Below are 44,810 nucleotides of genomic sequence, written 5' to 3'. Positions count from 1 at the left end.
CACACGCTTTTACGAATAGCCCTTTTAAATCTATAAATAACTTAAGAGCTTTGTGGTGATGGTAGGGGCAGATTTTGCGTAGAAACATACCAAGTGATTGTTTGTAAAGGAAATTGAGGGTTCGAAACCCTGTGCTTATCGCCCTGTTTTCCCATCCAGAAGCTGTGGATAAGCAGAAGCACCTCCATAGACCATGTTTTTATCCACATGTTATCCCCTGCCTGTCCAGTCAGTCCTGGGGGCCATGTCTGCACAGGTTTCATGCCGATCCCGTATCCTTCGACCCGACCGGCATGCCGGATTACAGCCCAGAGCACACCGATCGATGCATGTAGTGAGGTTGTCCATTCATCGGCTGCGCCGGTTTCAAACCGTCGAGCTTCATCCCTCCAGTGCCTTGAATCTGCTGACCGGCGACAACGGCGCAGGCAAGACCAGCGTGCTCGAAGCGCTGCACCTGATGGCCTACGGCCGCAGTTTCCGCGGGCGCGTCCGTGACGGTCTGATCCAACAAGGCGCCAACGACCTCGAAGTCTTCGTGGAATGGAAAGAAGGCGGCGGCGCTGCGGGCGAACGGACGCGTCGAGCTGGCTTGCGTCATAGCGGGCAGGAATGGACAGGGCGTCTGGACGGGGAAGATGTGGCTCAAGTTGGCTCTCTTTGCGCTGCGCTGGCCGTGGTGACGTTCGAGCCCGGCAGCCATGTATTGATCAGTGGCGGTGGTGAACCCCGCCGCCGTTTCCTGGACTGGGGCTTGTTCCACGTGGAACCCGATTTCCTAACCTTGTGGCGCCGCTACGCACGGGCACTCAAACAACGCAACGCGTTGCTGAAACAAGGCGCGCAGCCACGCCTGCTGGACGCATGGGACAACGAACTTGCCGAATCCGGCGAAAACCTGACGTCCCGGCGCATGCGCTATCTGGAACGCCTGCAGGACCGGATGGTTCCAGTGGCAGATGCCATCGCGCCAGCGCTGGGACTGTCTGCGCTGACGTTCGCCCCGGGCTGGAAGCGCCACGAGGTCTCGCTGGCAGATGCCCTCCTGCTTGCGCGCGATCGCGATCGCCAGAACGGCTATACCTCGCAAGGCCCGCACCGCGCAGATTGGATGCCCAGCTTCCTCGCACTCCCGGGCAAGGATGCGCTGTCCCGGGGACAGGCCAAGCTCACGGCCCTTGCCTGTCTGCTCGCACAGGCCGAGGACTTCGCCTTCGAACGCGGCGAATGGCCGGTCATCGCCCTGGATGATCTGGGTTCGGAACTGGACCGGCATCATCAGGGGCGCGTGCTGCAGCGGCTTGCTTCCGCGCCGGCGCAGGTGCTCATCACCGCAACCGAGACCCCGCCGGGCCTTGCAGACGCCGCTGCACGATTGCAGCAGTTCCACGTGGAACACGGCCAGATTGCACGACAGGTAGCGGCCAACTGAGCCGCAACGGCCGGCACGGGCCGACTGGTATAATTTGTTCGCTATCCCCCTTTTCTCACGGCGCGGAGCGGCGATCGCTGCCTTCGCCCGTGTTGTGGAGCCAACGGCACGCGCATGACCGACGAACAAAACACCCCGCCAGCACCCAACGGCACCTACGACTCCAGCAAGATCACCGTGCTGCGTGGCCTGGAAGCCGTCCGCAAGCGCCCCGGCATGTATATCGGCGACGTCCATGACGGCACCGGCCTGCATCACATGGTGTTCGAGGTGGTCGACAACTCGGTCGACGAAGCCCTTGCCGGGCATGCCGACGACATCGTGGTAAAGATCCTGGCCGATGGCTCGGTGGCAGTTTCCGACAACGGGCGCGGCGTGCCGGTCGACATCCACAAGGAAGAAGGCGTGTCGGCGGCCGAGGTGATCCTCACCGTGCTCCATGCCGGCGGCAAGTTCGACGACAACAGCTACAAGGTCTCCGGCGGCCTGCACGGCGTTGGCGTCTCGGTGGTCAACGCGTTGTCCGAGCACCTGTGGCTGGATATCTGGCGCGACGGCTTCCACTACCAGCAGGAATACGCGCTGGGCGAGCCGCAATACCCGCTCAAGCAGCTGGAAGCCTCGACCAAGCGCGGTACCACGCTGCGCTTCAAGCCGTCCGTGGCCATCTTCAGCGACGTCGAGTTCCATTACGACATCCTGGCGCGGCGCCTGCGCGAGCTGTCCTTCCTCAATTCCGGCGTCAAGATCACCTTGATCGACGAGCGCGGCGAAGGCCGTCGCGACGATTTCCATTACGAAGGCGGCATCCGTAGCTTCGTGGAGCATTTGGCGCAGCTGAAGTCGCCGCTGCACCCGAATGTGATCTCGGTGACGGGCGAGCACAACGGCATCATGGTGGACGTGGCCCTGCAATGGACCGACGCCTACCAGGAAACCATGTACTGCTTCACCAACAACATCCCGCAGAAGGACGGCGGCACCCATCTGGCCGGCTTCCGTGCGGCGCTGACGCGTGTGCTCAGCACCTACATCGAACAGAACGGCATCGCCAAGCAGGCCAAGGTCGCGCTGACCGGTGACGACATGCGCGAAGGGATGATCGCGGTGCTTTCGGTCAAGGTGCCCGACCCCAGCTTCTCATCGCAGACCAAGGAAAAGCTGGTCAGTTCAGATGTACGCCCGGCGGTGGAAAACGCCTTCGGTGCGCGTCTGCAGGAGTTCCTGCAGGAGAACCCGAACGAAGCCAAGGCCATCACCGGCAAGATCGTCGATGCCGCACGCGCGCGCGAAGCCGCGCGTAAGGCGCGCGACCTGACCCGCCGCAAGGGTGCGCTGGACATCGCCGGCCTGCCGGGCAAGCTGGCCGACTGCCAGGAAAAGGATCCGGCGCTGTCGGAACTGTTCATCGTCGAGGGTGACTCGGCAGGTGGCTCGGCCAAGCAGGGTCGCAACCGCAAGAACCAGGCGGTGCTGCCGCTGCGCGGCAAGATCCTCAACGTGGAACGCGCCCGCTTCGACCGCATGCTGTCCTCCGACCAGGTCGGCACGCTGATCACAGCGCTCGGTACCGGCATCGGCCGCGACGAGTACAACCCGGACAAGCTGCGCTACCACCGCATCATCCTGATGACCGACGCCGACGTCGACGGCTCGCACATCCGCACCCTGCTGCTGACCTTCTTCTACCGGCAGATGCCGGAGTTGATCGAGCGCGGCTACATCTACATCGGCCTGCCGCCGCTGTACAAGCTCAAGCAGGGCAAGAGCGAGTTGTACCTGAAGGACGACGCGGCGCTCAACGCCTACCTGGCCAGCAATGCGGTCGAAGGTGCGGCGCTGATTCCGGCCACCGACGAGCCACCGATCACCGGCGAAGCGCTGGAGAAATTGTTGATGCTGTTCACCAGCGCCAACGAAGCGATCGCGCGCAACGCCCACCGCTACGACCCGGCCCTGCTCACCGCGCTGATCGACCTGCCGCCACTGGATGTGGAAAAACTGCAGGCCGAAGGCGACCAGCATCCGACCCTGGACGCGCTGCAGGCCGTGCTCAATCGCGGCACTCTGGGCACCGCGCGCTATCAGTTGCGCTTCGACCCGGGCAGCGACAACGCGCCTGCCACGTTGGTGGCCATCCGCCGCCACATGGGCGAAGAGTTCACCCAGGTGCTGCCGATGGGTGCCTTCGAAAGCGGCGAACTGCGCCCGCTGCGCGAGGTGTCGCTGGCCCTGCACGACCTGGTGCGCGAAGGCGCGCAGATCGTGCGCGGCAACAAGAGCCACCCGATCACCAGCTTCGCGCAGGCGCACGCCTGGTTGCTGGACGAAGCCAAGAAGGGCCGTCAGGTGCAGCGCTTCAAGGGCCTGGGCGAAATGAACGCCGAGCAGCTGTGGGAAACCACGGTCAATCCCGACACGCGTCGCCTGTTGCAGGTGCGCATCGAGGACGCGGTGGCCGCCGACCAGATCTTCAGCACCTTGATGGGCGATGTGGTCGAACCACGCCGCGACTTCATCGAGGACAACGCGCTGAAGGTGTCCAACCTGGATATCTGAGTCACCAGCCCCGGCCGGCACGTCGCAACCACGGCGTGCCGGCCGGGGCGGTGTCCGCAGGACGACGATGCGCACCGATCTTCCACCGCCTCCGGCACCACGCACGGTTGCCGGCAAGCCGCCGCTGCTGCCCGTGCTCGTGGGTTTCTGGGTCGACGTGCTCATCGCCGCCGGCCTGTTGCTGACGCTCAGCGTGGCCGGCTTTGCGTTGTGGGGCGCGGTGCGTGGCTTTGGCTATGTACAGGCGGCCAAGGCGCAGGGGCTGACCCCCTCGCCTACCGAGGTCATGGCCGCCATTGGCCAACCCGGTGTGATGGTGCAGCTGCTCACCGCGCTGGTCAGCACGGCCACGCCGGCGCTGCTGTTGTACTACTGGCGTCGCCGCGCCACCCCTGCCGAACAAACCGCTTCGCGGGCTGCCGCGCGCCGCGCCTCCACCTGGGGCTGGACCGCGCTGATCGCCGCCGCCGTGTTCCTGCTGAGCAATCTGGTCAGCGCGGCGGCTTCGGCGTTGGGCATCAAGCCGGTGCCCACCAACCTGCCGTTGATGAAAGAAGCGCTCCAGCAATGGCCGCTGGCACTGACGCTGTTCGCGGTGGTCATCGCGCCGGCTTACGAAGAACTGCTGTTCCGTCGCGTGCTGTTCGGGCGCCTGCTCGCTGCCGCTCGCCCGTGGCTGGGGATCGTGCTGAGCGGGGCGATTTTCGCGCTGGTGCACGAAGTACCCGGCATCAGTGGTAACGGCCCGGCCGCGATCGCGCAGCTCTGGCTGGTGTACGGCAGCATGGGCGCGGCGTTCGCATGGCTGTACTGGCGTACCGGCACGTTGTGGGCCCCGATTGCCGCGCACGGCATCAACAATGCCACGGCGCTGGCAGCGCTGTACTTTTTCGGGCTTGGCTGAGCCCCCAAAGCGGTCAATTGCGAGAACCCAGCCGCAGCGGGGCGATGCCTGGGCATCAAATGGATTCGCACACCTTGGACAGCCGATCCCCCCGGCCCGGCACACGTTGTCGGCCGCGCGGAACCGTTTGACGAAAAGTTAAGACGAGCCTGCCAAAATGCCTCCATGGTTCTAGGGGGATCGAATGAAAGCTAGGCTGTTGATCGTTGTTGCCGTGCTTGCACTGACGGCGTGTGCCACCACAACTTCGCCAACCGGCCGCCGACAGGTGGTGGGCGGCGTATCGCAACAGCAGTTGGACCAGTTGGGCGCGCAATCCTTCGCGCAAACCAAGGCCAAGGAAAAAGTCAGTACCGACGGCAAGCAGAACGCCTACGTGCAGTGCGTGGTCAACGCACTGGTGGCGCAACTGCCGCCGCAATGGCGCGAAACCAAGTGGGAAACCGCGCTGTTCGTGGATAACGAAGCCAATGCCTTCGCCCTGCCTGGCGGCAAGGTCGGTGTCAACACCGGCATCTTTACCGTCGCCAAGACGCAGGATCAGCTCGCCGCGGTGCTCGGGCATGAAATCGGCCATGTCATTTCCCGTCATCACGAAGAGCGCATTACCCGTCAACTCGGCGCGCAGACGGGCCTGGGCATCATCGGCGCGCTTGCCGGCGCCGCCTATGGCGACGGAGCGGCCAGCGCAGTCAATCAGGTCGGCGCTATGACCGCCCAGACAGTGTTCCTGCTGCCGGGCTCGCGTACCCAGGAAAGCGAAGCCGATGTGGTCGGCCAACGTCTGATGGCCCAGGCCGGGTTCGATCCGGCGCAGGCGGTGACGCTGTGGCAGAACATGATGGCCGCCAGCGGCAATCGCCAACCGCAGTGGCTGTCGACCCACCCCGACCCTGCCAACCGCATCCGCGAACTGCAGGCCGACGTTGCCCAGCTCGAACCGGTGTACCAGCAGGCCAAGCAGAGCGGACGCGCACCGCGTTGTGGCTAGAACTGCCGACGACATCCGCGCGGCCGCCGTCAACCCGTACGAACACCGATTCCGTGCAACGCATGCCTGCCTAACCTGGGGTTGCAGGCGCAACCACACCGGTCACGGCCTGTTAGCGACGCTAAGACAGCTGTTCCCCGCTTCTGATTGCCGCAACACAACATGGAAACCGTTTTCGGGAACTGAGACTTTCTGCTAAGTTTGCCGGCCCAGATTTTTCGTACAGCGCCCATTCCGCTTTTCGTACCGCCCGACGGCGGATCGTCCGAGGTGAAACATGAAACTGCTCAACCGCAAGCAAGCCCTGTTGTCCCTGTTCATCGCCGCGTCGCTGGGTGGGGCTGTCGTTACCGATGCGGTCGCGCAGTCGGACCGTTCCTCGGAACGCGCCAGCCGCAAATCCAAGAGCGGCAAGGCCGAGGAGCTGTACCCGCAGTCGACCCGTCAGGCACCGACGATCAAGCCGTCCTCGAAGTTGAGCAGCAAGCTGCAGAAGCTGATCGAAACCTTCAACAAGGGCGAGGACTACCAGGGCGTGCGCACCCAGGCCGATGAGATCCTGGCCAACGGCGCTGCCAACGACGCCGACAAGGCGTTGGCCGCACAGCTGGCTGCCCAGGCCGCTTACAACCTGGACGACACCGCCGGTGCCAAGAAGTACCTGCAGCAGGCCATCGGCCTGAACGCGCTGGACAACAACGGCCATTTCCAGTCGATGCTGATGCTGGCGCAGTTGCAGATGCAGGACGACCAGCAGGCCGAGGGACTGGCCACGCTGGACAAGTATCTGGAAGAGAGCAAGTCGCAGCGTCCGGAAGATCTGATCCTCAAGGGCCAGGCGCTGTACCAGACCGAGCGCTACAAGGAAGCGATCCCGGTGTTGAAGCAGGCCATCGCTGCCTCGCCAGAGCCCAAGGACAGTTGGAACCAGCTGCTGATGGCGTCCTACGCCGAAGCTGGCCAGACCGGCGAAGCCGTTGCTGCCGCCGAGGCGCTGGCCGCCAAGACGCCCAACGACAAAAAGGCGCAGCTCAACCTGGCCAACATGTACATGCAGGCCGACCAGATGGACAAGGCCGCAGGCGTGATGGACAAGCTGCGTGCCTCCGGTCAGTTGACGGAAGAAAAGGAATACAAGCAGTTGTATTCCATCTACGCCAACACCGAGAACAAAGAAAAGGACGTCATCGCCGTCATCAATGAGGGTATGCAAAAAGGCATCCTCAAGCCTGATTATCAGACATACCTTGCCCTGGCCCAGTCGTATTACTACAGCGACGATGTCCCGAAGGCGATCGAAAACTGGCAGAAGGCCGCACCGCTTTCCAAGGATGGCGAGACCTATTTGAATCTGGCCAAGGTGCTGCATTCGGAAGGTCGCATCCCGGAGGCCAAGCAGGCCGCACAGCAGGCGATCGCCAAGGGTGTTAAAAAACCCGAAGACGCCAAGAAGATCATCAACCTGAAGTAAAAAAAGAAAATAAACCCCCGAAATCCCTGTGTTTTTAGTGGTTACAGGACTCGGGATTGGTATAAGCTTGGGAGTTCCTGCGGTGTCAAAGCCGTCCGAAAACCTGGGGATCATCACAGTGATCCGGGCCCCCACTGAAAGAGCCATTGGCGCATGACGGAACAACTCGTTATCCACAGGCATGACTACGATGCCGGGAACCAGGGTCTGAGCTGGGCCCGCATTATCGGCATTGCTTTTGTAATTGCTTTGCACCTCACTGCACTGATGATGTTGCTGATCCCTGCAGTGGCGCCGAAGGCTCCGGCAGAGAAGGAGCGCACCACCATGGTCACCTTGGTGGATGCACCGCCTCCTCCGCCGCCTCCTCCGCCGCCGCCGGAAGACAAGCCGCCGCCGCCGGTCAAGAATCTGTCGCCGCCGAAGCCGTCACCGGTTCCGCCGCCGCCGGAAGCTCCGGTCGTCGACGTTCCCGAACCGCGTCCGAGCGATATCGTCACGCCGCCGAGCCCGCCGAGCCCTCCGGCTCCGCCGAGCGACATTGGCGCCAGCGTCGATATCTCGTCCAAGAACATGAACCCGCCGAAGTACCCGCCGGCTGCATTCCGTGCCGGTGTCCAAGGTGAGGTCATCCTGATCGTGGATGTGGATGCCAGCGGCAACGTGACCAACGTGTCGGTCGAAAAGTCCAGCCGCAACCGCGACCTTGACCGTGCCGCGATGGACGCAGCACGCAAGTGGAAGTTCAACGCCTCCACTGTCAACGGGCAGAAAGCCGCCGGACGTGTCCGCGTCCCGGTCAACTTTGCTCTGAACTGATCCCACGGGCCGGCCACGGTCGGCCCAGGATCCTGTCTTCCTTTCGCTCCACCCTTCATCACCACACACAACAAAGGTAAGCGTCATGCTGCAGGAATTCTTTATCGCCGCCGCTGCAGGGGGCTCCAATCCGTCGGCCGCTCTGTCGCAGATGGGCTTCGAGCACTTGATCACTGAAATGACCTCCAGCCCCGGCGACTTCGCCGTGTCCTGGGTCGTGTTGATCACCCTGATCGCCATGTCCGCTGCCTCCTGGTACTGGACCGTCATCAACATCTTCCGTGCCACCCGCCTGAAGAGCGCGGCTGACCGCGTCACCACCGCGTTCTGGGATGCCCCGAATGCACAGGACGCCATCCGCGCCATGGAAGAACAGCCGGCTTCCGAGCCGTTCTCGAAGATCGCGCTGGACGCCGCCCAGGCTGCTGCGCACCACCAGCGTGCCGAAGGCAGCACCGGTGGCCTGGGCGAGAGCCTGAGCCGTTCGGAGTTCGTCGACCGCGCCCTGCGTCAGGCCGTGACCCGCGAAAGCACCAAGCTGCAGTCGGGCATGACCCTGCTGGCCACCGTCGGTGCGACCGCGCCGTTCGTCGGTCTGCTCGGTACCGTGTGGGGCATCTACGGCGCGCTGATCAAGATCGGTGCAACCGGTTCGGCCTCCATCGACGCCGTTGCCGGCCCGGTGGGTGAAGCGCTGATCATGACCGCGATCGGCCTGTTCGTCGCTATCCCGGCCGTGTTCGCGTTCAACTTCTTCTCCAAGGTCAATAGCTCGGTGATCGCCAAGTTCGACACCTTCGCTCACGACCTGCACGACTTCTTCGCCACCGGTTCGCGCGTTCGCTAATCCGGTCGTCAAGAACGCCTTCGCAACGATTTAGACGGAGCCCGTTATGGCCTTCAGTAGTGGAAACAGCGGTGGCCCGATGGCCGACATCAACGTGACGCCCCTGGTGGACGTCATGCTGGTGCTGCTGATCATCTTCATCATTACGGCACCGCTGATGTCCCATAAGGTCAAGGTGGAGCTGCCAGAGGCCAACTTGATCCAGAAGAAAGATGCGGAGAAACGCGCCGCGCCGATCACTCTGGCCGTCAAGGAAGATGGGTCGCTGTACTGGAACGACGAGCCGATCTCCAAGGAAGCCCTGGAGTCGCGCCTGTCCACCGCTGCACAGCAGACCCCGCAGCCGCCGCTCAACCTGCGTGGCGACCGCACGACCAAGATGCGTACGATCAACGAGATCACCAAGATCGCGCAGGGTCAGGGCATGCTGGACGTCGGTTTCGTTGCAACCAAAGTGAAGGGGCAGTAAGCCATGGCATTTAGTACTGGTGGAAGCCGTGGGCCGATGGCCGATATCAACGTCACGCCCCTCGTGGACGTGATGCTGGTGCTGCTGATCATCTTCATCGTGACCGCGCCGATCATGACCTACCCGATCGCCGTGGATCTGCCGCAGCGGGTGCTCAACCCGCCACCGCAGACAACCGAACCGCCGCCGCCGATCGAGTTGCGTATCGACGCCAGCAACCAGGTGTTCTGGAACAACAGCCCGACGCCGGTCGACGTGTTGCAACAGAAGATGGAAGAAGTGGTGCAGGCCGATCCGACCAATCAGCCGGAACTGCGCATCGATGCAAATCCGGATGCGGAGTACGAGGTGATGGCCAAGGTGCTGGCCGCTGCGAAGAACTCGCAGATGAAGAAAATCGGCTTCATGCAGCAGTAAACGTATCTGCAAGACCGCAACACAACAGTCATGACGCGACTGCAACGCCACCGGAAACGGTGGCGTTTTTTTTATACGTTAGGTGGGTGATCGTGCCTGCAAACATGCCTGCAATCCAACGAGCGTGAGTGTGGTACGCCGAAGCAAAAAAAGCGGCCATTGCTGTGAAAGACTGTCGATCAATGCCACTGACGTGCTTTCAGACGGCATGCGGTAAAACGCGCGCATCTCGGCGTCCAACACCTGCCCATGCACTAGGCGCGTAATGATTGTGAACGCCGCCGTATCCTGCTGCGCATGCCGCGCACAAGGCGCGCCGATGCATCGACCGACACCATTGTGCCTGCGCGCAAGCCGCCAGTGGTCCGCAGGCGTCCATCGCCCACCTCTTCGACCCAAGCGCGTTAATGGCAGCACTTGTGTACGCCCCAACGCCCAGCACCGCATTGCCGTGCCGATGCCGTGCCGCCCGCGCACCCGCGTCGAGTTGCCGATGCAAATTGCAGGTGTATGCTCGGTCGTGCAGCACCCACGATCACAGAACCGGAGGCAGTCATGGCTTTCAGTACGACAGGGAATCGGGGACCGTTGGCGGACATCAATGTCACCCCGCTGGTGGATGTCATGTTGGTGTTGTTGATCATCTTTATCGTCACCGCACCGATGGTGACGCGGACAATCGCGGTGGATCTGCCGCAAGCCACCCACCAACCGCGCGTGCCCCTCGAGCCGCCTGCACCGATCGCAGTGCGGCTGGATGCCGACGGACAGTTGTTCTGGAACGCCAGCCCGGTGACGTTGCAGCAACTTCAGTCCAGGTTGATCGAGCAGATGCAGGCAACTGCAGGAAATCAACCGGAACTGCGCATCGCCGCCAGTGCGGACGCCGAGTATGCCGTGATGGCCAGCGTGCTGGCGGCTGCAAAGAACGCGCAAGTGCAGCGCATCGCCTTCGTGCAGTAGTGTTCCTGCAGGCGCGTACTGCGCTTGGCCACGTGCACTGCATGCAACATCGCGCGATGCGGTTGCCCAGGCGCCTATCGCGTCTTCGGACGCGATAGGCATGGGAGTTCATCAAGGGTGTTCCTCACCGGCAGCAATTGACCATCGCGACCCAAGTGCTCGTCGTGACGTTCCTGCGCAGCATCCACTTACGCGATGGTCGTTGTCGCCAACCCAGGCATCGATCACCGATGCCGACGTTACCGCATGAACTCAAGCGCTAACGTGACCGCTACGCAGAATGTCCACGTACGCGCGCACGCTTGCATCCAGTCCCTGATACAGGGCTTCGCTGATCAAGGCGTGGCCGATCGACACTTCCAGCACGCCCGGCACAGCGGCGAGAAAATCGCCCAGGTTGGCTTGCGACAAATCGTGCCCGGCATTGATGCCCAGGCCTGCGGCATTGGCACGCTGGGCGGCGTTGGCGAACAGCGCCAATGCGGTATCGGCCTGGCCGTTGGCGTGCGCGTGGGCATAGGGGCCGGTGTACAACTCGATACGGTCTGCACCGAGCGTGGCCGCGCGGGCGATGTCCGGGTTACCTGCATCGACGAACAGGCTGACCCGGCTGCCCAGCCGCTTGAACGCTGTGATCAGCTCGGCGAGCTGCGCGGTGTCCTGCGCAAAATCGAAGCCGTGGTCGGAGGTCAATTGCCCGTCGCCGTCGGGCACCAGGGTGATCTGCTGCGGGCGCGTGGCACGGCACAATTCCAGCAGGCCCGGATAGCCCGCGCGTGGCGGCGCGAAGGGGTTGCCTTCGATATTGAATTCCACCGCGTGCGTGCGCGTGAGCGCACCGAGTGCCAGCACGTCGTCGGCACGGATATGCCGCTGGTCCGGGCGCGGATGGACGGTGATGCCATGCGCGCCGGCGGCAATGCAGGCGCGTGCGGCCTGCGCCACGTCCGGGTCGGCACCGCCGCGCGAGTTGCGCAGGACTGCGATCTTGTTGACGTTGACGCTGAGCTGGGCGGTCATGCGGCGATCAGGCCTGCGGCTCGCTGTCGCGTGCGGCGGCCAGGGCGGCCGACTTGCGTGCTTCTGCCAGCTCGCGCAGGCGGCGCAGCTCGGCCGGGTCGATCATGCTGCTGGTATCGCGTTGGGTGTCACCCATGCGCGAGGCGAACCAACCGCGCGTCCACAACAGCAGCAGCAGCAACGCCACCAGCAGCGAGGCCACCAGCAACCACACGTGCGGCGTACTGAAGGCCAGCACCAGCGCACCCAGTGCCATAAGCAGAAACAGCCAGTGCATGACGAGCTCCCCGTTGAGTGGCGGCAGTGTAGCGCCGCGCCCGGCGCGGTTCCACGTGGGCACCGTGCCGTTGGTCAGAGCAGCGGCGACAGCAGCCGGGCAAAGGCTTCCGGCAGGCGCGAGCGCCATAACGGCCGGTGCCGCGCGAATTGCACTTCCTGCGCCTGCTGCAGATCGGTGCCGATCAGCCCGGCCATCTCTGCCGCCACTGCCTGGTCGCGGAACAGCATCGACAGCTCGAAATTCAGCCGGAAGCTGCGGCTGTCGAAATTGGCGCTGCCGACGATGCAGACATCGTCGTCGGCCAGCAGCGCCTTGGTGTGCAGCATGCGCGGGCCGTACTCGTAGATGCGGACACCGGCTTCCAGCAGCTCGTCAAAATACGAGCGTGCCGCGTAGGTGACCAAGCGCGAATCGCTGACACGCGGCACCAACAGGCGCACGTCCAGCCCCCCGAGCGCGGCCGAGGTCAGCGCCATGCGCGCTGCCTCGCCGGGCACGAAGTAAGGAGTGACCAGCCACACGCGGTGCTTGGCTTCATGGATGGCGGCGACCATCAGGCGGTGGATCGCTTCCCACGACGAATCCGGACCCGACACCAGCACCTGCGCATCGACCGTGCCTTGCGCGCGGGTGGGCACATCGTCGGGCCATAGCTGCTGGCCGTGGAAAGCTGCGCGGCCCTGGCCGGTGGCATAGAGCCAATCCTCCAGGAACACCAGCTGCAGACTGCGCACGACATGGCCTTGCAGGCGCACGTGCAGATCGCGATACGCCTGCTTGCGCACCTGCTCGTTCTCGTCGTCGGTGACGTTGATGCCGCCGGTGAAACCGATGCGGCCATCGATCACGATCACCTTGCGGTGGGTGCGCAGGTTCAACCACGGCCGCTTGAACGGCTTGAGCAATTGCGAGGGATGGAACCAGGCGGTTTCCACCCCGGCCTCGCGCAGCGTGCGCAAGGCGCGTCGGGTCATTGCCGAGGAGCCGATCGCATCCATCAGCAGCCGCACCTTGACCCCGGCACGGGCACGTTCCATCAGCGCAGCGCAGATCGCGGTGCCGCTTTGGTCGGGCTGGAAGATGTAGTACTCCAGATGGATATGGTCGCGTGCGCCCCGGATCGCTTCGATGATGGCGGCGTACGTGGCAGCGCCATCCACCAGCCAGTGCACTTCGGTGGCGCTGCTGGGCGCCAGCCCGGTGGTGGACTGGGCGATCTTGGCCAGCTCGGTGCAATCGGCATCCGGCGGGCAGACGCTGCTGTAGCTCTCCATGCCCGAGCGCGAGCGCCCGCGCCGCAGCCGCTGCCGTTTGACCTTTTGCGGGCCGAGCCAGTAATAGATCAGCAGCCCCAGGTACGGCAGTGCCGCCAGCGACAACACCCAGCTCAGCGTGGCCACCGGTTCGCGCTTCTGCAGCACGATCCAGCCGGCGATCCATAGCAGGTACAGCACATAGGCGGCGAGGAGGAGCGCTTCGAGGTGGGGAATGGTGGCCAGCCACTCCCACGCGCCCTGTGCAAGTGCGAGCATGCGCGGATTCTACGGGGCGCACGCGGTATTGGGATGCCCGTCCGCTGCCCGCGTCAGTGAGGTGGCGATTGCGGCGGCGGCACGCAAACGCTGCCGATACCGGCTTGCACGCCCCGCTGCCCTTTGAGCCGGTAAGACGTGCCCACTCTGCAGGCGTCGGTATCGTGCCCAGGCGCTCCAGCCTGGGCACGGCGCACGCCTTGTCTCGACGCGCCACAGGACGCTTCGCACTCACCTCAACGTACATAACACGCTCTAGGATGAGCGCCGGAATGCAGGCTGCCGCGCGAAGGCTGATGGGTGTCCAGGACAACTCGCCTGTTTGAACTGCTCGGCCTGCTGCGTGCGCACAGACGGCCGGTGTCGGCAGCTGCGCTGGCGTCCGAGTTGGGTGTATCGCAGCGAAGCCTCTACCGGGATATCGACACCTTGCGCGCGCTCGGTGCGCCGTTGGAGGGCCAAGCCGGCGTTGGCTATTACCTGAAGCCGGGATTTTTCCTGCCATCGCTGGCGTTTTCGCAGGAGGAACTGGATGCGGTCATGCTTGGCCTGGATTGGGTCAAACAACGGGCCGATCCTGCCTTGGCCAGATGTGGTGAAAGCGCCCTGGCGAAGATCCTGTCTGCCAGAAAGCACGGCGATGGCGCCGGCACGGACATCGCGCCGTCGGCGATTCTTACCGCCGCTTCCACATCCGAGTCGGTCGATCATCCGCAGACCGCCATGTTGCGCGACGCCATTCGGCGGCAATGCAAACTGGCGATCGACTATGTCGATGCGCACGACACGCCGTCCGAGCGCATCGTCTGGCCGATCGCCCTGGTGTATTTCGACGACGTGCGCGTCTTGGCAGCCTGGTGCGAGCGCCGCTGCGCGTTCCGGCATTTTCGTGTCGATCGGTTGCAGATACAGGCACTGCTGGAAACGCGTTACCCGCAGTCGCGCCAGGCGTTGGTGAAGCAATGGCGACAACAGGACCGCGACTGGCGTTCGTTACTGACAGTTTCTGACACGGCGCAACGCTAGCGTGTGTTGGCAGCTTCCCTTGCGCGGAAGCCAGACCAAGGAGACTGACATGGTTGCGTTTTCACCCGATGCGCTCGCTGCATTCCTGGACAACGAGGACACCTCGGCGATCGTCATGTTGAACCTGATTCGCTTCCAGCCCGATGGCGGACGGCAGCGCTATCACCAGTACCTGCGGCTGGCCGAGCCGATCCTGGCCCGGTTCGGCGCGCAGATTGTCTTCAGCGGCGACGGCCTGCCGGTACTGACCGCGGGCCAGGCACATCCGTGGGATGCGGTCACGCTGGTGCGGTATCCGGATCGATCCGCCTTCAAGCAGATGATTGCCGATGCGGCGTATCAGCAAGCCTTCGAGGTTGGACGTTCGGCCATTGCGCAGATCGTGCTGCAACCCTTCCACGGCATCACGCTGTAGCCATCTGCCGGACGTGCTGCAGCGCGTGGCCGGCGCTGGCGCCATGGTTAGATGCTGCTGCCGGGCGCGTTGCATGCGCGTCGGTGGTCGAGGCCGCTGTGGGTGGTGCAGACAGATCCGGCAGGATCAAAACAAGTCCAGCTGCGGCGTGTCCGGTCTGGGTGGACGGAACTGCGTGGTATCGAGCCTGGGCAATCGCCCGAATCCAAGGCGCCGATACGCGATGGAAAATCGCTGCGCGATCAGTTCTGCAAACGGGCCCTCGCCGACCATGCGCTTGCCGAAGCGGCTGTCGTAGTCCTTGCCGCCGCGCATCTGCTGGATCAGGCTCATGACATGCTTGGCACGATCGGGATAGTGCAGCTCGAGCCATTCGCGCCATAACTGGGTGAGTTCGTGCGGCAGGCGCAGCAACACGTAGCCTGCCGAACGTGCGCCGTGGGCTGCGGCCGCGTCCAGAATGCGCTCCAGTTCCTTGTCGTTGATCATCGGGATGACCGGAGCGACCAGCACGCCCACCGGTACGCCGGCAGCGTGTAGCGCCTGCATGGCGCGCAGTCGCGCATGCGGCGCGGCGGCACGCGGCTCCATCTTCGCCGCAAGCCGATTGTCGAGCGTGGTGACCGAGAAATACACCGACACCAGGTTGTGCTGCGCCATCTCGGCCAGCACATCGATGTCGCGTTCGATCAACGCCGCCTTGGTCACGAAGCTGACCGGGTGACGGGCCTGCGCAAGGACTTCCAGGCATTGCCGGGAGATGTGCAGGCGCCGCTCGGCGGGCTGGTAAGCATCGGTATTGATCCCCAACGCGATCGGCGAGCACTGGTAGGACGGGCGTGCGATCTCCGCGCGCAGCAGCGCGGCCGCATCCGGCTTGGCGAAGATCCGCGTTTCGAAATCCAGCCCTGGCGACAGATCCAGATACGCGTGCGAGGGTCTGGCAAAGCAGTACACGCAGCCGTGCTCACATCCCCGGTACGGGTTCACCGACTGCGAGAACCCGATGTCGGGCGAGTTGTTGCGGCTGATGATGCTGCGCGCGATTTCCTCCGCCACCACGGTCTTGGGGCGAAAGGCAGTCTCGCCATCGGCATCGAGCGCGCCCCAGCCATCGTCTATCTCGACGGCGGTGGTGACCGAGAAACGACCGGGCACGTAGGCGGTGGTGCCGCGCCCCTTGATGACCGTGCGCGAGCTGCGGACATCCCGCTCCGCTGCCGCGCTCGCGCTGGGTGAAGAGTTCTTCTGCATGCAGTTAGTATTCTTACTAACGGCGCACGGTGCAAGCAACGCGTACTGCAGTGGGAGGCGAGCACAAGCATTGCGACGCAACGCAAGGCGCACTCCAGGGGCCGAGTCCGGGGGGATCGGGAGTCGAGAATCAGGAATCAGCAAAGCAACAGCAGAAAGCGCCGCCGCTGCGATTCCCGATTCCCTATTCCCCGCCGTAAAGCGCCTGCGCCGATTGAAACAGGATCCAGCTGGTGGCAATGAACTTGTCGCCGCCGACCGGGCGGTTGCCGCGGTGGGTATGGGTGAAGGCGGTGGGAGCGATCAGCAGGCTGCCGGTGCGTGGGCGGGCCTTGCGTTGCTGGAACAGGAATTCGGTTTCGCCTTGCGCGAAGTCGTCGTTGAGATACAGCGTCCACAGCAGATGCCGGTGCAGCGTGTCGGCATTGGCATCGCGCGGATACAGCTCGCAATGCCAGTACGGGTAACCGCCCTGGTCGGCGGTATACCACTGCAGATTGATCGCGCCCGGGCGCAGGCAGGTGCGTGCCAGATCGCCCAGCGCCTGGTCGCTCATCTGCACGATGTCCTCGGCCTCCAGGCGATGCGGTGTGCCATCGGCCGTGGTGACCTGCAGCATCAGCGGTGAAATCAACGCCTGCGGATACTGCCGCAGATAGGTGAGCACGCCCTCGAACACGGCCTGTTGCAGGCGGTTTTCCACTTCGGCCCATTCGGCCATCCCACTGATGCGCAGGTCGCGGCTGTGCTTGAGGTCGGGAAAGACGCCGCCACCGATGCGGCCGGGATGCAGCTGCTGGCTCTGGCGCATGCGCTGCACGATGGCCACGCACTCTTCGTGCGCGATGGCGTTATCGGTGATCTGGATGAAGTCGGGTTGGCTCATGCGCCCGACCATAGCAATCTGGCGCGCCGGCTGCAGCGTTCGCCATGCATTGCGCAGGCTGGATCGGCACGCGATGTTGTTGGCATCCCAGTACGCGGCTAGGTGGCAACACCGTGCAGGGGGAAGCGCTGCGCTGAGGCGATGTGTCCTGCCTGCTTCCTTGTTGCTTGTGCTGTCTGCCCGTGTCGTGTGTGGAGCGTGCAAGGCAACAAAGAAAAACCCCGCCGAAGCGGGGTTTTTGCTCATTCAACGCGTGCTGCGGCGATCAGAACTTGTAGTTGATCGACGCGGCCAGCACGTCGCCCTTCACGTCGTAGCTGCCGGCAAGACGGTCGCCGGTGGCGCTGCGGGTGTCGCTGGTCGGGTCGCTGGTGAACAGGTGGGTGTAGCCGAAGTTGTACTCGGTCTGCGCCGACGGACGCCAGCTCATACCCAGCGAAACCCACTTGCGGCTCGCGTCCGGCACGCGCACGTCGCGGTGTTCGGCCGTGGTCGGGGTCTGGTCGTACGCCAGGCCGCCGCGCAGGGTCACCGTATCGCTCAGACGGTAGTCGGCACCGATCGAGGCGAAGGTGGTGTCGCGGTAGGAGAAGTCCAGCACGCTGTCGGGCTGGTTGGAGGCGAAGTCCACGGTCACCTGGTCGAACTTGCTCCAGGCGGTGCGGGTGACGTCGGCCATGATCGACCACTGCTCGTTCACGTTATGCGTGAAGCTGGCGGTGGCGCTGGCCGGCAGCTTGACGGTGGCGCGGCCCTTGGTATCGACGAAGGTACCCGGTGCGGCCACGCTCAGCACGGCGGCAGCACTGCCCGGCACGGTGAAGTCGGCGGTGCCGTCGGTGATCTTGTGTTCCACCTGCGAGCGGTAGCTGAAGCCAATGTGGGTGTTCTCATCGATGCTGAACAAGCCGCCCAGGGTGAAGCCCACTTCGGTGCTGTCGCCCTTGATGCGCGAGTAGCCATCGGCGCTGCCCGGCGCGAAGCCCGGCACGCGGCGCGCAGCCAGCACGCTGCCGAAATCCACCGCGTTGGCCAGGTCGATATCCAGACGCTCGGCGAACACCGAGGCACCGAAGGACACGTACGGGTTCACGTCATAGGAGAACGCGACGTTGAAGTCGATCGCCTGCAGCTCGGTCTTGGTGCCGTGGTAGCGGCCGACCCAGTCGCGGTCGTATTCGGTCTTGAAGCCGAACGGCACGGTCAGCGAGGTGCCCAGGTGCATGTTGTCGTTCTCGCCGAACGGCACGTGGAAGTACATCGCCGGGACCGGCGCGATCATGCCGGCGTCGCCGCCGTTGCCGCCGGAGACCGGAGCGCCGTTGGCGTAGGCCGCGGTGTCGGGCTGGAACTTGGCCGAGAAGCTGATGGCGCTGACGTCGGCCTGGAACAGGCGACCGTCCAGCTGGCGCATGCCTGCCGGGTTGTTGGCGATGATGGAGGCATCATCCGGGGCGCTGCCCGAACCTGCGAATGCGCGGCCGAGGCCCTTGGCGCTGTTTTCCTTCAGCCGGAACGCGGCGCCGTGCGCCTGACCAACGGCCAGCACGCCAGCGATACCGACGGCCAACAGGGTGGCGCGGCTGAGAGTGGAAGCGGTAGACATAAGTTGTAGCTCTCCGGATAAGGACTGCAATGGTCGGTTCAGCGCCCGCGTCCAGCACCAATCCAGTGCCCGGAGCGCGCCGGAGACCCTCCCCCGACATACGACGCCGTACGCAGTATACCCATGACGATTAACCGAACAATAACAAGGCGTGCGCTGAACGTGGCGTCAGGTCAGGGTTGGGTTCAGCAGCGTGGACCGGCTATTGTCCCCGTCCGATGTTCGTCTCTCTTCCTTCCCGCAAGAAACCCACCCCGCGCTGGGCGGTGCCGTTGCTGTTCGCCACGGTGTGGCTGGCGTATCTGTGGTCGATCAGCCGGCCGGGCGAGGCGCGCAATACGTTGTGGCTGGACTGGGGCGCCCTGTCCAGCGGCGTCTCCAATCTGGGCGACTGGTGGGCCACCCTGCGCGACGGCAGCGTGCTGCGCCTGTTCACGGCCCTGTTCCTGCACGCCGACTGGTCACATCTGCTCGGCAACCTGGTGTTCCTGCTGATCTTTGGGCTGCCGGCCGAACGCATCCTGGGCCCGTGGCGGTTGTTGCTGCTGTTTCTGGTTGGCGGCGCGGGCTCCAACCTGGCGGCGATCTTTGCCATCGGCACGCCGGACCGGGTGATCATCGGTGCCTCGGGTGCGGTGTCGGCGTTGATCGGCACGTACCTGGCGCTGTTTCCGGGCGCCAAGCTGGGCGTGGTCCTGCCGCTGGGCGTGTTTCTGGAATTCATCCGGGTGCCGGCGCCGCTGTTGATCGGTGCCTGGGCACTGCTACAGGTGGTGTTCGCCTACATCGGCCCGGCGTTCGGCATGGTGGCGTGGTCGGCACATATCGCCGGCTTCGTGTTCGGCATCGTGTACGGCCTGTATGTGCGCGCGGCGATCGCGCGGCGGCTGCGCAAGCGCCACGGCTTCTGAGGCGTGCAGCACACCGGCTGTACCCGCAGGCCGCAACCCGTGCGTGGCCCAGGTACCGGCACGATGCCGCGCATGTCGCTGTCCAGGCGCGCGCCTATAATCGTGGGCATGTCCAAGCCTCTGTACAAAGTCACCTTCCTCAACCACGGCAAGGTGTACGAGCTCTACGCGCGTGAGGTCACCGGCAGCCATCTGTGGGGCTTCAACCAGATCGGCGAGCTGGTGTTCGACGTGCACGACGGGCTGGTGGTGGACCCCACCGAAGAACGCCTGCGCGAGGAATTCGGCAATACCAGAACCTTGCACCTGCCGATGCAGAGCATCGTGCGGATCGAAGAAGTCCAGAAAAAGGGCCAGTCGGTGATTCGCGACGCCACCACCGGCGACAAGGTGGTCACCCCGTTCCCCTCGCCGATCAAGCCACGCTGATGCGCGTTGTGGTGCCCGACGACTATCAGGGCGCCGTCGCTCGGCTGCCCTGCCTGCAGCAACTGCAGGGCCACCAGGTGCAGGTGCTGGGCGCGTTGGACGAGGCGCTCGACGCGCGCGCCGCATGCCTGGCCGACGCCGACGCGTTGGTGTTGATCCGCGAACGCACGCGGGTGGATGCGGCGCTGCTGCAACGGCTGCCACGGCTGAAACTGATCAGTCAGACCGGGCGCGTGGGTGCGCATGTGGATGTGGCGGCGTGCACCGCGTTGGGTGTGGCGGTGGCCGAAGGCGTCGGCTCGCCGGTGGCGCCGGCCGAGCTGACCTGGGCGCTGATCCTGTCGGCCAGCCGTCGGCTGGCCGACTACCAGCATGCATTGCAACAGGGACGCTGGCAGGCGCTTGGCGATCCCGGCTTGGGCCGCGTGTTGCATGGGCGCACGTTGGGGATCTGGAGTTACGGGCGAATCGGCCAACGCGTGGCCGGCTTCGGGCGCGCCTTCGGCATGCAGGTGTTGGTGTGGGGCGGCGAGGCGTCCTGTGCGCAGGCAGCGCGCGATGGGTTCGCGGTTGCGGGCAGCCGCGAGGAACTGTTCGAACGCAGCGACGTGCTGTCGCTGCATCGGCGCCTGACTGCGCAGACGCGGCATGACATCACCGCACAGGATCTGGCGCGCATGCGCGACGATGCGTTGCTGGTCAACACCAGCCGCGCCGAGTTGATTGCGCCTGGCGCCTTGCTTGCTGCGTTGGACGCGGGCCGGCCGGCGCAGGCCGCGCTGGATGTGTTCGAGCACGAGCCGGTGCTGGACCCGCGCGATCCGCTGCTGCGGCATGTGCGCGTGCTGGCGACTCCGCATCTGGGATACGTGGAGCGCGACAGCTACGCGCTGTATTTCGATGCGGCGTTCGACAACGTGCTGGCGTTCGCGGCGGGCACACCGCGCAACCTGGTCAATCCCGAGGTGTTGGCAACAACGCAGCGGGTGTGATTCCCCGCTGGGCTAGCGCGGTCTTGAAGCAGCCAGCAAGCCGCGCGCTGCTGCCTGGTGAGCGGGCCCGATGTCCGGTGTGGCATGTACCACTCCTCCAGCGATTCCTGTGTGCCGACCGGACCTACGTCACGACGACGCGCGCAGGTCTGTCGCCCACACTTAGTTGACCGGCTCGGCAGGCTTGTCCGCCGGCGGCGTCGGCTGCACCGGTTCGGCTGGCGCTGCGGGTGCAGTGGCCGGCTTGGCCTTGCCTGCAGGTTCGGCCGATCTGGGCTTGTCCGTGGTCGCCGGGCGCGCTGCGGCGGGCTTGGGCTCGGCACCGGTCTTGGCTGCCTTCGCCTTCTGCGCGGCCTGCGCCTTGGCGGCGGCGCCGGGTTGCTTGAGTTCGGCCAAGGCTTCGGTGATCGGGCCGTCGCCCGGCAGCACGTCGCCGGCGCTGTAGCCCTCCTCGCCTTCGTCGTCGCCGCGCAGGTGGCCCGGCAAGGTGGCTTCGCTGTAGTCGGTCAGGCTGGCCGGCGCATCGGCATCGCCCGGCTGCGGTTCGGGGGCGAGCAGCACGTCCGGCACGATGCCGCTGGCCTGGATCGACTTGCCGCTGGGCGTGTAGTAGCGCGCGGTGGTGAGCTTAACCGAGTCGCCGTTGTCCAGCGGCAGCACGGTCTGCACCGAGCCCTTGCCGAAGGTGCGGCTGCCGATGATGCGTGCGCGCTTGTTGTCGCGCAGCGCGCCAGCCAGCACTTCCGAGGCACTGGCCGAGCCGGCGTCCACCAGCACCACCACCGGTGCGCCATTGAGCAGATCGCCCGGAGTGGCGTCGAACTTGGCATCGCTGATGGAGATGCGCCCGCGCGTGCTGACGATATTGCCCTTGTCCAGCAGATCGTCGGCCACCTGCACCGCCGAGGTCAGCAGACCGCCGGGGTTGCTGCGCAGGTCCAGCACCAGGCCGCGCAACTTGCCGCCGGCCTGCAGCTGCTTGAGGTTCTTCTGGAAGTCGGCGCCGGTGTCGGCCTGGAAGGTGCTGATGCGGATGTAGCCGTAGCCCGGCTCCAGCAGCTTGCTGCGCACGCTGGCCACGCGGATGGTTTCGCGCTGCAGGGTCACATCGAACGGCTTGGGCGTCTTGTCGCGCATGATGGTCAACACGACCTTGCTGCCGGATTCGCCACGCAGCGGCTCCATCGCCTTGCTGGCATCGATCGGCTTGCCGTCGATGGCCACGATCACATCGCCGGCGCGGATGCCGGCGCGCGCGGCCGGGGTGTCGTCGATCGGCGCGATCACCTTCAGGGTGTTGTCCTGCTGCTGCAGCAGTTCCACGCCGATACCGTCGTAGGCGCCGGTGGCCTGCTCGTCGAAGGCTTCGGCATCTTCCTTGTCGAAATAGGTGCTGTGCGGGTCCAGGTCCGAGAGCAGGCCGCGCACGGCCGCGTGCATCAGCTTCTTGTCTTCGACCGGATCGACGTAGGCCTGCTTGACCGCGTTGTACACCGCCACGAAACGGCGGATCTCATCCAGCGGCACCTTGGACACAGCGGCTTCATTGGCTTCCGGATCGTCCGCGCTGGCCTGGGCGGCGGCGGGGCCGGCCTTCTGCGCCCAACCAGGCGACGCGAACAGGGCCAGCGACAGGGCAACGGACAGGACGGCTACGCGCATGAAGCACTCCGACAAAGAGATAAGGCGCCCCGCAGCGCGGAGCTGACCGGATTATGCGCGAAGCAGCGGTAAATCCGCGTTGAATCGCGGGTGGTGCGCGGCGCTCAGCGGCGTTGCAGCCAGCTCGATGGATCCACTGGCTGCCCGTTGCGACGCAATTCGAAGTACAGCGCCGGCACGCCCTGCCCGCCCGAACTGCCGACCTTGGCCACCGCGTCGCCACGTTTGATCGATGCGCCGGCATCGCGCAGCAAGGTGTCGTTATGCGCGTACAGGCTCATGTAGCCGTTGCCGTGGTCCACGATCAGGATCATGCCGTAGCCGGTCATCCAGTCGGAAAACACCACCGTGCCATCGGCCACTGCAGTCACGGTGGTGCCCTTGGGCGCGCCGATCAGCACGCCCTTGCTGGTGTGGCCATCGGGCAAGGTGGCATTGAAGCGCGCCAGCAGATTGCCCGCCACCGGCCAGCTGAGCCCACCGACCTTGGGGGCCGGTGCGTTGGCGATCACCTTGGGCGGCGTCTTGCCGGGGCGATCGGAACGCTCGGTTTTGCTGCGCTTGGCCTGCGCGGCGGCTTCGGCGGCGGCGCGTCTGGCGGCAGCGCGCCGTTCGGCTTCGGCCTTGGCGGCAGCCGCGCGCAGATTGGCGAGCAGTTGTTCCAGCGCCTTGGCGTCCTGGCCGATTGCCTTTTCGCGCTCGGCGCGCTGTTTGTAGCGATCGTCCAGCTGCGCGACGGTGGCCGCCTGTTGCGAGCGATCCTTCTGCAACGTGGCCGCCTGCGCCTTTTGCTGCGCACGCGCGGCATCCAGCGCCTGGCGCCGGGTGGCGATGTCCTGTTCCACTGTCGCCAGGGCATCCAGTTGCGTGGTCAGGGCATGGATGCGCTGCGCGCGCGCGTTTTGCACATAGCGGTGATCGGCCAGCATGCGCGTGGCATCGCCCACCGTGTCCTGCGATAGCAGCACCTTCAACGGTGCATTGCGACCCACCTGATCGGCCGCGCGCAATAACGCCGCCAGCTGCGTGCGCTGGCTTTGCAGGCCCCGCTGCAACTGCGCACGTTCCTGCTGCAGGCTGGAAAGATGTTGTTCCTGCGCGCGCATCGCCGCTTCGGTCTCGCTCAATGCACGTGCAGTCTTGGCCACTTTCTCGTCGGCCTGGCGCAACTGTTGCGCGGCGGTGCCGCGCTTGCCTTCCAGCTCGCGTCGATCGGCGCTGATGGTCTTGAGTTCATCGCGCAGCTGCTGCAGTTTGCGCTCGGTCTCGCGCTGGCTCTGCGCGCTTGCGCCCATGCTGCCCAGCAAGGTGCAGGCCAGTACGCCCACCGCCAGCCATATCCGTCCACGGCCGGTGGCAGGAGCGAGCGGCAGGCGCGACAGCGGTGCAGGCGAAGGGGGCAACGAAAGATCCAGTGACTTCAGGCAGGTGCGCGATTGTAGCCAAGCATGATGTGATCGCCGCCACGCCCCAGACAACCGCCGCCGCGCGAGGTTCAGCATGAAGCCCCAAATTCTTCTCCTGGCACTGTCCCTGGTCTGCACGAGCGCCTGGGCCGACGAGGACGTCAGCAAGGTCAACGGCAAGATCAGCGCAGATGCCGGCAAGACCTATGGCGCTCTGGAAACGGTCGACGGCTCCATCGAGATCGGTGCCGGTGCGCAAACCAAGAACGTGGAAACCGTCAACGGCGGCATCCGCATCGGCGACAACGCGCGTACCGGGGGCGTGGAAACGGTCAACGGCTCGATCACGCTGGGCCAGAAGGTGATCGTGTCCGGCGGACTGGAAACGGTCAATGGCAGCATCCTCGCCGAGCGCGGCAGCCAGATCAGTGGCGGAGTGGAAACGGTCAACGGGAGCATCGGGCTGGTGGGGACCGAGCTCGGCAAGGGCATCGAGACGGTCAATGGCGACATCACGGTCGGGGTGGGCTCGCATGTGCGCGGCGGCATCGAAGTGAGCAAGCCGAGCTTCGGTTTTTCGTTCCAGCCCTCGCGCAAGCCGCGTGTGGTGATCGGCCCGGATGCGGTGGTCGATGGGCCGTTGCACTTCGAGCGCGAGGTCAACCTGTACGTGCACCGCAGCGCCAAGATCGGCGCGGTGAGCGGCGCCACCGCGCGCAGCTTCGACAGCGACGTCGCACCGAAGGACTGACCGACGCAACACGCACCTGCCGCTGCGTGCGCCGGATCCAGGGCACCTGCTCCAGGCGCCCTGCCCGGCCCGCCATGCGGCTGCAGCACACGCAGCTACGCGCTCACCTCACCATGCGGCGCAGGCTCTAAGATCGGGATTCCGCCGCACGAGGAGTTCCGATGCCCCGCAAGATCCTGTTGTGCCTGGCCACGACGCTGGCCCTGGCCGGCTGCAAACGCGAACCCGCCGATGCGCCCAGCGCGCCTGCCGCGCAGACGCCGACCGAGAGCGCGCCCAGCGCGCCGGTCAGCCGCCACACCTTCTCCCCGGACATGACCGCCGGCGACTTCGCCGAACTGGTCAAGACACTGGCGTCGGACGACTTCGAAGGCCGCGGCCCGGGGACGCCCGGCGAAGAAAAGACCGTGACCTACATTCGCGACCAGATGCAGCGCATCGGGCTGCAGCCCGGCAATGGCGACAGCTGGTTCCAGGAGGTGCCGATGGTGGAAACCACCGCCGATGCATCCACCGCCCCCAGCCTGCGCAGCGGCGAGCAGACCCGCACCCTCGCCTTCGGCACCGACATCGTGGTCGGCACCCGCACCGGGCAAGTCGAGGTCAAGCTGGACAACAGCGAGCTGGTGTTCGTCGGCTACGGCGTGGATGCGCCCGAGCAGCAGTGGAACGACTACGCCGGCCAGGAATGGAAGGGCAAGACGGTGGTGATGTTCGTCAACGACCCGGGCTTCCATACCGACGATGCCAAGTTGTTCGACGGCAAGCGCATGACCTACTACGGGCGCTGGACCTACAAGTTCGAAGAAGCCGCACGCAAGGGCGCGGCTGCGGCGTTGATCGTGCACGACACACCCGGTGCCAGCTATGGCTGGGACGTGGTGAAAAATTCCTGGTCCGGCCCGCAATACGACTTGCCGGCCAAGGACGACCCCGACCCGCGCCTGCCGGTGCAGGGCTGGATCAGCGCCGAGACCGCCAGGCAATTGTTCGCCAATGCCGGTCTGGACCTGGCGCAGGCCTACAAGGATGCCAGCAAGCGCGGCTTCAAGCCGGTGCCGTTGAAGGCCAGCTGGTCGGTCGACCTCAAGAGCACGATCGCGGCGAAGACTTCGCGCAATGTGGTCGGCGTGCTGCCGGGCACCAGCCACGCCGACGAGGCGGTGCTGTACATGGCGCATTGGGACCACCTGGGCAAGCATCCGGGCGAAAGCGGCGACAACATCTACAACGGCGCGGTGGACAACGCCACCGGCGTGGCCGGCATCCTGGAAATCGCCGACGCATTCGCCCATCAAGACCCCAAGCCGGCGCGCTCGGTGGTGTTCCTGGCGGTGACGCTGGAAGAATCCGGCCTGCTGGGTTCCAAATACTACGTGGCCAACCCGAGCTTCCCGCTGGACAAGATCGCGGCGGTGATCAACCTGGATGCGATGTCGGTGGCCGGGCGCGCCCGCGATGTCACCGTGGTGGGCATGGGCAGCTCGGAGCTGGAGGACATCCTCAAGCCGATCGCGGCAATGCAGGGGCGCACCCTGCACGCAGAAGCCACCCCGCAAAACGGCTCGTATTTCCGTTCGGATCACTTCAACTTCGCCAAGGCCGGCGTGCCGGCATTGTATGCCGATGGCGGCGAAGACCTGCGCGAGGGCGGTACTGCCGCCGGACGTGCCGCGGCCGAGGACTACGGACGCCACCGCTACCACGCGCCCGGCGACGAATACGACGCCGCCACATGGAAGCTCGATGGCACCATCGAAGATCTGCAGGTGGTCTATGGCGTGGGCAAGGAAGTGGCCGCTGACGAGCGTTGGCCCAACTGGTACCCCGGCAATCCGTTCAAGGCCGCGCGCGATCGCATGATGGCCGGCAGGCCTGGCACAAGTGCGGCGGCCGCGCAGCCGGCCGACGCTGCCAGCACGGCCACGCAGACGAACACGGCCAAGCCCCGACGCTGAGGCTTGCCGATCCATCGCTGCCACACGGTGTCGCAGCGACGCACCAGTGCTCTGGTTCGCGCCGCCATCGGTGAGAATCTTCTGTTACGCAAAAGGTCTCCCATCGGAGGCCTTCGCGTTGCTGCGTCGTGTGAGGCACCTGGCCAATCGCCAGGCAACATCACTGAGCTACGATCTTGCGCGATCGGTTGCTTGCTGCACTGACGCTCCATGTCGGCCCAGGGAGCGGCAGCGTGACCATGCTGCGAGCGTCCTCTGCATGCTCGATCTGCCCTAGCCGCCTGGCAGGCGAACATGACGTGCGCCAACTCAATCGTTATCCACGCTCACCACGTGACCGTCTTCCGGATCCACGTGCAGTTCGACCTTCTGCCCGTTGCGCTTGGCATCGGCCTTCCACAGGCCATCGGTGAACTTGAGGTCGTGCACATCGGCATAGCCGCCGGTAGACAGGGATGCGCGAACGTCGGCTTCGCTGAGCTTGGAGGTGGTCTGGTCGCCGTAGACGCGGCCAGTCACCGGATCGATGTGCACGTCCACGTCCTTGCCGTCGCCGCTACGCGCGTCTGCCGTCCAGACGCCGTGCTCGAACTTGACGTCGTGCACCTTGGTGTAGCCCTTTGCGGTGAGCATGCTGGTGACCTCACCGGAGGTGAGCGCCTTGGCCGGCTTGTCGGCCGCCTGTGCCAACGTACCCTGCAACAGCAAGGCAAGGGCGCCGATCAGTGCGGTCTTCATCAATCGCTGTGTCATGGGAATGCTCCTGCAGTGAAGTGCGCTCATGCTGGAGGGCGGCCTATCGCCATCAGGTGAAAAGGCCCGAGCGGCCGCGACGAAAGTTCAGTTAGCTGAAATGCGCAGCTGCCAATTCACCTGCGCTGCACGCGTTGTTTACATCCAAACGGCTGTTGCGGCCGAGCACGCATGGATGTAGCCATCCAAGATGGAAATCGCAGCAGTCCGCGTGTGCATCCCATCGTGCCAAGGCTGTGTGCCCGGGCGCGCTGCGTGCATAAAACAAAGCCGCCTTACGGCGGCTTGTTTGGCATCAGCGTGTCGTGCGTGCAACGGATACGCTTGTTGCCGAGGTCGATGCAGCGGAAGTGCGCGCTGCTGCAGCAGCGACCGGTGCACGCGTGGCCAGTGCGGCCTGCGGCGACAGGATCGCCATCTGCGGCTTGTCGGTGCCGTCCTTGTTGGGGTGCACGCTGTACGCGTAGCTGAGGTTCCACCACGAACCGGCCGCCCACCAGGTCCAACCCAGCCACACATCTGCATTGGTTTCCATATGGGACAACATGCCTTGCAGCGCCTGGTTGCACACCGCATTGTTGGCGGTGCCGAATTCGGCCAGAAAGCCGCGCTTGCGGTTGGTGCGCAGCCACTGCGTGAAGTTGCGCAGGCGCTCGGCGCCAATGGTGCTGCTGACACACGTGCTGCTGGTGCCGCTGGAATCGGCATCCAGATACTGATGCACTTCGAAGGCGTAGCGATCGAGCGGGTCGTAGATGGACGTCAGCGCGGTGGCGTTGGAGTAGCCATCGTTGGTGGTGGAATACCAACTGTGCGCGCCGGTCCACAATGCGCCGGGCACCAGAATCAGGTTATTGGCACCGGTCCTGCGGATGGCATCGATGGCGGCCTGCGCTGCGCCGGCCCATTCGCTGGCCGAAATATTGTTGGGCTCATTCATCAGCCCGAACATCACCGCGTTGTCGCTGTTGAACACCAGTGCGAGACGACGCCATAGATCGGTGAACGTTGCCACCGGTACTTCCGGGCTGCCGATCTTGTAGCCGTAATACTTGGCGTAGTTATGGATATCGATGACCAGATACATGCCGGCTGCCTTGGCGCGTGCCACGGCCTGTTGCAGCAACGCGAGTTGGGCCGGATCCAGTTCGCCGCCCGCGGTGGGCTGCAGCCGTTCCCACAGGATCGGCAGGCGGATGGTATTCATGCCGACACCGGCGAAATAGGTGTAATCGCTGGCCGCGGCGTACATATAGTCATTGTTGAGGACTCCGGGCTTTTTGGAAGATGCGTATTCGGCACCGGACAGATTGACGCCGGCATAGGTGAGCGCGCGCGTCTGCGCGTGGGCCAACGGCAGGCTGCCAAACACGATGAAAAGCAGCGTGGAGCGCAGTAGCGTGCGCAACGAAAAACAGACAGCGGACATGACACAACTCCTCAGACGGGGGGAGATGCAGCCAAGTGCGTGCGCGTTGCGCGCGATGCGCTGCATCCGTCTGAATCAATGCATCAGCCGTGCCCAAATGCTGCGTGTCGTCGATCCAGCGCCGATATGCGAACTGCATCGCAGTCACACTCTGCAAGGCGCGTTGTCGAGATTTATAGGCCGCACAAAAGCGCGTGATATCACCCGATATTTGCGTCAGTGCGGCATGCGCTCTTCCACGCTGTCGATTTTGCGTCGTATGGAAGCGCCTGCCGTCAGTTGCATGGCGTCATGTCCATGACGTTATGCCGCATTGAAACTGCCACCTAGACTGCAGGCATAGGCTGCCTCAATCCCTTCCGAGAAAAGACGGGCAGAGCGGCCAATCGCGGTAAGGCTCAGCCCGGTAGAACGCGCGTGCTCGCTACCGTCTAGAAACGTGATCTGCGTGGCGACGATGCCTGCTGCGCCCGCGCGCGTCTGCCGTTGCGAACAGCAGCCAAAGCACCGGCGTGCAAGCGTCAGGCGGGCGCGGCGGGCGTTGGCGTGGACCACCTGCGTTGTGCTTTGCGCGCCATTCGCGCCTGCCTGACGACAACTCGCTACGTGCGTCGGTCGCGTTTAATCGGTAATCCGGCGCGCACGCGCGCTCAATATCGACATCTGCGGCTTGTCGCGCCCATGCGCATCCGGTTGCACGTTGAACGGATACGCCGCGCTCAACCACGCGCCTGCCGCCCACCAGGACCAGCCGATCCACACATCGCTGTTGGATTCCATGTAGCCCAGCATGCCGTTGAGCGCGAGATTGCAGGTGACCGTATTGCCGGTGCCGAATTCGCCGAGAAAGCCGCGCTTTTTGTTCAAACGCAGCCATTCGGTGAAGCTGCGCAGCCGTTCGACCCCGACCGTGGCGCTGACGCAACCGCCGCTGGTGCCGCTGGTGCCGCTGGAATCGGCATCCAGATATTGATGCGCTTCGATGGCATACCGATTGAGCGGGTCGCGAATGGATGCCATCGCCACTGCATTGGATTGCCCGGCCACCGTGGAGTACCAGCTATGCGCGCCTGTCCATAACGCACCCGGCACCAGAATCAGATTGTTCGCGCCGGTCTTGCGAATGGTGTCGATCGACGCCTGTGCGGCCGTTGCCCACGCCTGCGGATCGATGTCGTAAGGCTCATTCATCAGTCCGAAGATCACGGCGTTGTCGTTCTTGAAGGCGATTGCCAGCCGTCGCCATAGATCGTTGAAGGTGCTGATCGGCACTTTCGTGCTGCCGATGGTGTGGCCGTAATACTTGGCGTAGTTGTGCACATCCACGATCACGTACATTTTTGCCGCCTTGGCGTTGGCGACTGCCTGCCGGATCAACGCCAGCTGGGCCGGATCCAGCTCGCCACCTGTCTTTGGCTGCAGCCGTTCCCACAGGATCGGCAAGCGCACGGTGTTCATGTGCTTGCCGGCGAAGTAGGCATATTCATCGGCCGCCGGATACCGATAGTCGATGTTGAGCACGCCGGGCTTTTGCGAGGATTTGATCTCGGCGCCGGAAAGATTGACGCCTGCATACTTCAGGCCGGTGGCGCTTTGCGCCTGCGCCAGGGGCATGGTGGCCAGCAATAGGAAAGACAGCGCGCGGCAACGCAGCCGGCGCGTATGCGTGGTGAGGGATTTCATGGGGGAACTCCTGAGACTTCTGCGTGCGAAAGAGCTGTGCAAGGACGACGTGCCGAGACGGGCATGAGCTCGTTCGATGTACGACAGCAACGCGTCCATCACCAGACTAGGCGTATGCGCCCGCACAAACTACGGTTGAGAGGGATCAATCGGCCAAGCTGTGCAGTGACACACAGTTCTTGTGTTAGAGCGCGCACGCATGGCCCGAACGCACCGCACCGTTTGCGCATGCTTCAAACCAGTGGCACACCATGACCTGCGCGATGGCGTGCTGCGCATCGCAGGCGAATGCAGCTGCGTTGCGTGCAAAGCCTCTGCGCTGAAGCGCTTATCTGTTCATCGCGATGGACTGCCTGATTGTCAATGCTGTCGTCGGGCAGTGCCAACCACCGCGGCAGACAGAGCGCAGGTGGCGTGCGCAATCGCGGTGGCGCGATACGGGATGAGATCGCTTGCGCGTCGTCCACGCACTTGGTGCGAGCGCGTTACCTCAGCGCGTCGTCGCGACGGCTGCTGTGCACTGCAGCTTGCACAAGCGCAGGCAAGACATGGCACGCGCTCGATGCCGGGCTGTTGCGCGCCATCGAAGAGCGCACATCGGCAATCGGAAGCATTTGAGCTGGCGCGGGATGGCTTCTGCCTTCTGTGCGACCACCGCGAGCTAGCGGCGGTCTGCTCTTCTGCGAAGCAGACTGCCCTCCAACGCGATGCACGGCAATGGACACAAAAAAAGTGGCCGCAACACAGGTCGCGACCACCTCTGCCTGCCCCGTTGCTTACTTGCCGGCGCGGCGTGCGTACTTGCTCAGGATCGCCATCTGCGGTTTGTCGCTGCCGTCCTTGCCCGGCTGCACGGTGAAGGGGTAGTCCGGCTTCCACCAGGAACCCGCCGCCCACCAGGTCCAGCCCAGCCACACGTCGCTGTTCTTTTCCATGTAGGTCAGCATGCCTTCCAGCGCCTTGTCGCAGACCGGATTGTTGGCCGTGGCGAATTCGCCCAGAAAGCCTTTCTGCTTGTTCTCGCGCAGCCACGAGGTGAAGCCCTGCAGCTTTTCCTGGCCTACCGAATCGCTGGTGCATACCGGCTTGGTGCCGCTGTAGTCTTTATCCAGGTATTGATGCGCCTCGAAGGCCAGGTTGTTGCCCGGGTCCTTGAGGATTTCCAGCGCCTTTGCGTTGGAGACGCCGTAGCTGGTGCTGCGCCAGCTGTGTGCACCGGTGTAGGCGGTGCCCGGCACCAGGATCAGATTCTTCGCGCCGGTCTTGCGGATCGCGTTGATCGCTCCCTGCGCGGCATTGGCCCAGTCGGGTGCGGAAATGCCATTGGGCTCGTTCATCAGCCCGAAGATCACCGCCTTGTCGTCCTTGAACTCCAGCGCCAGCCGGCGCCACAGATCGGCCAACGCGCTGGCCGGCACATCGCTGGTACCGATGCGCTTGCCGCTGTACGTGGCGTAGTTGTGCAGATCCAGGATCAGGTACTGCTTGTTGGCCTTTGCTGCCTCGAGCGACTTCTTGATCAGCCCCAATTGGGCCTGGTCCAGCTGACCATTGAGTTCGGGCTGCACGCGTTCCCACAGGAACGGCAAGCGGATCGTATTCATGCCCTTGCCGGCGAAATAGCTGAAGTCCGAGGCGGCAGGATAGGTGTAGTCCTTGAACAAGGTGCCGGGTTTCTTGCGCGAGTTGAACTCGGCACCGGACAGATTGACGCCAACATACTTCAGGCCGGCGCTTTCCTTCTTCGGCCCGGCGGGCTCCTTGGCCTGGACCAACGGAATGGCAGCAATCAGGGTCAACGCGAGCGCAGCAGTGCGCAAGCGGGACAAGTGCGGGGGGGTGCGGAACATGGAAGCCTCCTTCGGCATCGACGTGGGCGGCCGCGGTGGGAGGGCACGGCCAGCAGAGATGGTGCGCGGCGATCAGCTGCTGCGTGAGCCTAGGGGCTCGCACGTTAGCGCGCCATTCACGCGCATCGCGCGGATTTGATCGTGCACGAACACCTGCAGGGCGCATCATGCCGCTGCGGTAGCGTTCGCAAGAGGGCAGGCAAGACGGACTGTCGCACGAGTGCGACATCTGCCTGTTTTAAGCTACCAGTCCTTCCTTTTTGTCGTTGGCGCTCCTTGCCGATGACGCAACGCCCCGGAGCTTTCCCCATGAGCACAGCCCACGCCTACGCTGCCCAGGCCGCCGATCAACCACTTGCCCCATTCGTGTTCGAACGCCGTGCGCCCGGCCCCAACGACGTGCAGATCGACATCGCCTACTGCGGCGTGTGTCACTCGGACCTGCATACCGCACGCAACGAATGGCACAACACGCTGTACCCCTCGGTGCCCGGCCACGAAATCGTCGGCCGCGTCACGGCGGTGGGCAATGCGGTCACCGGCTTCAAGGTCGGCGACCTGGCCGGTGTTGGCTGCATGGTCGATAGCTGCCGCAGCTGCGCCTCCTGCCAGGAAGGCGAAGAACAGTATTGCGAAGCCGGCTTCACCGGTACCTACAACGGGCCGATGTTCGGCGGCGGCGAGAACACCTACGGCGGCTATTCGGACCATATCGTGGTCGACCAGAAGTACGTGCTGCGCATCACCCACAGCGACAACCTGGCCGCGGTGGCACCGCTGCTGTGCGCCGGCATCACCACCTATTCCCCGCTGGCGCACTGGAAGGTGGGTCCGGGCCAGAAGGTAGGCGTGGTCGGTCTGGGTGGCCTGGGCCACATGGCGGTGAAGATCGCCAAGGCGATGGGCGCCACCGTGGTGCTGTTCACCACCTCCGAAAGCAAGCGCGCCGATGCGCTGCGCCTGGGCGCCAGCGAAGTGGTGATCTCCAAGGACGAAGCGCAGATGGCCGCGCAGTACAACACCCTGGACTTCATCCTCAACACGGTGGCCGCACCGCACAACCTGGACCCGTTCCTCAACGCGCTCAAGCGCGATGGCGCCATGGTGCTGGTCGGCGTGCCGGAGCAGTCGCACCCGTCGCCGGCGGTGTTCAACCTGATCATGAAGCGCCGCACCCTGGCAGGCTCGCTGATCGGCGGCATTCGCCAGACCCAGGAAATGCTGGATTTCTGCGCCAAGCACAACATCGTCTCGGACATCGAAACCATCCGCGCCGACCAGATCAACGCCGCCTACGAGCGCATGCTCAAGAGCGACGTGAAGTACCGCTTCGTGATCGATATGGCGACCTTGGATAAGGCGGCCTGATTCGTTATTGCTTCAGGCTGTAGTGCTGCCGCTTGCGCCGTTATTGGGCGCAAGCGGTCAAGCTTATGTCGATCGCGAAGAAGATTCGGTTTTGTGAGGCTCACGCCGCGGCAGGCCGCGACATCAATGAATTATTTTGCGCCACCTTGAATATCTCAGCTAGCTGCTTCTTTTACGAGTGCTGCTGCAAGATCGCTAGGAGTTTGCGAGAGTGCTGCACGAGTCATGAGGTCGTTTGGTGAAAGCGCAAATCGTCCGTAGTGCTCAAACAGCAGTCCGAACAAGATGGGATTCTGTTGGGAGTGGATGCCCACATCCATGAGCGACTGCGCGGCTCCAAGCAGGTGTGCCCTTAGACTGCTTGGAGCAACGACAGAAACACCTGTCCGGTGGTCCAGAACATGTATTGCGCCAGCGCCAAACAAATCAAGCGTCACCATCAGACTTCAGTCACCCTGCGCGATCGGATAGGGCACAAAAAACCTAACAACAACGTCTTCCACTGCCCCCGACGGCAATTTAAATTGCAAATTGCGCTCTGCGAATATCGGATTCATGACGTGGATTCGAGTCTGCGGCTTAGCATTCCCTACGCCGCAGCCGGCTCCTTGACCTGCGCTTTGACCCCCAGCAATTGCACGATGCTGCCCGCCGCGTCGCGGCCTTCGGCCACTGCAGTCACCACCAGGTCGGCACCGCGCACGCAGTCGCCGCCGGCGAACAGGCGCGGGTTGGTGGTCTGGTAGGGCAGGCGGCCGTTGCCGTCGGCCGGGGCGACGATGCGGCCGTTGCTGCCGGCTTCCACGCCTTGTGAGGCCAACCAGTCGGGCAGGGTGGGCGAGAAGCCGAAGGCGATGATCACCACGTCCGCTTCCAGCAGCGATTCGCTACCTTCCACCGGTACTGCGTTGCGGCGGCCGCTGGCATCGGGCTCGCCTAATTTGGTTTCCACCACGGTCACGCCGATGGCTTCGTCGTCGGCGCCGGATTCGATCGACAGCGGCTGACGATTGAACAAAAAACGCACGCCTTCTTCGCGGGCGTTGGCGACCTCGCGTGCGGAGCCGGGCATGCTGGCTTCGTCGCGGCGATAGGCGCAGGTGACCTTGGCCGCGCCCAGGCGAATGGCGCTGCGCACGCAGTCCATGCCGGTGTCGCCGCCGCCCAGCACCACCACGCGCTTGCCGGTGAGGTCGGGCAGGGCGAGCTGGTCTTCCCAGCCGGCGATCGGCCGGCCGTGCGGGTCGTTGCCGCTGACGATGCGGCTGTTCTGCACCAGGAACGGCAGCGCCGGCAGCACGTTCTTCAGGTCCTGCCCGGGCAGGCCGCCGTCGGTGTAGCGATAGGCGCCGGTGCCGAGGAAGACGGCGTCGTACTCGGCCAACAGTTGTTCGATGCTGATGTCCTTGCCGATCTCCACGCCCAGGCGGAACTGCACGCCCATGCCTTCAAGGATCTCGCGGCGCTTGCCGATCACCGACTTGTCCAGCTTGAAGCTGGGGATGCCGAACTGCAGCAGGCCGCCGATCTGCTCGTAGCGGTCGTACACCACCGCTTCGATACCGGCGCGCGCCAGCCGGTCGGCGCAGGCCAGGCCGGCCGGGCCGGCGCCGATCACCGCCACGCGGTGGCCGCTGGGCTGCACGTTGCCCAGGTCCGGACGCCAGCCCATCTTGAAGGCGGTGTCGACGATGTACTTCTCCACCGCACCGATGGTGACCGCGCCGAATTCTTCCAGCGTGCAGCTGCCTTCGCACAGGCGGTCCTGCGGACACACGCGTCCGCACACTTCCGGCAGCGGGTTGGTGGAATGGCACAGCGCGGCGGCTTCTTCGATGCGGTTTTCCTGCACCAGCTGCAGCCACTGCGGAATGGCGTTGTGCACCGGGCATTTCCAGCTGCAATACGGATTACCGCAGTCCAGGCAACGGCCGGCCTGGTATTGCGCGTCGGCCTTGTCGAACCTGCCGTACAACTCGCCCCAGTCGCCGGACGTGCGCAGTTCCACCGGAATGCGCGTGGGCATGGTCCGTGGCAGGTCGAGGAATTGGAAGGCTTGTTTGCGGCTCATAGGCGCTGGGAATCGAGAATGGGGAATGGAGAATCGGAAAAGCGGGTCGCGACGAACGGGAAGAGGGTCGGGGAACCGGTTTTACAATTCCCGATTCCCCATTCTCGATTCCCGGCGGCGGCTACGCCGCCCGCCTGAGCGACTCCGTCAGCGACTCGATGCTGGCGGCCTTGGGTTTGACCAGCCAGAACTTGCCGATGTAGTCGCGGAATTCGTCCAGGATCTGCTGCGCCCAGATGCTGCCGGTGAGTTCGCGGTGGCGGCTGATCAAGGTGTGCAGGTGCTGGCGATGGTTCTCGAAACCTTCGGCCGAGACGCGGTGGATGTCGATCAACTCGTGGTTGTAGCGGTCCACGAAGTCGCGCTCGATATCCAGCACGTAGGCCAGCCCGCCGGTGAAGCCGGCGCCGAAGTTCAGGCCGACCTTGCCCAGCACCAGCACCACCCCGTCGGTCATGTATTCGCAGCAGTGGTCGCCGGCGCCTTCCACCACCGCCAGTGCGCCGGAGTTGCGCACCGCAAAGCGCTCGCCGGCGCGGCCGGCGGCGAACAGCTCGCCGCCGGTGGCGCCATACAGGCAGGTGTTGCCGACGATCGGCGTGTTGCGTGCCTCGAAGCGCGCGCCGCGTGGCGGACGCACCACCAGGCGGCCGCCGGCCATGCCCTTGCCGACGTAGTCGTTGGCTTCGCCTTCCAACTCCAGCTGCAGGCCACCGGCGTTGAACGCGCCGAAGCTCTGCCCGGCGGTGCCGCGGAAGCGCAGATTCAACGGCGCATCGCTCATGCCGTGGTTGCCGTGCGCGCGTGCGATGGCGCCGGACAGGCGCGCGCCGATCGAGCGGTCGGTGTTGTGGATCAGGAAGCGATGGTCGCCGCCGCGCTTGTTGGCGATCGCATCGGCGAGCAGGCCGTCCATCTGCGTGGCCAGGCTGTCGGGCGATTCGTACAGGCGTTGGGCCGCGCAGTGACTGCCGTCGTACTGCGCATGCGTGAGCAGGCGCGACAGGTCGACCTTGACGCCCGGGCGCGGCGAGACGTCCAGCTGTTCCAGCAGGTCGGTGCGGCCGACGATCTCGTCCAGCGAGCGCACACCCAGATACGACAGCCACTGGCGCACTTCTTCGGCCAGCAGGCGGAAGAAGTGTTCCACCCGTTCCGGCAGGCCGGTGAAATAGCCGGCGCGCAGGCGCTCGTCCTGGGTGGCCACGCCGGTGGCGCAGTTGTTGAGGTGGCAGATGCGCAGGTATTTGCAGCCCAGCACGATCATCGGCGCGGTGCCGAAGCCGAAGCTGTCGGCACCGAGCAGCGCGGCCTTGACCACGTCCAGGCCGGTCTTCAGGCCGCCATCGGTCTGCAGGATGGTGCGCTCGCGCAGGTCGTTGGCAACCAGCGCCTGGTGCGACTCGGCCACGCCCAGTTCCCACGGCACGCCGGCATAGCGGATCGAACTGACCGGGCTGGCACCGGTGCCGCCGTCATGGCCGGACACGGTGATCAGATCGGCGCCAGCCTTGACCACGCCGGCGGCAATCGTGCCGACGCCGGCATGTGCCACCAGCTTCACCGACACCAGCGCGGTCGGGTTGACTTGCTTGAGGTCGTAGATCAGCTGGGCCAGGTCTTCGATCGAATAGATGTCGTGATGCGGTGGCGGGCTGATCAGGCCGATGCCGGGCTTGGCGTAGCGCAGCCGGGCAATCAGCTCGTTGACCTTGTGGCCGGGCAGCTGACCGCCTTCGCCGGGCTTGGCACCCTGGGCGACCTTGATCTGCAGCACTTCGGCGTTGACCAGATATTCGGGAGTGACACCGAAGCGGCCGGAGGCCACCTGCTTGATCTTGGAGCGCTTCTCGGTGCCGTAGCGGGCCGGATCCTCGCCGCCTTCGCCGGAATTGCTGCGCCCGCCCAGGCGGTTCATCGCGATCGCCAGCGCTTCGTGCGCTTCCGGCGACAACGCGCCCAGGCTGATGGCGGCGCTGTCGAACCGTCGCAGCACGTCCTCGGCCGGTGCCACGTCATCCAGCGGAGTGGGGGTGTCGGCGCGCTTGAGCTGCACCAGGTCGCGCAGCGTGGAGGCCGGGCGCGCATGCACCGCGTCCACGTACTTCTGCCAGTCGCCGGCATCGCCGGTACGGGTGGCACGCTGCAGCGTCATGACCACGTCGGGGTTGTACATGTGGTACTCGCCGCCGTGCACGTACTTGAGCAGGCCGCCCACCTCCGGCTTGAGTTGGTCGTTCCAGGCACGCACGGTCAGCTCGCGCGCCTCGGTGTCCAGCCGCGCCAGGTCCACGCCGCCGATGCGCGCCGGGGTGTCGGCAAAGCACAGGTCCACCACGTCCGGGTCCAGCCCGACGATCTCGAACAGCTGCGCGCCGCGGTAGCTGGCGATGGTGCAGATGCCCATCTTGGAGATGATCTTGGACAGGCCCTTGTAGATGCCCTTGCGGTAGCGGCGGCCGATCTGCGACTGCTCGCCGCCCTTGCTCAGCTGCAGGATGCCGCGCCGGCCCAGGTCGAACAGGGTCTGGTAGGCCAGGTACGGATACACCGCGGTGGCGCCGACGCCGAGCAGGCAGGCCATGTGGTGCGGGTCGCGCGCGGTGCCGGTCTCGATGATCAGGTTGACGTCGCAGCGCAGGCCCACCTTGCACAGGTGGTGATGCACCGCGCCGGTGGCCAGCAGCGCATGCGCCATCGGCCGGTCCGGCACCGGGTAGCGGTCGGACAGCAGCAGCATCACCGCACCGGCGCGCGCTGCGGCTTCCACCTCCTGGCAGATGCGCTCCAACCCGGCCTTGAGGCCTTCTTCCAGGCTATAGGACAGGTCGATCAGGCGGTTGCGCTCGACGTACTGCTCCATCTTCAGCAGCTGGCGCAGTTTGCGCTGGCTGAGCACCGGCGAATTGAGGATGACGTGGTTCACCGTCTCCGCACCGGCGTGGAAGATGTTGGTCTCCTTGCCAAGCTGTGTGGTGAGCGACATCGCGATGCCTTCGCGCAGCGGGTCGATCGGCGGGTTGGTGACCTGCGCGAACGCCTGGCGGAAGTAGTCGTACAACGGCCGGGTCTGACGGCTGAGCACCGCCATCGGGGTGTCGTCGCCCATCGAGCCGGTGGCTTCCTGCTCGGTTTCGGCCAGCGGGCGCAGCACCTGTTCCACTTCCTCGGTGCTGAGCTGGAACAGCTTGTGATAGCTGCGCAGGGTCTGCTCGCTGAAGGGCTCCTCCACCAGCGAGGGGTCGATCAATTCGGTCTGCAGATAGGTCACGCCCTGCTGCAGCCATTGCTTGTACGGGGCGCGCGCACGGTTGATGCGGTCGATGGCGTCCGAGTCCAGCAGGTCGCCGCGCTTGAGGTCGATCGCCATCATTTCGCCGGGGCCGAGCTTGCCCTTGCGGGTGATGCGCTCGGCCGGCAGCTCCCACACGCCGGCTTCGGAGGCCACCAGGAAATGGCGGTCGGAGGTCAGCATCCAGCGCGCCGGGCGCAGGCCGTTGCGGTCGAGCATGCACGCCGCATAGCGGCTGTCGCAGGCCACGATACCGGCCGGGCCGTCCCACGGTTCGGTGTTGAGGCCGTAGAACTCGTAGAACGCGGCCAGATCGGCGTCCTTGAACTCCAGCGACTGGGTGGCCGGCGGCACCAGGATGCGCAGCGCCTGCAGCAGGTCCATGCCGCCGGCGATCAGCAGCTCCAGCATGTTGTCCAGGCTCTGCGAATCGGAGCCGTGCATGGAGATCACCGGATCGAACTGCGCGATGTCGAAGCGCGGTGTCTGCCATACCTTGCTGCGCGCCTGCGCCCAGCGCCGGTTGCCTTCGATGGTGTTGATTTCCCCGTTGTGCGCGAGCAGCCGGAACGGATGCGCCAGCGGCCAGCGCGGCAGCGTGTTGGTGGAAAAACGCTGGTGGAAGACAATTGCGCTGGATGAGAGGTCGCTGCGCTGCAGGTCCGGGTAGAACGTGCTCAGCTTGTCCGGCAGCACCATGCCCTTGTAGCTGATGCCGTTGGGCGAGAGGGTGGTGACGTAGAAATTTTCGACCGCATGCAGCGCCTGCTCGGCGCGCCGGCGCGCCAGGAACAGCGCCAGGGTGAAGCCGTCTTCGGTCTGTTCGGCACCGGCATCGACAAAGACCTGTTCGATACGCGGCAAGGTATCGCGTGCCAGCTGGCCGCACACGCTGTCATCGGTGGGCACCACGCGCCAGCCGCGCAAGTGCACGCCGGCGCTGTGCAGCTGCGCTTCCAGTTCGGCCCGACATCGCGCGGCATCGGCTTCGTCCAGCGGCAGGAACACCACCCCGGCTGCGTAGCGCGTGCCCAGGGCGATGCCGGCATCACGCGCCAGCCCGCGCAAGAACGCATCGGGTTTGCGAATCAGCAGGCCGCAGCCATCGCCGGTGAGCCCGTCGGCGGCGACACCGCCGCGGTGGGTCATGCGCGAGAGCGCCGCAATCGCGGTATCCACCAGCGCGCGGGAAGGTTGGTCGTCCAACTGGGCGACCATGCCAAAACCACAGGCATCGCGCTCATCGCGCATGCTGTTGTAGAGACCGTCGTCGTTGAGCCCTTGGCGAGTGCGGGGGGCCATGTCTGCCTCTTTGCGATCTTAGGAGAGCGGCGACGACGTTGCAGCGCTCGATCCGTGGAGCGTTCGAAGAGGTCACCGGATGATCGACTAGACCACAGTTGATGCGGTGCCGCAATACACCGTTACAGCTGCAACGAGAACCATTGCAATCCCTTGTGCCAGCAGGCTTGGCGCCGGTCTTGCGACAGGCGCCAACGCCGTCTCAGCCGCAGCGCACCGAGCTGATCACGTTCTTGGCGTCCACTTCCAGATTGAGCCGTTCGCCATTGAATTCCATGGTGGTCATCTGGCCGGGTTTGAGCACACGCACCGACTTGGCGCCGGCGTCGCTGCGTGCCTGTTCGCCCACCGCATCGGTCAACGGCTGGCCCACCAGCGATTGCACCTGGGTGGCATCGCAGCTGCCGATCGGCGGCGCTTCCGGCGCCGCATCCGGTGCGGGCGCAGCGGCTTGTTCGGCCGCGTGCTGGGCATTGGCGGTGACGGCTTCCTGCTCATCGGGTTGCGGTTTGTTGCAGGCAGTCAATGCAGTCAGCACAACCAGGGTGCAAGCCAGGCGGGCAATAGGCAGAACAGCGCGCATCGATGACTCCAGCAAAGGGGGACGCGCAAGCATAAGCACAAAGTCACGCGACGGGCATGGCTTGCGCACACGGCGTTGTCGCTGCGTTGACGCAGCCTAGTCCTGCTGCACCTAACAATCGCGGCCAGTCCTTCGACCTGTGCGCAATGAAAGCCAAACGTGTTCTTCGCAATGCCACAGTGGCCGCCAGTACGGTCGGCAAGCTCGCGGCGGTCGCCACCGGCGCGGCGGTCGCCACGGCCGCCGTTGCAAGCGCGGCAGCGGTGGCGCAGGCCAAGGCGACCGCGCGTGCGGCCGGGCTGACCTATGTCAACGATCAACAGCCCGGCATCAGCCGCCGCAAGGCCGGCAAGAGCTTCAGTTACCGCGATGCCGACGGGCAACGCATTGCCGATGCCGAGACCTTGCAGCGCATCCGTTCGCTGGCGATTCCGCCGGCCTATACCGAAGTGTGGATCTGCGCCAAGCCCAATGGCCATCTGCAGGCCACCGGGCGCGATGCGCGGCGGCGCAAGCAATACCGCTACCACGCCGACTGGGCGCAGGTACGCGGCGAGGGCAAGTTCGAACGCGTGATCGCCTTCGGTACCGCGCTGCCCAAACTGCGGCGGCGGTTGCGTCGCGATCTGCTGCTGTCGGGATTTCCACGCGAAAAGGTGCTGGCGATCGTGGTGGCGTTGCTGGCCGACACCCTGGTGCGCGTCGGCAATGCCGAATACGCACGCAGCAATCGCTCGTACGGACTGACCACCCTGCGCAACCGGCATATGGAATTTCTGAAAGGCGGCCGCGCGCGGCTGAAGTTCCGCGGCAAGAGCGGCCAGGACCACGATATCGAAGTGGACGACAAGCAGCTGGTCAAACTGATCCGGCAATGCCAGCAGCTGCCGGGGCAATCGCTGTTCCAGTACCGCGACGACGATGGCCAGTTGCAGCCGGTGGATTCGGGTGAGGTCAACGACTATCTACGCGAGGCGATGGGCGAAGACTTCACCGCCAAGGATTTCCGCACCTGGGGCGGCACCTTGGCTGCACTGCAGCGGCTGGCACGCCTGCCATTGCCCGAGCGCAGCAGCGAACGCGCGCTGAAGCAGGTGCAGAACGATGTCATCCGTGAGGTGGCCGATGCCTTGGGCAACACGCCCTCGGTGTGTCGCAAGGCCTACATCGACCCATGCGTCTTCGAAGGCTGGCGTGCGGGCCAGCTGCAGGCCATGGCCACCGGTGTGCGTGGCGAGCGCCAGTGGGAGGCGGCCACGCTGAAGTTCTTGAGCGCTTCGCGTAGCAAGCTCAAGACACAGGCGAAGTCTGTGGCAAGGCGCAAGTCGGCGTAAGCGCCCGAGGCTGACACGCCACGGCATTCGCCACAGCCAAGGGGTCGGCGTGCGCGGGCATCACGTACCGCGCGCACGCCAGTTCCTGCGCGTCGCTCATGTCCGCCTGGCGACGATCAGCGACGCGGTGTCAACCACTCCAGGTGGCCGTCTCGGGACGCAGACAGCAGCGCGTGCCGTACCGAATCCCGAATGTCGATTCCCCAACCCGAATCTTCAGCCGCAATAGATTGCAGTGATGCTGTTGTTCGGGCCGGTTTCGATGGTGAGCTGATCGCCGCCGCTTTCGCTGGCGCCCTGGGCCGGGTCGGCCAGGCCGCTGGCGGTGGTGCCGCCGGTTGCGCGCTCGCCGCGACGGACGATGACCGTCTGGCTGTCGCTATCCACGCGCGCACGTTCGATGGTCTGCGCGGCTGCCGCCAGACCCACCGCACCACGCACCTTGTCGCTATGGCACTGGCCGGAGATGGCGCCGTCGATGGGCTGTATCTGCGCGACCTGGTTGGAGGCACAGGCCGACAACAACGCAGCGGCAGCGAGTGGGGCGAGGATACAGATCATCGGGAATCTCCAGGGCAAGAATGCCGCAAGCGTGAAGCTGGCGTTGTCGGGATGGCATGAAGATGCTGCGCCACGCCGTGCGAGAGACAAGCGTCACCTGGTTTGTCGCGTGCCGCCAGCCGGTTCCCCATGGATCGACGATGGGGCACATCGGCGCCGGCTTCTGTGCGGCCTATCCAGGGACGCACTGGAGGTGGTGGCCGAGGACCGCACGGTCGATCTGATGGAAGAGCGGTTCGATGTCGCCATCCGCATCAACCCAGGCCCGGACAGCCGCCTGGTCGGGCGTTGCTTTGCCAAGGAGAGCTTGCACGGGCCATGGCCCTGGCAGCGGCAGACAGACGCTGTTGATAACAGTAGAAGGCGAGAGCAACTCCCGCGTCGCGCCAACGTTGCTGGCGCCAAGATGCGCCAGACGTAAAAACTGTTTTGGAGGACTAAGTGAGAGTCGCGCCCAATGGATGTGGGAAAAGCTGAGAACGAGTAAACCAGCACCGGATAGGAAATCTTCAGGCAAAAGAAAGGCCCCCAAAGGGGCCTCCTGAAGCGCTGATGGCTGCAAGCCCTGTCTACCGCAGGCTTCGACTCCCCTGAAGAGAGCGCCAGTGAATTGAGGACTTCTCCGCTTGACGCAAATCTCGGGCAGTCTTATTGACATCGGAAATTAGGGCCTGGAGATCTTCCTTGGCACGCGCCTTGATGCGTGCAACCTGTGCTAGCAGCTTGGATGTGCCCGTCTTCCTGACTGCTTGGGCCAAGTCGAACTTGTCATTTCTATGGGCGTATGTCTCATGCGGGTCCATAGCCCTAAGAAGCAGAGAGGAACATCGCTCAACATCTTGCTCGACGCATACGTTTGATCGGACTCCTGGCATGCGTCCCGTATGGAGGAGGACTTTGGCTCCACGAAGCGACGCAATGGTGCGAGGAGGGAGCTTCAGGCGTCCTTCCACATCAAAGTCGACTGCATCGTTGCCAGAGCGATCTTCGAGGTCTGGCACAAAGACCATCTGCTCTCTATCCCTGGTTGGAGAGTGCGTAACAGCCGCATGGCGCGTCTTTAGAAAAGAGACTGCGGCTTCTTCATCCATGCCGCGACTACTTGCAAACGAACTAAGCATGGCCCAGTCATCATTCAGTTGCGGGTCGTTAACGGCGAGGCTGACACGCCTGTGGTCAGCGAATTTGGATCCGAAATCGATCAACGCACGAATAAAAAAGCGGAATTCGCTAGCCCTGTCAGGGAGCTTGCGTCGAAGGAAGTGAGTCCAGCGTGCTAGGACGTCAGAAAAGACCTTCAGCGGGTCCAGTGCTTCCATGAACCGTCCGTACCTAGGGAAGGTCTGATCAACTCACCGCAGATGCGCGACACTATCGCCTTATGTAGAGGATTCATCCATGCAGCTGACGTTCGGTGACGCTGAGGGCTTGGGCAAGCGTAAGCAGACCCGGCGCGAGATCTTTCTTGCCGAGATGGAGCAGGTTGTTCCGTGGCAGCAACTGCTTGCCCTGATCGCGCCGCACTATCCAGTGTCGGGGCGGCCAGGTCGGCAGCCGTACGCACTGGCGACGATGTTGCGGATT

37 protein-coding genes and 3 pseudogenes are annotated in these 44,810 nt (G+C 64.5%); 21 read left to right on the top strand and 19 right to left on the bottom strand.

Translation table 11 applies throughout. The features are described from left to right. Nucleotides 1–325: 325 nt before the first annotated feature. The 10 genes from recF to J7367_RS03545 all read left to right on the top strand — a co-directional run bounded on the left by recF (nucleotide 326) and on the right by J7367_RS03545 (nucleotide 10,872). On the top strand, nucleotides 326–1,432 hold the full coding sequence (gene recF, locus J7367_RS03590) for a DNA replication/repair protein RecF (protein ID WP_057661769.1): 1,107 nt from the start codon (nucleotides 326–328) through the stop codon (nucleotides 1,430–1,432). Nucleotides 1,433–1,546: 114 nt separating this feature from the next. Then, on the top strand, nucleotides 1,547–3,991 hold the full coding sequence (gyrB, locus tag J7367_RS03585) for a DNA topoisomerase (ATP-hydrolyzing) subunit B (protein ID WP_057661768.1): 2,445 nt from the start codon (nucleotides 1,547–1,549) through the stop codon (nucleotides 3,989–3,991). A 67-nt stretch (nucleotides 3,992–4,058) separates the two neighbouring features. Beyond that, nucleotides 4,059–4,895: a CPBP family intramembrane glutamic endopeptidase gene (locus tag J7367_RS03580; RefSeq protein ID WP_007968208.1), complete on the top strand. Its 837-nt coding sequence runs from the start codon at nucleotides 4,059–4,061 to the stop codon at nucleotides 4,893–4,895. A 184-nt stretch (nucleotides 4,896–5,079) separates the two neighbouring features. Continuing rightward, nucleotides 5,080–5,886, top strand: coding sequence for a M48 family metallopeptidase (locus J7367_RS03575; protein WP_057661766.1), 807 nt, complete (start codon nucleotides 5,080–5,082; stop codon nucleotides 5,884–5,886). A 277-nt stretch (nucleotides 5,887–6,163) separates the two neighbouring features. Next, nucleotides 6,164–7,357 carry a tetratricopeptide repeat protein gene (locus J7367_RS03570; protein ID WP_007968206.1) on the top strand — a complete coding sequence of 398 codons (1,194 nt, stop codon included), beginning with the start codon at nucleotides 6,164–6,166 and terminating at the stop codon, nucleotides 7,355–7,357. Between the two features lie 153 nt (nucleotides 7,358–7,510). Continuing rightward, nucleotides 7,511–8,176, top strand: coding sequence for an energy transducer TonB (locus tag J7367_RS03565; RefSeq protein WP_033836101.1), 666 nt, complete (start codon nucleotides 7,511–7,513; stop codon nucleotides 8,174–8,176). Between the two features lie 85 nt (nucleotides 8,177–8,261). After that, nucleotides 8,262–9,023, top strand: coding sequence for a TonB-system energizer ExbB (exbB, locus tag J7367_RS03560; protein WP_005912445.1), 762 nt, complete (start codon nucleotides 8,262–8,264; stop codon nucleotides 9,021–9,023). A 46-nt stretch (nucleotides 9,024–9,069) separates the two neighbouring features. Continuing rightward, nucleotides 9,070–9,492, top strand: a complete 423-nt coding sequence (locus J7367_RS03555; RefSeq protein WP_057661765.1) for a biopolymer transporter ExbD — start codon at nucleotides 9,070–9,072, stop codon at nucleotides 9,490–9,492. A 3-nt stretch (nucleotides 9,493–9,495) separates the two neighbouring features. Continuing rightward, nucleotides 9,496–9,909 (top strand): biopolymer transporter ExbD, encoded by a 414-nt coding sequence (locus tag J7367_RS03550; protein WP_005912449.1) that lies wholly within the window; start codon nucleotides 9,496–9,498, stop codon nucleotides 9,907–9,909. Nucleotides 9,910–10,464: 555 nt separating this feature from the next. Further along, the gene (locus J7367_RS03545) at nucleotides 10,465–10,872 is read left to right on the top strand and encodes a biopolymer transporter ExbD (RefSeq protein ID WP_057661799.1); all 408 of its coding nucleotides are present in this window, start codon (nucleotides 10,465–10,467) and stop codon (nucleotides 10,870–10,872) included. 252 nt (nucleotides 10,873–11,124) lie between these two features. On the opposite strand, the gene J7367_RS03540 is transcribed toward J7367_RS03545, so the two are convergent. The 3 genes from J7367_RS03540 to cls all read right to left on the bottom strand — a co-directional run bounded on the left by J7367_RS03540 (nucleotide 11,125) and on the right by cls (nucleotide 13,704). Then, complete coding sequence (locus tag J7367_RS03540; RefSeq protein WP_057661763.1) at nucleotides 11,125–11,892, bottom strand: pyridoxine 5'-phosphate synthase; 768 nt, start codon at nucleotides 11,890–11,892, stop codon at nucleotides 11,125–11,127. A 7-nt stretch (nucleotides 11,893–11,899) separates the two neighbouring features. Beyond that, on the bottom strand, nucleotides 11,900–12,169 hold the full coding sequence (locus tag J7367_RS03535; protein ID WP_005912451.1) for a hypothetical protein: 270 nt from the start codon (nucleotides 12,167–12,169) through the stop codon (nucleotides 11,900–11,902). A gap of 74 nt (nucleotides 12,170–12,243) precedes the next feature. Beyond that, nucleotides 12,244–13,704: a cardiolipin synthase gene (gene cls / locus J7367_RS03530; RefSeq protein WP_057661761.1), complete on the bottom strand. Its 1,461-nt coding sequence runs from the start codon at nucleotides 13,702–13,704 to the stop codon at nucleotides 12,244–12,246. A 300-nt stretch (nucleotides 13,705–14,004) separates the two neighbouring features. On the opposite strand from cls, the gene J7367_RS03525 reads away from it, so the two are divergent. Together J7367_RS03525 and J7367_RS03520 are read left to right on the top strand one after the other, a co-directional pair. Then, a complete protein-coding gene (locus J7367_RS03525) occupies nucleotides 14,005–14,730 on the top strand; it encodes a YafY family protein (RefSeq protein WP_057661759.1) in 726 nt (241 codons plus the stop codon). A 49-nt stretch (nucleotides 14,731–14,779) separates the two neighbouring features. After that, nucleotides 14,780–15,145, top strand: coding sequence for a DUF1330 domain-containing protein (locus J7367_RS03520; protein WP_017155966.1), 366 nt, complete (start codon nucleotides 14,780–14,782; stop codon nucleotides 15,143–15,145). A gap of 126 nt (nucleotides 15,146–15,271) precedes the next feature. Here J7367_RS03520 and J7367_RS03515 read toward each other — a convergent pair whose 3' ends face one another. The 3 genes from J7367_RS03515 to J7367_RS03505 all read right to left on the bottom strand — a co-directional run bounded on the left by J7367_RS03515 (nucleotide 15,272) and on the right by J7367_RS03505 (nucleotide 18,891). Then, nucleotides 15,272–16,399 carry a PA0069 family radical SAM protein gene (locus J7367_RS03515; RefSeq protein WP_057661757.1) on the bottom strand — a complete coding sequence of 376 codons (1,128 nt, stop codon included), beginning with the start codon at nucleotides 16,397–16,399 and terminating at the stop codon, nucleotides 15,272–15,274. Nucleotides 16,400–16,583: 184 nt separating this feature from the next. Next, nucleotides 16,584–17,285, bottom strand: coding sequence for a 2OG-Fe(II) oxygenase (locus tag J7367_RS03510; RefSeq protein WP_057661755.1), 702 nt, complete (start codon nucleotides 17,283–17,285; stop codon nucleotides 16,584–16,586). Between the two features lie 265 nt (nucleotides 17,286–17,550). After that, entirely contained in the window at nucleotides 17,551–18,891 is a 1,341-nt protein-coding gene (locus tag J7367_RS03505) for an outer membrane protein transport protein (RefSeq protein WP_057661753.1), read from the bottom strand. A 218-nt stretch (nucleotides 18,892–19,109) separates the two neighbouring features. Here J7367_RS03505 and J7367_RS03500 point away from each other — a divergent pair, with 218 nt between their 5' ends. The 3 genes from J7367_RS03500 (at nucleotide 19,110) to J7367_RS03490 (ending at nucleotide 21,223) form a co-directional block, all read left to right on the top strand. Continuing rightward, nucleotides 19,110–19,802 (top strand): rhomboid family intramembrane serine protease, encoded by a 693-nt coding sequence (locus J7367_RS03500; protein ID WP_057661751.1) that lies wholly within the window; start codon nucleotides 19,110–19,112, stop codon nucleotides 19,800–19,802. Between the two features lie 108 nt (nucleotides 19,803–19,910). Beyond that, nucleotides 19,911–20,231 carry a DUF1820 family protein gene (locus tag J7367_RS03495; RefSeq protein WP_057661749.1) on the top strand — a complete coding sequence of 107 codons (321 nt, stop codon included), beginning with the start codon at nucleotides 19,911–19,913 and terminating at the stop codon, nucleotides 20,229–20,231. Then, on the top strand, nucleotides 20,231–21,223 hold the full coding sequence (locus J7367_RS03490) for a D-2-hydroxyacid dehydrogenase family protein (RefSeq protein WP_007968183.1): 993 nt from the start codon (nucleotides 20,231–20,233) through the stop codon (nucleotides 21,221–21,223). Before J7367_RS03495 ends, J7367_RS03490 begins: the two co-directional genes overlap by 1 nt. Before the next feature lie 162 nt (nucleotides 21,224–21,385). Here J7367_RS03490 and J7367_RS03485 read toward each other — a convergent pair whose 3' ends face one another. Together J7367_RS03485 and J7367_RS03480 are read right to left on the bottom strand one after the other, a co-directional pair. Next, on the bottom strand, nucleotides 21,386–22,885 hold the full coding sequence (locus tag J7367_RS03485) for a S41 family peptidase (RefSeq protein ID WP_057661747.1): 1,500 nt from the start codon (nucleotides 22,883–22,885) through the stop codon (nucleotides 21,386–21,388). A gap of 104 nt (nucleotides 22,886–22,989) precedes the next feature. Next, nucleotides 22,990–24,288, bottom strand: coding sequence for a peptidoglycan DD-metalloendopeptidase family protein (locus J7367_RS03480; RefSeq protein ID WP_022557789.1), 1,299 nt, complete (start codon nucleotides 24,286–24,288; stop codon nucleotides 22,990–22,992). A 97-nt stretch (nucleotides 24,289–24,385) separates the two neighbouring features. On the opposite strand from J7367_RS03480, the gene J7367_RS03475 reads away from it, so the two are divergent. After that, nucleotides 24,386–25,042 carry a hypothetical protein gene (locus J7367_RS03475; protein ID WP_057661744.1) on the top strand — a complete coding sequence of 219 codons (657 nt, stop codon included), beginning with the start codon at nucleotides 24,386–24,388 and terminating at the stop codon, nucleotides 25,040–25,042. Between the two features lie 161 nt (nucleotides 25,043–25,203). After that, nucleotides 25,204–27,000 (top strand): M28 family metallopeptidase, encoded by a 1,797-nt coding sequence (locus J7367_RS03470; RefSeq protein WP_057661743.1) that lies wholly within the window; start codon nucleotides 25,204–25,206, stop codon nucleotides 26,998–27,000. A gap of 309 nt (nucleotides 27,001–27,309) precedes the next feature. Here J7367_RS03470 and J7367_RS03465 read toward each other — a convergent pair whose 3' ends face one another. The 5 genes and pseudogenes from J7367_RS03465 to J7367_RS03445 all read right to left on the bottom strand — a co-directional run bounded on the left by J7367_RS03465 (nucleotide 27,310) and on the right by J7367_RS03445 (nucleotide 32,715). Beyond that, nucleotides 27,310–27,753, bottom strand: coding sequence for a PepSY domain-containing protein (locus J7367_RS03465; protein WP_057661741.1), 444 nt, complete (start codon nucleotides 27,751–27,753; stop codon nucleotides 27,310–27,312). A 295-nt stretch (nucleotides 27,754–28,048) separates the two neighbouring features. Next, nucleotides 28,049–29,182 (bottom strand): glycoside hydrolase family 5 protein, encoded by a 1,134-nt coding sequence (locus tag J7367_RS03460; RefSeq protein ID WP_057661739.1) that lies wholly within the window; start codon nucleotides 29,180–29,182, stop codon nucleotides 28,049–28,051. Between the two features lie 621 nt (nucleotides 29,183–29,803). Continuing rightward, a complete protein-coding gene (locus tag J7367_RS03455) occupies nucleotides 29,804–30,865 on the bottom strand; it encodes a glycoside hydrolase family 5 protein (RefSeq protein WP_057661737.1) in 1,062 nt (353 codons plus the stop codon). 129 nt (nucleotides 30,866–30,994) lie between these two features. Continuing rightward, nucleotides 30,995–31,198: pseudogene (locus J7367_RS03450) on the bottom strand (hypothetical protein); the annotation flags it as partial. 443 nt (nucleotides 31,199–31,641) lie between these two features. Next, the gene (locus J7367_RS03445; protein WP_057661735.1) at nucleotides 31,642–32,715 is read right to left on the bottom strand and encodes a glycoside hydrolase family 5 protein; all 1,074 of its coding nucleotides are present in this window, start codon (nucleotides 32,713–32,715) and stop codon (nucleotides 31,642–31,644) included. A gap of 309 nt (nucleotides 32,716–33,024) precedes the next feature. Between J7367_RS03445 and J7367_RS03440 the strand changes: the two genes are divergently transcribed. Then, complete coding sequence (locus J7367_RS03440; RefSeq protein WP_022557795.1) at nucleotides 33,025–34,083, top strand: NAD(P)-dependent alcohol dehydrogenase; 1,059 nt, start codon at nucleotides 33,025–33,027, stop codon at nucleotides 34,081–34,083. 155 nt (nucleotides 34,084–34,238) lie between these two features. Here the strand turns inward: J7367_RS03440 and J7367_RS03435 are convergent, their stop codons facing one another. From J7367_RS03435 to J7367_RS03420, 4 genes are all read right to left on the bottom strand, one after another. Next, on the bottom strand, nucleotides 34,239–34,523 hold the full coding sequence (locus J7367_RS03435) for a hypothetical protein (protein ID WP_139792787.1): 285 nt from the start codon (nucleotides 34,521–34,523) through the stop codon (nucleotides 34,239–34,241). 149 nt (nucleotides 34,524–34,672) lie between these two features. Further along, complete coding sequence (locus J7367_RS03430) at nucleotides 34,673–36,154, bottom strand: FAD-dependent oxidoreductase (protein WP_022557797.1); 1,482 nt, start codon at nucleotides 36,152–36,154, stop codon at nucleotides 34,673–34,675. A gap of 121 nt (nucleotides 36,155–36,275) precedes the next feature. Beyond that, nucleotides 36,276–40,748, bottom strand: a complete 4,473-nt coding sequence (gene gltB / locus J7367_RS03425; RefSeq protein ID WP_007964894.1) for a glutamate synthase large subunit — start codon at nucleotides 40,746–40,748, stop codon at nucleotides 36,276–36,278. A gap of 202 nt (nucleotides 40,749–40,950) precedes the next feature. Further along, nucleotides 40,951–41,331, bottom strand: a complete 381-nt coding sequence (locus tag J7367_RS03420; protein ID WP_022557799.1) for an I78 family peptidase inhibitor — start codon at nucleotides 41,329–41,331, stop codon at nucleotides 40,951–40,953. A 56-nt stretch (nucleotides 41,332–41,387) separates the two neighbouring features. Here J7367_RS03420 and J7367_RS03415 point away from each other — a divergent pair, with 56 nt between their 5' ends. Further along, a complete protein-coding gene (locus tag J7367_RS03415; RefSeq protein ID WP_007973056.1) occupies nucleotides 41,388–42,665 on the top strand; it encodes a DNA topoisomerase IB in 1,278 nt (425 codons plus the stop codon). Nucleotides 42,666–42,881: 216 nt separating this feature from the next. On the opposite strand, the gene J7367_RS03410 is transcribed toward J7367_RS03415, so the two are convergent. After that, the gene (locus J7367_RS03410; protein ID WP_057661733.1) at nucleotides 42,882–43,226 is read right to left on the bottom strand and encodes a hypothetical protein; all 345 of its coding nucleotides are present in this window, start codon (nucleotides 43,224–43,226) and stop codon (nucleotides 42,882–42,884) included. Nucleotides 43,227–43,366: 140 nt separating this feature from the next. Between J7367_RS03410 and J7367_RS03405 the strand changes: the two are divergent. Then, nucleotides 43,367–43,536 (top strand): annotated as a pseudogene (locus tag J7367_RS03405) (LysR substrate-binding domain-containing protein); the annotation flags it as partial. 259 nt (nucleotides 43,537–43,795) lie between these two features. Here the strand turns inward: J7367_RS03405 and J7367_RS03400 are convergent. Continuing rightward, the gene (locus J7367_RS03400; RefSeq protein WP_139792785.1) at nucleotides 43,796–44,545 is read right to left on the bottom strand and encodes a hypothetical protein; all 750 of its coding nucleotides are present in this window, start codon (nucleotides 44,543–44,545) and stop codon (nucleotides 43,796–43,798) included. 79 nt (nucleotides 44,546–44,624) lie between these two features. Between J7367_RS03400 and J7367_RS03395 the strand changes: the two are divergent. Next, a pseudogene (locus J7367_RS03395) lies at nucleotides 44,625–44,810 on the top strand (IS5/IS1182 family transposase); the annotation flags it as partial.

This window comes from Xanthomonas sp. D-36-1, assembly GCF_017746155.1.
GTDB lineage: Bacteria > Pseudomonadota > Gammaproteobacteria > Xanthomonadales > Xanthomonadaceae > Xanthomonas > Xanthomonas cissicola.
This window is presented reverse-complemented; position numbering and strand designations above follow the sequence as displayed.

Excerpts from the sequence above, each read along its gene's own strand:
- recF (WP_057661769.1), top strand. The coding sequence starts at position 326 with ATGCATGTAGTGAGGTTGTCCATTCATCGGCTGCGCCGGTTTCAAACC.
- gyrB (WP_057661768.1), top strand. The coding sequence starts at position 1,547 with ATGACCGACGAACAAAACACCCCGCCAGCACCCAACGGCACCTACGAC.
- J7367_RS03580 (WP_007968208.1), top strand. The coding sequence starts at position 4,059 with ATGCGCACCGATCTTCCACCGCCTCCGGCACCACGCACGGTTGCCGGC.
- J7367_RS03575 (WP_057661766.1), top strand. The coding sequence starts at position 5,080 with ATGAAAGCTAGGCTGTTGATCGTTGTTGCCGTGCTTGCACTGACGGCG.
- J7367_RS03570 (WP_007968206.1), top strand. The coding sequence starts at position 6,164 with ATGAAACTGCTCAACCGCAAGCAAGCCCTGTTGTCCCTGTTCATCGCC.
- J7367_RS03565 (WP_033836101.1), top strand. The coding sequence starts at position 7,511 with ATGACGGAACAACTCGTTATCCACAGGCATGACTACGATGCCGGGAAC.
- exbB (WP_005912445.1), top strand. The coding sequence starts at position 8,262 with ATGCTGCAGGAATTCTTTATCGCCGCCGCTGCAGGGGGCTCCAATCCG.
- J7367_RS03555 (WP_057661765.1), top strand. The coding sequence starts at position 9,070 with ATGGCCTTCAGTAGTGGAAACAGCGGTGGCCCGATGGCCGACATCAAC.
- J7367_RS03550 (WP_005912449.1), top strand. The coding sequence starts at position 9,496 with ATGGCATTTAGTACTGGTGGAAGCCGTGGGCCGATGGCCGATATCAAC.
- J7367_RS03545 (WP_057661799.1), top strand. The coding sequence starts at position 10,465 with ATGGCTTTCAGTACGACAGGGAATCGGGGACCGTTGGCGGACATCAAT.
- J7367_RS03540 (WP_057661763.1), bottom strand. The coding sequence starts at position 11,892 with ATGACCGCCCAGCTCAGCGTCAACGTCAACAAGATCGCAGTCCTGCGC.
- J7367_RS03535 (WP_005912451.1), bottom strand. The coding sequence starts at position 12,169 with ATGCACTGGCTGTTTCTGCTTATGGCACTGGGTGCGCTGGTGCTGGCC.
- cls (WP_057661761.1), bottom strand. The coding sequence starts at position 13,704 with ATGCTCGCACTTGCACAGGGCGCGTGGGAGTGGCTGGCCACCATTCCC.
- J7367_RS03520 (WP_017155966.1), top strand. The coding sequence starts at position 14,780 with ATGGTTGCGTTTTCACCCGATGCGCTCGCTGCATTCCTGGACAACGAG.
- J7367_RS03515 (WP_057661757.1), bottom strand. The coding sequence starts at position 16,399 with ATGCAGAAGAACTCTTCACCCAGCGCGAGCGCGGCAGCGGAGCGGGAT.
- J7367_RS03510 (WP_057661755.1), bottom strand. The coding sequence starts at position 17,285 with ATGAGCCAACCCGACTTCATCCAGATCACCGATAACGCCATCGCGCAC.
- J7367_RS03505 (WP_057661753.1), bottom strand. The coding sequence starts at position 18,891 with ATGTCTACCGCTTCCACTCTCAGCCGCGCCACCCTGTTGGCCGTCGGT.
- J7367_RS03500 (WP_057661751.1), top strand. The coding sequence starts at position 19,110 with ATGTTCGTCTCTCTTCCTTCCCGCAAGAAACCCACCCCGCGCTGGGCG.
- J7367_RS03495 (WP_057661749.1), top strand. The coding sequence starts at position 19,911 with ATGTCCAAGCCTCTGTACAAAGTCACCTTCCTCAACCACGGCAAGGTG.
- J7367_RS03490 (WP_007968183.1), top strand. The coding sequence starts at position 20,231 with ATGCGCGTTGTGGTGCCCGACGACTATCAGGGCGCCGTCGCTCGGCTG.
- J7367_RS03485 (WP_057661747.1), bottom strand. The coding sequence starts at position 22,885 with ATGCGCGTAGCCGTCCTGTCCGTTGCCCTGTCGCTGGCCCTGTTCGCG.
- J7367_RS03475 (WP_057661744.1), top strand. The coding sequence starts at position 24,386 with ATGAAGCCCCAAATTCTTCTCCTGGCACTGTCCCTGGTCTGCACGAGC.
- J7367_RS03470 (WP_057661743.1), top strand. The coding sequence starts at position 25,204 with ATGCCCCGCAAGATCCTGTTGTGCCTGGCCACGACGCTGGCCCTGGCC.
- J7367_RS03465 (WP_057661741.1), bottom strand. The coding sequence starts at position 27,753 with ATGACACAGCGATTGATGAAGACCGCACTGATCGGCGCCCTTGCCTTG.
- J7367_RS03460 (WP_057661739.1), bottom strand. The coding sequence starts at position 29,182 with ATGTCCGCTGTCTGTTTTTCGTTGCGCACGCTACTGCGCTCCACGCTG.
- J7367_RS03455 (WP_057661737.1), bottom strand. The coding sequence starts at position 30,865 with ATGAAATCCCTCACCACGCATACGCGCCGGCTGCGTTGCCGCGCGCTG.
- J7367_RS03445 (WP_057661735.1), bottom strand. The coding sequence starts at position 32,715 with ATGTTCCGCACCCCCCCGCACTTGTCCCGCTTGCGCACTGCTGCGCTC.
- J7367_RS03440 (WP_022557795.1), top strand. The coding sequence starts at position 33,025 with ATGAGCACAGCCCACGCCTACGCTGCCCAGGCCGCCGATCAACCACTT.
- J7367_RS03435 (WP_139792787.1), bottom strand. The coding sequence starts at position 34,523 with ATGGTGACGCTTGATTTGTTTGGCGCTGGCGCAATACATGTTCTGGAC.
- J7367_RS03430 (WP_022557797.1), bottom strand. The coding sequence starts at position 36,154 with ATGAGCCGCAAACAAGCCTTCCAATTCCTCGACCTGCCACGGACCATG.
- gltB (WP_007964894.1), bottom strand. The coding sequence starts at position 40,748 with ATGGCCCCCCGCACTCGCCAAGGGCTCAACGACGACGGTCTCTACAAC.
- J7367_RS03420 (WP_022557799.1), bottom strand. The coding sequence starts at position 41,331 with ATGCGCGCTGTTCTGCCTATTGCCCGCCTGGCTTGCACCCTGGTTGTG.
- J7367_RS03415 (WP_007973056.1), top strand. The coding sequence starts at position 41,388 with ATGGCTTGCGCACACGGCGTTGTCGCTGCGTTGACGCAGCCTAGTCCT.
- J7367_RS03410 (WP_057661733.1), bottom strand. The coding sequence starts at position 43,226 with ATGATCTGTATCCTCGCCCCACTCGCTGCCGCTGCGTTGTTGTCGGCC.
- J7367_RS03400 (WP_139792785.1), bottom strand. The coding sequence starts at position 44,545 with ATGGAAGCACTGGACCCGCTGAAGGTCTTTTCTGACGTCCTAGCACGC.